This is a genomic window from Paenisporosarcina macmurdoensis (genome assembly GCF_042658845.1).
Taxonomy (GTDB): domain Bacteria; phylum Bacillota; class Bacilli; order Bacillales_A; family Planococcaceae; genus Paenisporosarcina; species Paenisporosarcina macmurdoensis.
The window spans coordinates 1-54,176 of the sequence record NZ_JBHSRI010000004.1 but is presented as its reverse complement, the minus strand read 5'-3'; the positions used below and the strand labels follow the sequence as shown (position 1 = coordinate 54,176).

At 39.8% G+C, this 54,176-nt stretch carries 69 protein-coding genes, 1 rRNA gene, 1 pseudogene and 4 riboswitches (1 of these 75 running past the window's edge); of the genes and pseudogenes, 22 read left to right on the top strand and 49 right to left on the bottom strand.

Annotation, left to right across the window (positions count from 1 at the left end; genetic code table 11):
- The 4 genes from ACFPYN_RS05265 to ACFPYN_RS05250 form a co-directional block, all read left to right on the top strand.
- Window positions 1-469, top strand: partial view of a F510_1955 family glycosylhydrolase gene (locus ACFPYN_RS05265; protein ID WP_377732964.1) — the 3' portion only. It extends 503 nt beyond the left edge of the window; the window shows 469 of its 972 coding nt (coding positions 504-972); the start codon falls outside the window, past its left edge; it ends in the stop codon at window positions 467-469.
- 157 nt (window positions 470-626) lie between these two features.
- Entirely contained in the window at window positions 627-1,184 is a 558-nt protein-coding gene (locus tag ACFPYN_RS05260; protein ID WP_377732963.1) for a TVP38/TMEM64 family protein, read from the top strand.
- A gap of 165 nt (window positions 1,185-1,349) precedes the next feature.
- Window positions 1,350-1,442 (top strand): YjcZ family sporulation protein, encoded by a 93-nt coding sequence (locus tag ACFPYN_RS05255; RefSeq protein ID WP_377732962.1) that lies wholly within the window; start codon window positions 1,350-1,352, stop codon window positions 1,440-1,442.
- Between the two features lie 166 nt (window positions 1,443-1,608).
- Window positions 1,609-2,388 carry an alpha/beta fold hydrolase gene (locus ACFPYN_RS05250; RefSeq protein WP_377732961.1) on the top strand — a complete coding sequence of 260 codons (780 nt, stop codon included), beginning with the start codon at window positions 1,609-1,611 and terminating at the stop codon, window positions 2,386-2,388.
- A 49-nt stretch (window positions 2,389-2,437) separates the two neighbouring features.
- Here ACFPYN_RS05250 and ACFPYN_RS05245 read toward each other — a convergent pair whose 3' ends face one another.
- Window positions 2,438-3,103 carry a TVP38/TMEM64 family protein gene (locus ACFPYN_RS05245; RefSeq protein ID WP_377732960.1) on the bottom strand — a complete coding sequence of 222 codons (666 nt, stop codon included), beginning with the start codon at window positions 3,101-3,103 and terminating at the stop codon, window positions 2,438-2,440.
- Between the two features lie 254 nt (window positions 3,104-3,357).
- Here ACFPYN_RS05245 and ACFPYN_RS05240 point away from each other — a divergent pair, with 254 nt between their 5' ends.
- Both ACFPYN_RS05240 and ACFPYN_RS05235 read left to right on the top strand, forming a co-directional pair.
- Window positions 3,358-4,011, top strand: coding sequence for a plasmid pRiA4b ORF-3 family protein (locus tag ACFPYN_RS05240; RefSeq protein ID WP_377732959.1), 654 nt, complete (start codon window positions 3,358-3,360; stop codon window positions 4,009-4,011).
- 90 nt (window positions 4,012-4,101) lie between these two features.
- On the top strand, window positions 4,102-4,197 hold the full coding sequence (locus tag ACFPYN_RS05235) for a YjcZ family sporulation protein (protein WP_377732958.1): 96 nt from the start codon (window positions 4,102-4,104) through the stop codon (window positions 4,195-4,197).
- Between the two features lie 252 nt (window positions 4,198-4,449).
- Here the strand turns inward: ACFPYN_RS05235 and ACFPYN_RS05230 are convergent, their stop codons facing one another.
- The 4 genes from ACFPYN_RS05230 to ACFPYN_RS05215 are packed head-to-tail and all read right to left on the bottom strand — an operon-like array spanning window position 4,450 to window position 7,467.
- Entirely contained in the window at window positions 4,450-4,980 is a 531-nt protein-coding gene (locus ACFPYN_RS05230) for a cupin domain-containing protein (RefSeq protein WP_377732957.1), read from the bottom strand.
- A 2-nt stretch (window positions 4,981-4,982) separates the two neighbouring features.
- A complete protein-coding gene (locus ACFPYN_RS05225) occupies window positions 4,983-5,612 on the bottom strand; it encodes a methylthioribulose 1-phosphate dehydratase (RefSeq protein WP_377732956.1) in 630 nt (209 codons plus the stop codon).
- Window positions 5,609-6,268, bottom strand: a complete 660-nt coding sequence (locus ACFPYN_RS05220) for a 2-hydroxy-3-keto-5-methylthiopentenyl-1-phosphate phosphatase (protein ID WP_377732955.1) — start codon at window positions 6,266-6,268, stop codon at window positions 5,609-5,611. Before ACFPYN_RS05220 ends, ACFPYN_RS05225 begins: the two co-directional genes overlap by 4 nt.
- Window positions 6,265-7,467, bottom strand: coding sequence for a 2,3-diketo-5-methylthiopentyl-1-phosphate enolase (locus tag ACFPYN_RS05215; RefSeq protein ID WP_377732986.1), 1,203 nt, complete (start codon window positions 7,465-7,467; stop codon window positions 6,265-6,267). The genes ACFPYN_RS05220 and ACFPYN_RS05215 overlap by 4 nt, the downstream gene beginning before the upstream one ends.
- 71 nt (window positions 7,468-7,538) lie before the next feature.
- A riboswitch (SAM riboswitch) is annotated at window positions 7,539-7,644 on the bottom strand.
- A gap of 164 nt (window positions 7,645-7,808) precedes the next feature.
- Between ACFPYN_RS05215 and ACFPYN_RS05210 the strand changes: the two genes are divergently transcribed.
- Window positions 7,809-8,543 carry an SDR family NAD(P)-dependent oxidoreductase gene (locus ACFPYN_RS05210; protein WP_377732954.1) on the top strand — a complete coding sequence of 245 codons (735 nt, stop codon included), beginning with the start codon at window positions 7,809-7,811 and terminating at the stop codon, window positions 8,541-8,543.
- Window positions 8,544-8,763: 220 nt separating this feature from the next.
- Here the strand turns inward: ACFPYN_RS05210 and ACFPYN_RS05205 are convergent, their stop codons facing one another.
- Genes ACFPYN_RS05205 through ACFPYN_RS05195 form a run of 3 tightly spaced genes read right to left on the bottom strand, consistent with a single transcriptional unit; the run spans window position 8,764 to window position 9,751 of the window.
- On the bottom strand, window positions 8,764-9,048 hold the full coding sequence (locus ACFPYN_RS05205; RefSeq protein WP_377732953.1) for a hypothetical protein: 285 nt from the start codon (window positions 9,046-9,048) through the stop codon (window positions 8,764-8,766).
- A gap of 53 nt (window positions 9,049-9,101) precedes the next feature.
- Complete coding sequence (locus ACFPYN_RS05200) at window positions 9,102-9,416, bottom strand: DMT family transporter (RefSeq protein WP_377732952.1); 315 nt, start codon at window positions 9,414-9,416, stop codon at window positions 9,102-9,104.
- Window positions 9,416-9,751, bottom strand: a complete 336-nt coding sequence (locus ACFPYN_RS05195) for a DMT family transporter (protein WP_377732951.1) — start codon at window positions 9,749-9,751, stop codon at window positions 9,416-9,418. Before ACFPYN_RS05195 ends, ACFPYN_RS05200 begins: the two co-directional genes overlap by 1 nt.
- Window positions 9,752-9,806: 55 nt before the next feature.
- Window positions 9,807-9,911, bottom strand: a riboswitch (guanidine-I (ykkC/yxkD leader).
- 215 nt (window positions 9,912-10,126) lie between these two features.
- Here ACFPYN_RS05195 and ACFPYN_RS05190 point away from each other — a divergent pair.
- On the top strand, window positions 10,127-10,333 hold the full coding sequence (locus ACFPYN_RS05190) for a hypothetical protein (protein ID WP_377732950.1): 207 nt from the start codon (window positions 10,127-10,129) through the stop codon (window positions 10,331-10,333).
- A 29-nt stretch (window positions 10,334-10,362) separates the two neighbouring features.
- Here ACFPYN_RS05190 and ACFPYN_RS05185 read toward each other — a convergent pair whose 3' ends face one another.
- The 6 genes from ACFPYN_RS05185 to ACFPYN_RS05160 form a co-directional block, all read right to left on the bottom strand.
- Window positions 10,363-10,791, bottom strand: a complete 429-nt coding sequence (locus tag ACFPYN_RS05185) for an NUDIX hydrolase (RefSeq protein ID WP_377732949.1) — start codon at window positions 10,789-10,791, stop codon at window positions 10,363-10,365.
- A gap of 70 nt (window positions 10,792-10,861) precedes the next feature.
- Window positions 10,862-11,812: an Rpn family recombination-promoting nuclease/putative transposase gene (locus ACFPYN_RS05180; protein WP_377732948.1), complete on the bottom strand. Its 951-nt coding sequence runs from the start codon at window positions 11,810-11,812 to the stop codon at window positions 10,862-10,864.
- Window positions 11,813-12,032: 220 nt separating this feature from the next.
- Window positions 12,033-12,167: a hypothetical protein gene (locus ACFPYN_RS05175; RefSeq protein ID WP_377732947.1), complete on the bottom strand. Its 135-nt coding sequence runs from the start codon at window positions 12,165-12,167 to the stop codon at window positions 12,033-12,035.
- 92 nt (window positions 12,168-12,259) lie between these two features.
- A complete protein-coding gene (locus tag ACFPYN_RS05170; RefSeq protein ID WP_377732946.1) occupies window positions 12,260-12,592 on the bottom strand; it encodes an NUDIX hydrolase in 333 nt (110 codons plus the stop codon).
- A 136-nt stretch (window positions 12,593-12,728) separates the two neighbouring features.
- Window positions 12,729-13,559: a glycerophosphodiester phosphodiesterase gene (locus tag ACFPYN_RS05165; RefSeq protein ID WP_377732945.1), complete on the bottom strand. Its 831-nt coding sequence runs from the start codon at window positions 13,557-13,559 to the stop codon at window positions 12,729-12,731.
- A gap of 101 nt (window positions 13,560-13,660) precedes the next feature.
- The gene (locus ACFPYN_RS05160; protein WP_377732944.1) at window positions 13,661-13,795 is read right to left on the bottom strand and encodes a hypothetical protein; all 135 of its coding nucleotides are present in this window, start codon (window positions 13,793-13,795) and stop codon (window positions 13,661-13,663) included.
- A 229-nt stretch (window positions 13,796-14,024) separates the two neighbouring features.
- On the opposite strand from ACFPYN_RS05160, the gene corA reads away from it, so the two are divergent.
- Window positions 14,025-14,987: a magnesium/cobalt transporter CorA gene (gene corA / locus ACFPYN_RS05155; RefSeq protein ID WP_377732943.1), complete on the top strand. Its 963-nt coding sequence runs from the start codon at window positions 14,025-14,027 to the stop codon at window positions 14,985-14,987.
- Between the two features lie 328 nt (window positions 14,988-15,315).
- Here corA and ACFPYN_RS05150 read toward each other — a convergent pair whose 3' ends face one another.
- Together ACFPYN_RS05150 and ACFPYN_RS05145 are read right to left on the bottom strand one after the other, a co-directional pair.
- Window positions 15,316-15,912: a class I SAM-dependent methyltransferase gene (locus ACFPYN_RS05150; RefSeq protein WP_377732942.1), complete on the bottom strand. Its 597-nt coding sequence runs from the start codon at window positions 15,910-15,912 to the stop codon at window positions 15,316-15,318.
- Window positions 15,913-16,000: 88 nt separating this feature from the next.
- Window positions 16,001-17,026: a hypothetical protein gene (locus tag ACFPYN_RS05145; RefSeq protein WP_377732941.1), complete on the bottom strand. Its 1,026-nt coding sequence runs from the start codon at window positions 17,024-17,026 to the stop codon at window positions 16,001-16,003.
- Between the two features lie 333 nt (window positions 17,027-17,359).
- Between ACFPYN_RS05145 and ACFPYN_RS05140 the strand changes: the two genes are divergently transcribed.
- Window positions 17,360-17,776: a hypothetical protein gene (locus tag ACFPYN_RS05140; protein WP_377732940.1), complete on the top strand. Its 417-nt coding sequence runs from the start codon at window positions 17,360-17,362 to the stop codon at window positions 17,774-17,776.
- A gap of 134 nt (window positions 17,777-17,910) precedes the next feature.
- On the opposite strand, the gene ACFPYN_RS05135 is transcribed toward ACFPYN_RS05140, so the two are convergent.
- The 4 genes from ACFPYN_RS05135 to ACFPYN_RS05120 form a co-directional block, all read right to left on the bottom strand.
- Window positions 17,911-18,450 (bottom strand): DUF1697 domain-containing protein, encoded by a 540-nt coding sequence (locus ACFPYN_RS05135; RefSeq protein ID WP_377732939.1) that lies wholly within the window; start codon window positions 18,448-18,450, stop codon window positions 17,911-17,913.
- Between the two features lie 350 nt (window positions 18,451-18,800).
- Window positions 18,801-19,211, bottom strand: a complete 411-nt coding sequence (locus ACFPYN_RS05130) for a pyridoxamine 5'-phosphate oxidase family protein (protein ID WP_377732938.1) — start codon at window positions 19,209-19,211, stop codon at window positions 18,801-18,803.
- Window positions 19,212-19,276: 65 nt separating this feature from the next.
- Entirely contained in the window at window positions 19,277-20,293 is a 1,017-nt protein-coding gene (locus tag ACFPYN_RS05125; protein WP_377732937.1) for a PQQ-dependent sugar dehydrogenase, read from the bottom strand.
- Window positions 20,294-20,349: 56 nt separating this feature from the next.
- The gene (locus ACFPYN_RS05120) at window positions 20,350-21,081 is read right to left on the bottom strand and encodes a sulfite exporter TauE/SafE family protein (protein WP_377732936.1); all 732 of its coding nucleotides are present in this window, start codon (window positions 21,079-21,081) and stop codon (window positions 20,350-20,352) included.
- An 86-nt stretch (window positions 21,082-21,167) separates the two neighbouring features.
- Here ACFPYN_RS05120 and ACFPYN_RS05115 point away from each other — a divergent pair, with 86 nt between their 5' ends.
- Window positions 21,168-21,359, top strand: a complete 192-nt coding sequence (locus ACFPYN_RS05115; protein ID WP_377732935.1) for a CsbD family protein — start codon at window positions 21,168-21,170, stop codon at window positions 21,357-21,359.
- A 40-nt stretch (window positions 21,360-21,399) separates the two neighbouring features.
- On the opposite strand, the gene ACFPYN_RS05110 is transcribed toward ACFPYN_RS05115, so the two are convergent.
- The 9 genes from ACFPYN_RS05110 to ACFPYN_RS05070 form a co-directional block, all read right to left on the bottom strand.
- Window positions 21,400-22,140, bottom strand: coding sequence for an STAS domain-containing protein (locus ACFPYN_RS05110; protein WP_377732934.1), 741 nt, complete (start codon window positions 22,138-22,140; stop codon window positions 21,400-21,402).
- Complete coding sequence (locus ACFPYN_RS05105) at window positions 22,127-22,780, bottom strand: cobalamin B12-binding domain-containing protein (RefSeq protein WP_377732933.1); 654 nt, start codon at window positions 22,778-22,780, stop codon at window positions 22,127-22,129. Before ACFPYN_RS05105 ends, ACFPYN_RS05110 begins: the two co-directional genes overlap by 14 nt.
- Before the next feature lie 30 nt (window positions 22,781-22,810).
- On the bottom strand, window positions 22,811-23,155 hold the full coding sequence (locus tag ACFPYN_RS05100; RefSeq protein ID WP_377732932.1) for a hypothetical protein: 345 nt from the start codon (window positions 23,153-23,155) through the stop codon (window positions 22,811-22,813).
- Window positions 23,152-23,457, bottom strand: a complete 306-nt coding sequence (locus ACFPYN_RS05095) for an antibiotic biosynthesis monooxygenase family protein (protein WP_377732931.1) — start codon at window positions 23,455-23,457, stop codon at window positions 23,152-23,154. The genes ACFPYN_RS05100 and ACFPYN_RS05095 overlap by 4 nt, the downstream gene beginning before the upstream one ends.
- Before the next feature lie 143 nt (window positions 23,458-23,600).
- On the bottom strand, window positions 23,601-24,098 hold the full coding sequence (locus ACFPYN_RS05090) for a GNAT family N-acetyltransferase (RefSeq protein ID WP_377732930.1): 498 nt from the start codon (window positions 24,096-24,098) through the stop codon (window positions 23,601-23,603).
- Window positions 24,099-24,254: 156 nt separating this feature from the next.
- On the bottom strand, window positions 24,255-25,067 hold the full coding sequence (locus ACFPYN_RS05085) for a metallophosphoesterase (RefSeq protein WP_377732929.1): 813 nt from the start codon (window positions 25,065-25,067) through the stop codon (window positions 24,255-24,257).
- Window positions 25,068-25,080: 13 nt separating this feature from the next.
- Complete coding sequence (locus ACFPYN_RS05080) at window positions 25,081-25,698, bottom strand: NAD(P)-dependent oxidoreductase (protein WP_377732928.1); 618 nt, start codon at window positions 25,696-25,698, stop codon at window positions 25,081-25,083.
- Between the two features lie 60 nt (window positions 25,699-25,758).
- The gene (locus ACFPYN_RS05075; RefSeq protein WP_377732927.1) at window positions 25,759-26,205 is read right to left on the bottom strand and encodes a DUF4385 domain-containing protein; all 447 of its coding nucleotides are present in this window, start codon (window positions 26,203-26,205) and stop codon (window positions 25,759-25,761) included.
- 30 nt (window positions 26,206-26,235) lie between these two features.
- On the bottom strand, window positions 26,236-26,622 hold the full coding sequence (locus tag ACFPYN_RS05070) for a VOC family protein (protein WP_377732926.1): 387 nt from the start codon (window positions 26,620-26,622) through the stop codon (window positions 26,236-26,238).
- A gap of 91 nt (window positions 26,623-26,713) precedes the next feature.
- Between ACFPYN_RS05070 and ACFPYN_RS05065 the strand changes: the two genes are divergently transcribed.
- Complete coding sequence (locus ACFPYN_RS05065) at window positions 26,714-27,085, top strand: VOC family protein (RefSeq protein ID WP_377732925.1); 372 nt, start codon at window positions 26,714-26,716, stop codon at window positions 27,083-27,085.
- A 449-nt stretch (window positions 27,086-27,534) separates the two neighbouring features.
- On the opposite strand, the gene ACFPYN_RS05060 is transcribed toward ACFPYN_RS05065, so the two are convergent.
- Window positions 27,535-28,488, bottom strand: a complete 954-nt coding sequence (locus ACFPYN_RS05060; RefSeq protein ID WP_377732924.1) for a nuclease-related domain-containing protein — start codon at window positions 28,486-28,488, stop codon at window positions 27,535-27,537.
- 206 nt (window positions 28,489-28,694) lie between these two features.
- On the bottom strand, window positions 28,695-29,411 hold the full coding sequence (locus tag ACFPYN_RS05055; RefSeq protein WP_377732923.1) for a CBS domain-containing protein: 717 nt from the start codon (window positions 29,409-29,411) through the stop codon (window positions 28,695-28,697).
- 89 nt (window positions 29,412-29,500) lie between these two features.
- On the opposite strand from ACFPYN_RS05055, the gene ACFPYN_RS05050 reads away from it, so the two are divergent.
- Together ACFPYN_RS05050 and ACFPYN_RS05045 are read left to right on the top strand one after the other, a co-directional pair.
- Window positions 29,501-29,905: an HIT family protein gene (locus ACFPYN_RS05050; RefSeq protein WP_377732922.1), complete on the top strand. Its 405-nt coding sequence runs from the start codon at window positions 29,501-29,503 to the stop codon at window positions 29,903-29,905.
- A gap of 267 nt (window positions 29,906-30,172) precedes the next feature.
- Window positions 30,173-30,406: a membrane lipoprotein lipid attachment site-containing protein gene (locus tag ACFPYN_RS05045; RefSeq protein ID WP_377732921.1), complete on the top strand. Its 234-nt coding sequence runs from the start codon at window positions 30,173-30,175 to the stop codon at window positions 30,404-30,406.
- 52 nt (window positions 30,407-30,458) lie between these two features.
- On the opposite strand, the gene ACFPYN_RS05040 is transcribed toward ACFPYN_RS05045, so the two are convergent.
- Genes ACFPYN_RS05040 through ACFPYN_RS05020 form a run of 5 tightly spaced genes read right to left on the bottom strand, consistent with a single transcriptional unit; the run spans window position 30,459 to window position 33,845 of the window.
- Entirely contained in the window at window positions 30,459-31,241 is a 783-nt protein-coding gene (locus ACFPYN_RS05040; RefSeq protein ID WP_377732920.1) for an ABC transporter permease, read from the bottom strand.
- Window positions 31,238-32,140 carry an ABC transporter ATP-binding protein gene (locus ACFPYN_RS05035; protein WP_377732919.1) on the bottom strand — a complete coding sequence of 301 codons (903 nt, stop codon included), beginning with the start codon at window positions 32,138-32,140 and terminating at the stop codon, window positions 31,238-31,240. The genes ACFPYN_RS05040 and ACFPYN_RS05035 overlap by 4 nt, the downstream gene beginning before the upstream one ends.
- Window positions 32,137-32,337, bottom strand: coding sequence for a PLD nuclease N-terminal domain-containing protein (locus ACFPYN_RS05030; RefSeq protein ID WP_377732918.1), 201 nt, complete (start codon window positions 32,335-32,337; stop codon window positions 32,137-32,139). Before ACFPYN_RS05030 ends, ACFPYN_RS05035 begins: the two co-directional genes overlap by 4 nt.
- A gap of 15 nt (window positions 32,338-32,352) precedes the next feature.
- Window positions 32,353-33,459, bottom strand: coding sequence for a DUF1648 domain-containing protein (locus tag ACFPYN_RS05025; protein ID WP_377732917.1), 1,107 nt, complete (start codon window positions 33,457-33,459; stop codon window positions 32,353-32,355).
- Window positions 33,459-33,845 (bottom strand): GntR family transcriptional regulator, encoded by a 387-nt coding sequence (locus tag ACFPYN_RS05020; RefSeq protein WP_377732916.1) that lies wholly within the window; start codon window positions 33,843-33,845, stop codon window positions 33,459-33,461. Before ACFPYN_RS05020 ends, ACFPYN_RS05025 begins: the two co-directional genes overlap by 1 nt.
- A 243-nt stretch (window positions 33,846-34,088) precedes the next feature.
- Between ACFPYN_RS05020 and ACFPYN_RS05015 the strand changes: the two genes are divergently transcribed.
- The 5 genes from ACFPYN_RS05015 (at window position 34,089) to ACFPYN_RS04995 (ending at window position 38,078) form a co-directional block, all read left to right on the top strand.
- Complete coding sequence (locus tag ACFPYN_RS05015; protein WP_377732915.1) at window positions 34,089-34,301, top strand: DUF6366 family protein; 213 nt, start codon at window positions 34,089-34,091, stop codon at window positions 34,299-34,301.
- Between the two features lie 130 nt (window positions 34,302-34,431).
- A riboswitch (TPP riboswitch) is annotated at window positions 34,432-34,538 on the top strand.
- 123 nt (window positions 34,539-34,661) lie between these two features.
- Entirely contained in the window at window positions 34,662-35,267 is a 606-nt protein-coding gene (locus tag ACFPYN_RS05010) for a YkoF family thiamine/hydroxymethylpyrimidine-binding protein (RefSeq protein ID WP_377732914.1), read from the top strand.
- A gap of 1 nt (window position 35,268) precedes the next feature.
- The gene (locus tag ACFPYN_RS05005; RefSeq protein WP_377732913.1) at window positions 35,269-35,868 is read left to right on the top strand and encodes an ECF transporter S component; all 600 of its coding nucleotides are present in this window, start codon (window positions 35,269-35,271) and stop codon (window positions 35,866-35,868) included.
- On the top strand, window positions 35,861-37,324 hold the full coding sequence (locus tag ACFPYN_RS05000) for an ABC transporter ATP-binding protein (protein ID WP_377732912.1): 1,464 nt from the start codon (window positions 35,861-35,863) through the stop codon (window positions 37,322-37,324). The genes ACFPYN_RS05005 and ACFPYN_RS05000 overlap by 8 nt, the downstream gene beginning before the upstream one ends.
- Window positions 37,317-38,078, top strand: a complete 762-nt coding sequence (locus tag ACFPYN_RS04995) for an energy-coupling factor transporter transmembrane component T family protein (protein WP_377732911.1) — start codon at window positions 37,317-37,319, stop codon at window positions 38,076-38,078. Before ACFPYN_RS05000 ends, ACFPYN_RS04995 begins: the two co-directional genes overlap by 8 nt.
- A gap of 44 nt (window positions 38,079-38,122) precedes the next feature.
- Here the strand turns inward: ACFPYN_RS04995 and ACFPYN_RS04990 are convergent, their stop codons facing one another.
- Window positions 38,123-39,064 carry a PfkB family carbohydrate kinase gene (locus ACFPYN_RS04990; protein ID WP_377732910.1) on the bottom strand — a complete coding sequence of 314 codons (942 nt, stop codon included), beginning with the start codon at window positions 39,062-39,064 and terminating at the stop codon, window positions 38,123-38,125.
- 102 nt (window positions 39,065-39,166) lie between these two features.
- Between ACFPYN_RS04990 and ACFPYN_RS04985 the strand changes: the two genes are divergently transcribed.
- Both ACFPYN_RS04985 and ACFPYN_RS04980 read left to right on the top strand, forming a co-directional pair.
- Window positions 39,167-39,730 carry a GNAT family N-acetyltransferase gene (locus tag ACFPYN_RS04985; protein WP_377732909.1) on the top strand — a complete coding sequence of 188 codons (564 nt, stop codon included), beginning with the start codon at window positions 39,167-39,169 and terminating at the stop codon, window positions 39,728-39,730.
- 178 nt (window positions 39,731-39,908) lie between these two features.
- Window positions 39,909-40,670 carry a FixH family protein gene (locus ACFPYN_RS04980; RefSeq protein WP_377732908.1) on the top strand — a complete coding sequence of 254 codons (762 nt, stop codon included), beginning with the start codon at window positions 39,909-39,911 and terminating at the stop codon, window positions 40,668-40,670.
- Between the two features lie 335 nt (window positions 40,671-41,005).
- On the opposite strand, the gene ACFPYN_RS04975 is transcribed toward ACFPYN_RS04980, so the two are convergent.
- From ACFPYN_RS04975 to ACFPYN_RS04920, 11 genes and pseudogenes are all read right to left on the bottom strand, one after another.
- Window positions 41,006-42,997: a catalase gene (locus ACFPYN_RS04975; protein WP_377732907.1), complete on the bottom strand. Its 1,992-nt coding sequence runs from the start codon at window positions 42,995-42,997 to the stop codon at window positions 41,006-41,008.
- Window positions 42,998-43,102: 105 nt separating this feature from the next.
- A pseudogene (locus tag ACFPYN_RS04970) lies at window positions 43,103-43,234 on the bottom strand (MMPL family transporter); the annotation flags it as partial.
- 447 nt (window positions 43,235-43,681) lie between these two features.
- Window positions 43,682-44,092 (bottom strand): hypothetical protein, encoded by a 411-nt coding sequence (locus ACFPYN_RS04960; RefSeq protein WP_377732906.1) that lies wholly within the window; start codon window positions 44,090-44,092, stop codon window positions 43,682-43,684.
- A gap of 74 nt (window positions 44,093-44,166) precedes the next feature.
- Window positions 44,167-45,546 (bottom strand): sensor histidine kinase, encoded by a 1,380-nt coding sequence (locus ACFPYN_RS04955; RefSeq protein WP_377732905.1) that lies wholly within the window; start codon window positions 45,544-45,546, stop codon window positions 44,167-44,169.
- Window positions 45,543-46,217 (bottom strand): response regulator transcription factor, encoded by a 675-nt coding sequence (locus ACFPYN_RS04950; protein WP_377732904.1) that lies wholly within the window; start codon window positions 46,215-46,217, stop codon window positions 45,543-45,545. Before ACFPYN_RS04950 ends, ACFPYN_RS04955 begins: the two co-directional genes overlap by 4 nt.
- A gap of 4 nt (window positions 46,218-46,221) precedes the next feature.
- On the bottom strand, window positions 46,222-47,049 hold the full coding sequence (locus ACFPYN_RS04945) for a YihY/virulence factor BrkB family protein (RefSeq protein ID WP_377732903.1): 828 nt from the start codon (window positions 47,047-47,049) through the stop codon (window positions 46,222-46,224).
- A gap of 707 nt (window positions 47,050-47,756) precedes the next feature.
- On the bottom strand, window positions 47,757-48,842 hold the full coding sequence (locus ACFPYN_RS04940; protein WP_377732902.1) for an iron-containing alcohol dehydrogenase family protein: 1,086 nt from the start codon (window positions 48,840-48,842) through the stop codon (window positions 47,757-47,759).
- Window positions 48,843-48,857: 15 nt separating this feature from the next.
- Complete coding sequence (locus ACFPYN_RS04935) at window positions 48,858-49,688, bottom strand: MetQ/NlpA family ABC transporter substrate-binding protein (protein WP_377732901.1); 831 nt, start codon at window positions 49,686-49,688, stop codon at window positions 48,858-48,860.
- Window positions 49,689-49,703: 15 nt separating this feature from the next.
- Entirely contained in the window at window positions 49,704-50,375 is a 672-nt protein-coding gene (locus tag ACFPYN_RS04930; protein ID WP_377732900.1) for a methionine ABC transporter permease, read from the bottom strand.
- Complete coding sequence (locus tag ACFPYN_RS04925; RefSeq protein WP_377732899.1) at window positions 50,365-51,378, bottom strand: methionine ABC transporter ATP-binding protein; 1,014 nt, start codon at window positions 51,376-51,378, stop codon at window positions 50,365-50,367. Before ACFPYN_RS04925 ends, ACFPYN_RS04930 begins: the two co-directional genes overlap by 11 nt.
- Before the next feature lie 76 nt (window positions 51,379-51,454).
- Window positions 51,455-51,563, bottom strand: a riboswitch (SAM riboswitch).
- A gap of 73 nt (window positions 51,564-51,636) precedes the next feature.
- Window positions 51,637-52,431, bottom strand: coding sequence for a carbon-nitrogen family hydrolase (locus tag ACFPYN_RS04920; RefSeq protein WP_377732898.1), 795 nt, complete (start codon window positions 52,429-52,431; stop codon window positions 51,637-51,639).
- An 85-nt stretch (window positions 52,432-52,516) separates the two neighbouring features.
- Here ACFPYN_RS04920 and ACFPYN_RS04915 point away from each other — a divergent pair, with 85 nt between their 5' ends.
- Window positions 52,517-53,680 (top strand): pyridoxal phosphate-dependent aminotransferase, encoded by a 1,164-nt coding sequence (locus ACFPYN_RS04915; protein ID WP_377732897.1) that lies wholly within the window; start codon window positions 52,517-52,519, stop codon window positions 53,678-53,680.
- Between the two features lie 399 nt (window positions 53,681-54,079).
- On the opposite strand, the gene rrf is transcribed toward ACFPYN_RS04915, so the two are convergent.
- Window positions 54,080-54,176, bottom strand: a 5S ribosomal RNA gene (gene rrf, locus ACFPYN_RS04910); the annotation flags it as partial.

Here is a 54,176-nt window from a genome sequence, read left to right as displayed (position 1 = left end):
CGGCTTCTTTTATACAGACGATTATGGCCAAAAATGGACTACTATGGACATGAAAGGCTTTGAAGCCGATATGATGTCCAATATGGCGGCACATCCAGACACACCCGAAACTGTTGCGATTGGCACAGAACGAGGGTTGTACCTTTCCACGGATGCAGGCCAAAGCTTTTCACTGTTCAAGGAAGACATGTACGTGACCTATGTGACGTTAAGTAAAAATCACGCGTACGTAGCGGAGTTAATAGATGATAAGGTGCAGTTGGTGCAAATTGACCTTGCTTCAAAAGAAGCAAACATTCTTTCCGTTCCACAACTGACGAAAGATAATGCCGTCACTTATATTGCTACACACCCTACAAATGACCAAGAAATATCGATTGTCACCATGCAAAATGATGTCTACCAAACGACTGATAGCGGGGCTACATGGAATCAATTACTGACGCGTGGTGAATTGACTAAAGAGTAGGTGCTCAAGCTTGAAGCAATATGCTTAATAAACGGCTACGAGCTAAGCAAGATGAGTAGTCATCTTGTTTAGCTTTTTAGTATCCAAATACCCTCACCATTGTTGAGTTAAATCGTGCTACTATAAATGCATCTTAGTTTTGGTAAGGGAGATTTCTATGGCAATAATTGAATCTTATATGGCCATGGTTCCTATTCCTGTGGCTATATTGGTAAGTGTACTTGTGAATATCGTGATTAGTATAATTGGTGTCCTTCCGAGTGCATTCCTGACAGCCATCAATGTCACGGTATTTGGTTTTTGGGGAGGTTTTTCAGTTTCTCTTATTGGAGAGATTGCCGGAAGTTTGGTGGCCTTTTTGTTATATCGAAAGGGCTTTCGAAAGTTTGTAGATCATCGGTCGAAACACACACCACGCATGAAAAAGTTGTTAGATGCATCTCCTCGAGAAGCCTTTTTGTTAGTGATCGGCTTACGCTTAATGCCATTCGTTCCTTCTGGATTAGTTACGCTGTATGCTGCGGTCAGTAAGATGCGCTTTGGTTCCTTCGCAGTGGCGAGCAGTATGGGGAAGGTTCCAGCTTTATTAATCGAGGTTTCTACCACGTATGCCGTTGTAAAATGGCTAGGTATTGGACAATTCATTGTTTTTGGGTTGGCAATTGCTGTCCTTTTTATGGTTTGGATTAAGATGAAACAAGGGCATTCTGTCTAAAAAAACTTCGTTTTTATGCCATTTCTTTCAACGATTTCACTCCATCTTTTCTAGCGATATCATAGTTTTAGACCTATTTATAGAAGAACCCCATGACGATGCCCCATATGTCGGATGTTAGTTTGCGTATAATACAACATCTTACTGTGAATGGTGGTGTTAACTATGGGTTACGAAAAAAACAATGGATCTTCATTCGCTCTGTTGGTGGTTCTTTTCATTTTATTGATTATTGTCGGAGCTGCTTTTCTTTACTAGTTAAAATAATCACACGGAAGAGAAAACCACTCCCCACGCACGCCGAGAGCGCGAATAAGCGCTCTCATTTATTTTTGAAGCTCTTCTGAGGTAGTCGCATTGGACAAGTTAATGGAGGAAAGTTTACATAATCATCATGTGGGAAAATGAAAGTAGAGGTGACCTGATGTCGACATTTACTAGTAATGGCACGATTTTAACATATGAAGAACACGGAACGGGCGAGCCATTTGTTTTGTTGCATGGTTTAACTGGGAATCGCCATATGTTTGAAGAAGAAGTAAAGATTTTCAAAAAGTATTTTCGCACCATCGTCCTTGATGCACGTGGACATGGTGATTCTGAAAAACCGTCTTCGTATACATTGGATGATCATGTCGCCGATGTACTTCGCTTACTTGACCACTTAAAAATCGAAGAAACGCATTTACTTGGCGTTTCGATGGGTAGTTACATCGCGCAAGGTGTGGCCATTGCTTCACCCGAGCGTGTCAAGAAATTGATGTTAGTGGCAACGAAGTCACAAGGCAAAACGTCTTCGATGGAAGCCCTCTTTGAAAAACACGCAGATGACCTTGAAGGATTAGACTTTTCGGAGAAAGTGCTCAAAGTATCTCCATACATTTTTCATGATTTAGGAGCTGTCGGCAAGTGGAGTTACAAAGCAGGACAACAAACTCCTTCCTTAACACCTAAAGAGGTTTCGGTCGCTAATGAGGCATTAGAAGGATTTGATTTCAGTGAAGATTTGTATCGAATCACCGCAGAAACGCTCGTTATTAGTGGCGTTCATGACGGTTTAAACCCACCAGATGTAGGTCGCGAAACGGCGAGGTTAATTCCGAATGCTACGTTTGTGGAATTTAATCAATCTGGACATGCTCCAAATGTCGAACAGCCCTTGTTATTTTTAGATTTCATCTTAGAGTTCGTTGATCAAAAATGAAACGTGATACACAAATACCCCCACTCGCTAATTGCGAACGGGGGTATTTTCAAGATAGCTTACGCTTTTTTCGAACAAGTTTAAATAAGTAATATGCTAAAATGCCTCCGATTAACACTACCCAAATAAGAGTTTCATCTAATTCTTCCGATAACAGTCCTGCTGGAATTAATGCAAGGGCGAAAAAGTAAAGGAAGTTTCCAATCGTTGTTGCGAAAACAAACGGCCAAATCCGCACCGTACTAAGTCCGCCTAAAATATTGACCAAACTGGTGGGCACTAAAGGAAATATCCTGGCTTGAAAGACATAAGCGAAGCCATTCGCTTCAATTTTTTCAAGTAATTCGGGTTTGAATTTTTCAATTAAGCGCTCTTGAAATAAATATCGGACACCATAAAACACAGCAATTGCCGCAACTATACTCGAGATCCAACTCCATAAGAAACCATTGATGAAACCAAACAAGGTAATATTAATGCTTATCACCAATAGTAAAGGAAACACGGTAAATGAATTTTGAAGGATCATAATCACTAACATAAACAGAACGGCATACAGCATATTGTCATCTAAAAATTCTTGAGTGGCTACGATATCCCGATTGACAAGAAGGATAATGATTTGTCGATTCATAATTAAAAAAATGAGCAACAGCAACAAACCGCCCCATACCAACCAGTTTCTATGTGTAATCTTGTTGAAGGCTTCTTTCATTTGTCACCTGCTCGCTTTTTAGTCATGGTCAACTCTATATTTTTCACGACTTAACTTTTCTTTAATCATATCATGTTTTGTTATGTTCTTTCCTCTTTCAATCTTCACTAGTTTCTATCAGACACCGTGACAGGTGCAACAATTACTCGAATTTGACCACTGCTCATTGACCACGCTACTATATTCGCAGGAATTCGGAATGATGGACAGTTATTGTGTTATGATGAAAAAAATTCTGAAGAAGAGGTGTTTTGATGAAAGCCTACCAATTTCTTATCACTCTAGATCACGTACAACCAAAGGTATGGCGACGGGTTATCGTGCCCGCTACACACGATTTTTATGATTTGCATTCCGTCATTCAAACCGCTGTCGGTTGGACGAACAGTCACCTGTTTAATTTCCTCATCGAAGACTCCATTAACAACAGAACCATTGAACTTGTTGCTGATGAAGAATCTGTCGCAGAAAATTTCGAAATGGTTCAACATTATATGAAAAACCCTCCTGAAGAAGGGTCTTATGCGGAGAAAATGTATAAACGAATGATTCGCAAGCAATTATTGCTCGCACGTGATGTGGATTTAACTCAACACGTAAATGAGTCACCCGAGTTTCGCTACATGTATGATTTTGGCGACGGCTGGGACCATGAAGTGGTATTGGAAAAAGTCATAGACGACTTCGACTTTGATTATCCTCAAGTGTTAGAAGGCAAAGGTACTTGTCCTCCTGAAGACGTCGGTGGACCACCTGGTTATGATGAATTCAAGCGTGTCATAAAGGATAAAGAAGATCCTGAGCATACATCTATGAAATCATGGGCAAAAAGCCAAGGCTATCAAAAGTTCAACTTGTCGAAGGTCAATGAACATTTAAAAGAAGAGTGGGAAGTTATTTGCGAATGATTTCTTCTCTATGATTATTGCTTAGTACCCGTATCTACTTTTAAAAAGTGCATATGTTAAAACATCCTTCCTAAAAAGGTGGTGTTTAGCATGGGTTACGAATACAATAATGGCGGTTCTACATTTACGTTGATCGTTGTTCTCTTCATCTTATTGATTATTGTCGGTGCAAGTTTTCTATATTAAGTAATTTTGATTAACCCTCAAATTTTACTATGACGCCGCCCCTTTCTTCCCCAAGCGTGCGCCACAACTACGAAAGACCTGACTCCCACTGAGGTGTCAGGTCTTTCGCGTGTGTCTGAGAAGACCTATTGTCCGTACCCGAATGGTCGAAAAGTGGTCGTGAGTGGTCGGAAACCGGTTGTGAATGGTCAAAAACTCCATGTAATTGGTCAGAAACGACACTCAACTGGTAGGAAAATTAGTCCCCTTTATTTATGCCACAGTTTGTTTCTCGTAAATAGGTACCCAGCCTTCTGTTGTGACGAAGATGCGCACCGCTACTACTTTGCGGTCTTCCATTAGCGTAAAGTAGTGACGTACGTTTTCAGGAACCGAGATTAAGTCTCCTGGATGAAGTTCCACGTCGAAGAATTCGCCGTCTTCCGATTGAATGACGAAAATGCCATGCCCACTCACAATGAAACGCACTTCGTCGTCCTCATGATGGTGCTCTTGTTGGAAATTTTTTAGCAGTTGCTCTAAGTTCGGTGTTGATTCTGAAAGTGAGATGACATCCGCTTGTTGGTAGTTACGACGCTCCGAAATATCGGCAATCTCGATGCCAAATGCTGATAAAATTTGTTGTTTTTCTTCATCTGTTAAATTGAATTTTTCACGCAGTTCGGCCGGAAGTTTTTCTATGTTCCATTTTTCATAAATAACGTCGTTGCTATTTAAAAAATCGATTACTGCTTGTTCTTCTTCAATGCGTTCGTTTGATGTGTGTTTACGAATAAATGCCATAATTAAAAACTCCCCACTACATTTTTTATTGTTGCTACTTTGATTTGATATGAGAATAAAAACTCCCACGCTTCCAAGATTTTTTTCGCTTCAAATGCATCTTTTCCCCACACGGTAATTCCATGATTTTCAATGAGAATTGCCCCACTGTCACCATTTACATAGCGATCGAATTGTTCGGCTAGAGTCGGGATGTGTGCAATGTTCGCGATAATCGGAATGCTGACTTTGGCGTCTTGCTCCCATGAACCGAGAGCTTTGATAATTTCATTTCCCGTGAATTCAATATGCGTTTCGTTTTTGTACAGTTCTGTAATCACATTGTTATCAATGGTATGCACATGAAGAACGCAGCCTGCGTTGGTTTTATTATAAATTTTTGCGTGCAGCAATGTTTCCGCGGAAGGTTTCGACGTTGTGTCCTCTAACTTTTCTCCATTTGAATCGACTAATAGAAAGTCGTGATTCGTAAATTTACGTTTGTCTTTTCCAGAAGCTGTGACTAGAAAGGTAACGGGATCATTCGAGACTTTAATCGATAAATTACCACTTGTTCCAAAAAACCAATCGCGATCGGCTAATTCTTTTTTGATAGCTGCCAGATCGCTCCAACGCGAAAAGTACTTGCTCATGTGTGTACCTCCAATTGCTTTAAAATGTGAATGACATCGTAAAAAGTTTCAAATGACTCAAACGCAATGTCGAGTTCTACGCACTTTTCACTGAGGAAATCGCGTGCAATGACTTGGTCCGCCAGTTTGGCAGCTTGTAGATCGGTAATGGAATCGCCAATGACGATTTTATATGTGTTGTCTTCACTCAGTTTGCGTATGATAGACGGTTTACAGCAGCCACAACCATTTGAACAAAGTTCATCACATGTGTGTGGCCACTCGATGGAAATCATATCACCTGAGAAATCTGCGACATTGCAATAAATATGGTCTTCAGACATGTAATCTTTCAGCAATGGTTTGACGAAGAAATCAATGCCCCCTGATACGATAAAGAGTGGAATCTGTTGCGACTTCGTATACGCAACAAAGTCTTCAAAACCTTCGCGAATTTGTGCCTGGTCGAGGACAAATTGCGTGATTTCATCTTTTTGGTCCGTTGAAAGCAAGTTAAATAGTTGTGTAACACCTTGTTGAATGGATATTTGTTGGCCAAGAATTTGGTCTTTTATCGGCTCCCATTCAGGTGGTGCGAACTTTTTCATGATGGCCATGATATTGTCTTTAGTTGTGATGGTGCCATCAAAATCACAAAAAATAACTGGTTGGCTCATCGGACTTTGTCACCCCACAATTCAAGTGCTTGTTGAAGTTCTTCGTTTGTTTGTGCAGCGTCTGATAATGTTTTCTTTGAAAGTGTGGCATCGACCGCTTGTCTGAATGCCTTCCCACCTGCTGCAGAACCTGCTGGATGCCCGTGCACTCCGCCCCCTGCATTAATTACCGAGTCAATTCCAAAATCTTCGATAAGTTGCGGTACCATTCCCGGATGGATTCCCGCTGACGGTACAGGAAGTGTTGGTTTGACGTAATCCGGTTTCGTTAGTGATTCCACAATCTGTAGCGTTTCGCTTTTTTCAAGAGCCACACTTCCATATGGCGACGGGAATAAGGAGAAATCCGCGCCTGCAAAACGAAGTAATTTGCCTAGTGCGAGTTGGTTTGACAGCCCATACTGTGGAGATGGTGTGAATGCTCCTGAAACAGCCGGATGCGCCATGATTGGAACAGTGATTTCCCTATCTTCAGCTAAACTATGAAGCGTATCGAGTCCATATGCATAGACATTAAACAACAACATGTCTGCTCCGAGCTCTGTTGCACGCTTCGCTTTTTCTCTTAAGTCAAATGTTCGACCTGTTAAATTCACAGCGTAGCGTGTGCGATGTCCCGTTTCCGAGTAGACTTTTTCAAGTACTTCGCGACCTTTCGTAATCCGTTCTTCAAAAGGCGTTAAGTCGTTGTCGAACAAAATCTCATCGTCTTTCACAAAATCCACGCCACCTCTTGCTTGTTGTTCAAGTTGGTTTAGTAAAAAAGATAAATCTTTGCCAAGGATTCCTTTGAAAATACTCATCACAAATGGTCGATCTTGTACACCCGTCCACTTGCGAATGCCTTCAATCCCAAACTTAGGTCCTTTGAAGTGAGTAGCTAGCTCCGCACTAAACTCCAAATTAAGTAATTTGATCTCTCCATCAAGCGATAGTTTGCCAAAAGTCGTCGTTAAAATGGCAGGTAAATCGGGACTAAAATTTGCAGCAGGATAGGCAATTTGAATAATTCCTTTCGTGCGCTCCTCACCTAATGCTTGGACAGATACGACGCGCCCTTTATGTTTCTTTAATTGTTGTTGTTCGAGTTGAGGCAAGTCCGTCCAAGAACCAACTGTCAGCCCAAGTGCGATGCCTTCCGCTTTTTTCTCTAAATTTCTTACGTTATGAACTAAATAACTCGCGATTACTTCACTCAATGTCGTCACCTCTTTAATCCACATAAAAAAACCTCTTCACAAAAAAGAAGAGGTTAGTAAAAACTAACATCCTCTTATCTGTCAGCTACTGCTGCAAGAATTAGCACCGTGCCTACTCGCGTAAGTCGGTTGCCGGGTTTCATAGGGCTAGTTCCCTCCACCTGCTCTTGATAAGAAAAATGTAGATATGTATTTTTAAAAATATAAATCGAATTATTGCATCTATTCCCATTAATGTCAACCCTATTATTATAAAAATCTGAATTGAAGAAATTGACTGATAGTTACAAAGAGGAGTAGGATGAACTTGAATATAAATACAAATCCTGGAGGTTTTCTAGTTGAGATTACAAGATAAAGTAGCGATTGTCACTGGTGGCGCAAGTGGGATTGGCGAATTTACTGTGCGTGAAATGCTCAAGCAAGGCGCGAAAGTAGTCATCGCAGATTTTGATGATGCGGGTGGTCAAAAACTTGCGGACGAACTAGGTGAAGGCGTTTCATTCATCCATGTTGACGTTTCAAATGAGGAACAAGTTGAAGCAATGGTTAAGCACTCCGTGGATACGTTTGGCAAAGTGGATATTTTATTTAGCAACGCAGGTATCGGGTCAACTGGTTCTACTCATGAGTTGTCATTGGAAGACTGGAATAAAACGATTTCCGTTAACTTATCTGGCGTATTTTTATGTGCGAAATACGCATTAATAGAAATGGTCAAACAAGGTAGCGGGAGCATCGTCAACTGCGCATCCATCTTAGGTCATGTTGGCCAAGCAGCTACCGCTTCTTACACAGCAGCAAAAGGTGGCGTCGTAAACATGACACGCGCCCTTGCTGTGGAATATGCTTCTCAAGGTATTCGTGTAAACGCCGTGTGTCCTGGTTACATCAACACGCCATTGCTGGATCAATTAGATGATGCGACAAGGAAACACTTGGTATCACTACACCCACTTGGCCGCCTAGGTGAATCACAAGAAGTGGCAAACGCCGTTGTTTTCCTTGCCTCAGATGAAGCGAGTTTTGTCACAGGGGCGAACTTATTGGTAGATGGTGGGTATACTGCTCAGTAACCTTCTGTTGTTAAGTTGAAAAGATGATTCCTTTATAAAAAGAGACCTGGCTCGCCGAAAAAGCGAAGCAGGTCTCTTGTTTTAATTAGGAGAAAATTGGATAGTTGCGACAATAACGTGAAAAGTTACGACAATAATTCAAGAAGTTACGATGATAACGGTAAAAGTTGCGACGATAACTAATAAAGTTGCGACAATAGAAGCAAATCTGAGGTTACAGCTAAACTATAAGCCAGAATAAGATGATAATCCCGATCATCATTAGCCCCATAAGAAACGAGACTGTACGAAACGCTGGAATATAATGACTTTGAGAAAAAAACTTTTTACAAAGCCATAAAACAAATACAAAAAATATGTCGATAAACTCTATTGATCCAACGACACCGAAATCTTCAATCTCTCCATCTTCATCGTCTTTGTATGTTTTAAATGCGGAATAAAAGCAAGAAATGCCAACAAGTCCGAATAAAACAGTTGCGATAATGGAGATCCAAATCGACACATAACTTCCCCCTTAAGATCACGCATTACGTGTTCAATTCCTGCATCATACCATTACGAAATAAACTTCAATCCAACCGCTGCACTTAACACCATGGCAATAAACAACACGCGCAACCACGTTTTAGGCTCCCCGTATAATATCATGCCTAAAATCGCACCGCCAGAGGCACCAATACCTGTCCATACCGCATAAGCCGTTCCCATTGGAAGACTTTCCATCGCTAACGCAAGGAACAAGAAACTAGCGCCAAAGCTGACGAACAATCCTGTGATCGATTTCCAGTTGCGATTTTTATGCACTTGGTTGATCATCACTACTCCAGTCATTTCAAATAGTCCTGCAATGATTAAAAATAGCCAAGCCATTAGGATGCCACCTCTTCCTGTTCTTTCGTCACTAACTTGAGTCCGACAACGCCCAGTAACAACAGCGCAATTAACCCAATTTTCGCGATGCTAAAGTCTTGTCCAAAAAATAAGATATCTGCGATTACTGTACCTGCTGTTCCAAGTCCCACGAACACCGCGTAGACGGTCCCCACCGGTAATGTTTTCCCTGCCATAATCATTAAATAAAAACTCACAGCAATGGCTATTGCGGTTCCAATCCATGTCCATATATCATCCGCATGTTTTAAGCCTATGACCCAAAATACTTCAAAAAAAGCGGCAATGAATACTTTCATCCATTCTTTATTCATCCTGTTCATCTCCTATCCATAAAAATAAGCCTGAGAAATTAACGTAAAATACGTTATCTCCCAGGCTTTTATCCTTCCGTGTATCTTTGCTATACGAGCAAAGCGTTTTCTCTCGGACCAGACCAAACCAGTTGTTTGCGGAACCCTAGAAAACTTGATCGTCACTTTGCTAAATGACGCTTTATGAAATTAATCAGTCCATGGCTAGAATAAACCATCGAATGTAGTGAGTCAAATGAAGAGCTCACTTCTTTACTCCATATAGATATTTCAATGCTTGTATAATATTCCAACAAATGTCATTATAGAAATTACTAGTACATTTATATGATTTGAGATTGAGTAAGTCTATCCTGGGAGTATGGGGGAATCACAATGAAAATGATAACAAATAAATTCATTATTCTTGTCATAACCACAAATATTTTCATCATTTTTTATCAATTACTGGCTTTTTTCGGAGCTAATCTACTACCCATTTCTCCACTTGGGACGATGATTGGAATGATTTCCCTCTTTCTTCTCATTCCGTTCTCTTATTTGTCAGCTTATGGAGTTGTGAAGATCATTAAAGGCATGTAAAGAGACTTGCGCTGATTAGTACATGGCATTTAGAATATGGTCTTTAAAATCTTGCGAAACTCTGAAAGTAAGGAGTTGTATGACTCGTCATTCAATTCGTCTTGTGAAACCCACACATATTCTGAATGCTCGTCATTCATTTGAAAATTGGCGAGCTGTGCATCGGTAATGTCAGCTACATATGTATAAATTAATCGGTAAATCGGCTCGCTGACTGTATTTCCTTCGAACGTTCGGACGTGAATCTCTGTCAATTTATCTAGATTTAAATTCGTTTCTTCCTTCAGTTCACGATATGCAGCTTCTAGCGGTATTTCATGAAACTTCACTTTTCCCGCTGGCACATTCCACACGCCAGGTGCAACCGCTGCTTCTTCTGAACGCTTCGCGAGTAAGATTTTATCGTTCTTCTTCAAAATGATTTCCACTGAAACACGGTAGTTGGGGTGATGAGTCATGGCTATGGTCTCCAATTCTAAGTATTGAAAAATGCCGAACTTTGAAATAGCTTCGGCATCTTTGAGAGCATTATTTATTTGCGAACTTTTCTACTTCTGTTCTAGGGATCTCTAAAATGCTCGCAATTTGTTCAATCGTCATGCCAGCTGCAGCCATCTTTTGAATGTTGTTTTTTCTTTCCAAATTGATGCCTTCTTCTTGCCCTATCTTTTTACCTTCTTCTTTTCCTACCGCTTTACCTTCATTAATACCTATCGCTTTACCTTCACTAATACCCATCTCTTTACCTTCACTAATACCTATCTCTTTACCTTCACTAATACCCATCGCTTTACCTTCATTAATACCTATTTCTTTCCCTATTTCCCTACCCTCTTCGATACCTTTACGAAGGCTTTCCTCCACTGCAACACGCGCATCTTCTTCAATTTGAATACGCGTTCGTTCTGTCCGCTCACTACTCATCGCGTGATAGCGGGCCAATTGATCTTGGCTCAAGTCCTGCAAAGCCTGATACGCTTTGCTAAATGTAGGTTCTTCCATCGCAAGTCCCTCCTTTACTTTTTGGTCACCTTTTATAAACAATAACCATTTTTCAAGTGCCGTTGCTTCTTTTATATGCGTCATATCAATTTTTGTTAATTCAAGTACATGCATTTCTATATGATGGGAATAAACAAACTGATCTTCTGTCTCTGTTAATAAAAACTTACTATGAAAATGTTCTTTTGGCAAGAAGTTGAAGTCCGTCACGGCGATTTGAATCGTTTTATTTAACTTAGAATATGGCTGTCTTTTGCGATCTTGATTGGCGTACATTTTTGCCCAATACATAAGCATCCGTTCAGGGAACGCATGGTGATTTTGGAGTTGGATTTCGATATTAATCATACTATTATCATTTGATAATACTCGAATATCCATTATTGAAGCTTTATCATCTGCATGATTCATTTCCAAATGCGGATCCACAAAAACGATTTCTTTAATATCTAAAACAACAAAAAAACTCTTCCACAAAATGAAGAGTCCACAACTAAAAATAGTATTTATATGATTTTTTTAGCTAATTCCAATGAGTAAATGAAGAGTTTGAATAAGAAGACCTCTTTGATTGTGCTCGTTGTGTGGACCGACTTATGAAGTCTATAAATCGAATGATTGTATTCTTTTTCGTCAACAAGGTTGGGTGATTTTCCATCTTAATTAGCCTCCTATCATTTTTTATTTCCATCTTCATTTACCTTGCCTTAATGGGTATCCCTTGGCGCTTCTGAAATGGCAACGTGACCACGGTTCCAGCAACTCCACCTATGGCCAAAAACGAAAGGATGGCGATGGGAAGAATGTGCTTCTTCAACTGTATTTGAGTCATGTAGTACCTCCTTATAGTTGACTTGCTCTTTTAGTGTAGTCATTAAATATGAAGAGGATATGAATCGTGTGTTAAGACATTATTTAGAATAATTATCCATCTTTACAATTCAAAATTTTGTATGAAGAAATGGTAAAAATGATCAAAGACATGTAAAAAGACTTGCTCCGATTGGAACATGGCATGTAAAATATTGCCGTTAAAATCTCGCGGAACTCTGAAAGTAAGGAGTTGTATGACTGGTCATTCGAATGAAAATTGTCGAGCTGTGCATCTGTAATGTCAGTTACATATGTAAAATTTAATTGGCAAATCGGCTTGCTGACTGCATTTCCTTCGAACGTTCGGACGTGATTCTCTACTAATTTTTCGACATCTAAATTCGTTTCTTCCTTCAGTTCACGGTAGTTGGGGTGATGAGTCATGGCAATGTTCACCGATTCTAAGTATTGAAAAATGCCGAACTTTGAAATAGCTTCGGCATCTTTCAGAGCATTATTTATTTGCGAACTTTTCAACTTCTAATTTAGGAATGGTAGAAACGATGAATCAAGTTGATTACTATTCTTTTCTTGGGTCAACATAATCAGGATAATCCGTAATAATACCGTCCACATTCATCTCCAGAAGAAAGTCAGCAGATTCCTGGCTTCGTACAGTCCATGATTGTATTTTCATCCCTTGTGAATGCACTTGATTGACTAGATCTTCAGTGATTAATCCGTAACTTGGATTAAAATAATCAGCGTACGCACTAAACTCTTTTAAAGCTTGCGGTGTTGTATCTGTTTTTGACCATGTCAGCACTCCAATTGGAACATTCGGTAGAAGGGTGTTCATTTTTTTCATAGATTCAAAGTTAAACGATTGAAGAATCATTTTTTCATTTTGCGGTTTATCAAGATGGCGATCTTTTAATTCCTGAGCAATGCTTTCTTCAATGCCAGGATAGAGTTCTGGAGCCTTTAATTCAAGTAAAATACCAATCTTCCCATGATATTTGTCGAGAATTTCGTCAAACGTAGGGATTTTTTCTCCTGCAAATTCCGTGCCCTTCCAGCTTCCTGCATCTAGACTTCTCAGTTCATTCAAAGTTAAGTCTTTTATATACCCGCTGCCATCCGTTGTTCGGTCCACTGAAGTATCATGAATTATGACTAATTCACCATCTTTAGTTCTTTGAATATCCATCTCGATATAGTCTGCTTTCATTTCTATCGCTTTGTCAAAAGCAGCAATCGTATTTTCAGGAGCATAGCCTGCTGCACCACGATGGGCTATATTATCCACTTTTCTTACTTCTCCTATTGATTCTTCAGCAAACGCCTGTGTGAACGGACTAAATAAAAATAGTAAAGATAATCCTGTACCCAATAATGTTTTTTTATTCACTCTTATCATCTCCTATTCTATTACGTTTGTATTGCTACTATGGTTAATTTAACAAGTCTAATTAGCGTGTTTATGTAGAGGTTTATTGAGAATTTCTCCTCTTACCTTGCCTTTAAAGGTAGCCCTTGTCGTTTCTGTAATGGAAAGTTTGCAATGGTTCCCGCAACTCCACCGATTGCTAAAAATGAAAAGATGGCGATAGGAAGAGCTTTCTGTTTCAAATGTGTTTGATCCATGTTTGGCCTCCTCATATTTGACTTGCTCTGCTAGTGTAGTTGTTAAATATGAAGAGGGTATGAATACTGTGTTAAGACATTATTAGAATAATTACCCATATTACAATTAGATTTTTGTCATGGACCGTTCTATCGGAGACGGTCGATTTTTTCTATTTCTAAACACGAGCTCTTCGTAAATTCGTGGTAAACTACTACTAGTATTTATCGCGTGAAACGAGGTTTTTATATGATTCGAACATTTGGCGTAACGGCTGATAGCCAATTAGAAATGGATTTCCCATTAGAAGATCTTAATAAAAAACCATTCGACTGGTATTGGGTCGATTTTGATCAGCCTACTCCAGAGGAATGGGCATTGCTGGATTCATTCTTTCATTTCCATCCCCTTACGATTGAGGATTGTTTAGATCGCTTGCAACGACCGAAAGTTGATTATTATGATGGCTATCAGTTTTTTGTTGTTCATGCGTTGAATGCACAAACGCTTGAGGCAGAAGAATTGGATATATTCGTTGGCAAAAATTTTGTTGTTACCTTTCACCATTCTTCAGTTGATGAGTTAGACTTAGTTCGTAAAAAATTACAACGCGATGCTTCATTTTGGGAGCGTGGATCCGTTTATGCTATGTATCAAATCCTCGATAAAGTGGTCGATTCATATTTCCCTATTGTCCACAAGATTGAGGATCATTTAAATGAAATTGATGATAAAATGTCATTTGATATGAAGCATTTTTCGATGGATACCGTATTTAACATGCGCAGTGATTTGCTATGGTTACGTCGTACGATTTTGCCGATGAGTGATTTAATCTATCGCGTGTTGAACTCCAGTCGTTTTGACCTTCAAAAGCACGAATATACCTACTTTGCCGATATTTCCGATCACCTTGTTAAACTGGCGGAAATTGTTGAGTCAAACCGCGAACTTACGGCGGATATTCGCGACAGCTATATGGCCATGAACTCGAATCGCATGAATCGCATTATGATGATTTTAACGATCGTATCTTCGATATTCATTCCACTAACATTCGTCGCTGGTGTATACGGCATGAATTTTAAAAACATGCCTGAACTCGAAATGAAAAATGGCTACTTCTTTGCACTAGGTGCCATGATACTAATCGGCTTATCCATGTTGGCTTGGTTCAAACACAAAGGTTGGATGAGTTTATTTAAACAATAGGCTCTGTTACAGTAATTGATTTTGTATAAATAAAAGCGCTTGGAGATTTGTCTCCAAGCGCTTTTATTTGACTGTATTATTTCACCAAATGTTCCGCTAGTTTAGGACGCAACATCTCCTAAAGGTGTAAAATCGTCTTGAAGCCAGTAACCATGTTTACCTTTATTCTTCACAAAACGTTTTAATAGTTCTGTACATGAATTTGCGATTACTGAGCAGCAATCACATGCCTAGCAAGTTAAGACAATAGCAACAGCAAATCTACCTTCTACATGAGCTAGTCGCTCCGCGAAATCTCGTTTCTAAACCTTAATTCAAAAACAAGAAATCACTTTATACTACTGGATATAAACATCGCGGCATCTTGATTCATGAAAATACGATTTCCATGATGGAATGTCTTAATTTCAATTGATGTAAATCCACTTTCGGATAAACTATTTTTCAGTTCTTCATGCGAAAAACCGTTATGAACTTTCGGATGATTTATTTTATCATTTTTGTCAAAATCAATAATAATTAGCTTGCCGCCAGTATTTAATATGTTGAACAATTCGTGTAAAATTTTTTTAGTATCTGGAATATGAAGAAGGACTAGAGACAGTAAAACTATGTCTGCCTTAAGTTCAGGAGTTTCTTGAGTAAAATCTGCATAAAGTACTTTTGAGTTAATAATTCCTTTGTGAGAGATTTTAGCTTTCGCAACATCCAACATTTGTTCTGATGAATCTATCAACAATATAGAATCTACTAGATCTGATAATTCTAAACTAATTAGACCCGTTCCACTCCCATAGTCTAATAATGATTTAGATTTATTATTTCGTAATTCTGGTCCAACTTCCTTAACTATAACTTTAGCTAATTCAATTCTTTCTTCTGTATCATATCTTTTTGCCATCTGTTCAAAAACGTTATTTTCCATATTCCACTCTCCTATTTATGTAAGCTACATAGTGGTCATTATAGCAAAAATCAAAACCTTAACTCTCAAATCCTAGTCTAAATTGAATTCAATTCTTTATACGAGTAGTTGAATATTCATTCGTTTCGATATCATATTTTAATTCAAATGTATCCCAAGTATCGTCTTTTAAATCTGCAATGATAATTGAGTAATATTTCGGTTCAATATGCGAGTAATTTTGCATTATAGCAGGTTCCTCGTATGAATCCCCTTCAATTATCGATTCAATCCAACTTCTAACTTGAGGATTCTCTTCTTTTGTAATTAATGTCATAACGGATAAAACCCCTGTATTCACAGTAGTAGACGCATCTATTTTGTCGTAATCCACTGTAACAAAACTACCGATTTTGAACTGTTCCCTGTCTAGCAAGGTTCCTAAATCATTCTTTAGTTGCGCATCTTCTGAAAAAGTAAAGTCTACCATGTTTACTCTAAATCCATCTTCATAGATTTCTGTAATATGGCCTGAAGTAATCCCTTCAGGGTGTGCAGCTTTCATCGCTTGATTAAGCCGGTCTTGTTCAAGTGCCTCTTCATTTGGTATTTCTTTCACCGTAAATTCATTTGTCTTGCGATCAATTTCAGCTTCGTACTTCTTTCCATGAATTTCCCGTTCATTAAAATTTAAAGTGATTTCTTGTTCCGTTAATTTTAAAATACTGATAGATAAAATATTACCTGTTTGTTGATTATTAATAAAATGTCTTAAAGAATTACTCACTCTTTTGCTCTCATCATCATTTTGAAGTACAACCTTTGTGGCAAAACCTTGACTCGGAAAAGATTCCAAAATGTATCCCTTATCTTCAAAAGCAACTAAATCTCCAGGTTTTATTTCTTCGAATTTCAGCTCTCGGTTATCTGCTGTTATAAGCTTGGTCTCATCCCCTATTTTATAAAACGTATTTCCAATAAGAATACTGTTTTCATGTATCATTTCCACAATAAAAAATTCAGTAATATCATGAATCGTCACTTCAGAATATCCGAGGTTAGTATTTCCACTACCACAGCCAACTGAAAAAAGCACTAAGAGTACAACCAGAATTCGTTTAGGGTAATTAGTCATATAGATTCCTCCCTTACTCCTAAAGTAGACGTCTCTTGATAAGGTTGGTTACAATGAATCCATACATGACTTCATAGAAAAAGCTTTGCTGTAAAGGTAGCCCATTTCTCTTTGGTTGTATAAAAAAAAAGAGCTATTTAAGTAGCCCAATTAGAAGCTTTTGATTAGGCATTTAAGATAAATGACTTTAATTAATGAATGCAACATGTGATGACTTCTCACTTTAAAATTTTATAACATTATCTAGCTGTCTTTTTATCACCTTAGTATATTAGTGGGACGATACTTTTAAATTAGATAGTAGAGAAGAATCTGAGAGGGTGAAATTGAAAAATGAATCAGGAAAGAGAAGAAGTTATTGTTAGATCTTTCTTTGAAAAAAGAGTTCAGGAAAGAGTTCTTTTTGAGTTGTTTACTCCAAAAAGAAGAAATCAAGCGTTAAACAGACTATGCCATGAACACAAAAGAATCTTACGCGAGAAGTATATGATTGAAATACCAACACCTAACTCAGATCCCCGTCATATTTTCGAACTACTTCAGAGGTATGGTGCTGAAACTACTTGTTACTCCTTGTCTTATAATGACAAAATTGATGGAAAAGAACTTCCATTGATGACTGCGTTAGAACATGCCGTCGGATTTGGGGCACCCTCCATTATTTCTTGCATACCAAATAAACTAGCTTATTTTGAAGCAGAACAAAGCTACGGCGCTCCACAGCGATATATTTTAAAAAGACTAAATTAGTAATATTGTTTTATAGTTTATTGTGTCAACATAGTCCTTTTGCGAGAGATTATTAAAGCGAATAGTTACTGGTAATCCTTCATCAATCCAATCTACATAGTACCCATTCTGCACTGGCAGATAGTTTATTTCCTTCACTCCATTGCCTCGCTCATTGCTGCAAGTTTCATGGTGGTTTTCCAGTTACGAATGGTTGCAGAAACCCCTAACTTTTGAAGTTGCAGTGGTAGTTTAGAATCGCGAAAGTTTTGACGTAAAAATAAGTAAATATCTTTATCTTGGACATCGTACTGATCCACATCATTTTGGAACTTCTGTAATTTGTTAAGAGCTTCTTGTGAAGGCGTGTCAGACAATAAAGCTAGGTGGATACTTTCACCTTCTACTAGTGATTCAACTGGGTATGGGCAATTGTCGATTAGTTTCTTCCATTCCTTAGACGTTCTCAAGATAACAGGAACTGAACAACCGAACGTGTCTTTTATTTGTTGCTCAATCTGTTGGCTTAGTTCATCAGATTCCATGTCTGATTCAAATACGATATTGCCACTTTGGATATACGTTTGTACGTTATTTAAGCCTATAGTTCCGAATAGCTGTTTCAAGTCAGCCATTTTGATTATATTGTGACCACCTACGTTAATCCCTCTTAGCAATGCAATATAAATTGTCATTTTTCCACCTCATCAGTATTATCCTTCTCCCTTAGTTGGAAGGCGGGTATATCGGTTGCAAAGAATTTACATGAAAACTTAAAATTCCGAATGAAGACATCCCTAAATATGGTATTCGAGATATTTTTCATTTAACCTTCCTATGCGTTCATTATTTTCCGACCAACTATTTGGTGTTTCCGACCAAGTTTTTTGCGTTTCCGCCCACTAATCTGCTGTTTTCGCCCAACTTTTTTACATTTCCGACCATACTATCGATGTTTCCGACCATTCGCCTGGAGGCGGACACTTCGTCCTGTCCATAAACACAAAAAGCTCACTCTCAACTGAGAGCGAGCTTTTCTTACACACTAAAATTCAATTGTTTCGGGTGGTTGGCCACTTTTATTCATCAGTCGAACTGATGAGGGTTTTACTACCAGAATTACTAAGTTCGGGTCATCTGGTCCTTCAAACCAGTTTTTCATATGGTCGTTCCAAATCTTTTCTTTTAAGCTTTCGTCTGTGCTTTCAGTGACTTGGCCTTCAATTTCTAGGAATGCATCACCAAATCCTTCACCTTCATAGCCGATTAAAATATGGGTGTATGGATTTGCTTCAATATCTTCCACTTTGTGCGTATTTTTATTCGTTGGCGTATATAGAGTGAAATCTTCGTTGTAGAAAGTCATATACCTTGAATGGGGTTTATTACTTTTCACTGTTGCCATTGTGCCGATGCGACTTTCGTTTAAAATGTTCAATGCTTGTTTTTTACTCATTCGAAATCAGCTCCTTTATGAAAGTATTCCTTTCACTCCCGTCACTTAAACATACGAATGTGTTGTTATTTTTCTACATATTGGTAAAGTTTATCATCGTCTGCTGCTGGAGTTCCTCTGCCATCTCGATTATTTGACACGAAGTATAGTTCTTCACCATTTGAAAACACATCCCGTATTCGTCCGAAACCGGTGATTTTATCTTCTAGTTCGCCAGTCTCAGAATTAACGACCAATATGCCTTCTCCTCGAAGTGCGGCAACATATAACTTACCTTTATGAAACGTCATACCAGAAGGTGCCCACGTGTCGTTCGCTCCAGAATGAAGTAACGGTGGTACAAGTCCTTCTCGCTCCTCGTCTCCTTCGATTAATGGCCAACCGTAATTTTGGCCTTCTTCGATTTTGTTGATTTCATCGTGTGCAGATTGCCCATGTTCTGAAGCAAATAATTCTCCCTCTTCATTCCAAGCGAGTCCTTGTGGGTTGCGGTGACCCAGACTGACCGTTTCCCATTCATTGTTGGTATTTAAACGAATAATTTTACCATTTTTAGATTGCTGATCCTGAGCTAAATCCGGATTTGATGCATCTCCAATCGTTGCATATAACAAACCATCAGGACCAATTTCGAGACGTCCTCCGTGATGAACATTACCAGTTGAGATGCTATCTAAATGGATAGCGATTTCTTTCCAGACGTTGCCTTCTAACTGCAAAGTTACGATGCGATTAAATGGACCTTTTCCATCGTCATAATTGTAGTAAGCAAATGCTGTTTTAGTGTCCTCGAATGTAGGTGTTAAGACAAAGCCAAGTAAACCAGCTTCTGAAACCTTTGCTAAAGGAGATGAAAACTCCACTTTTTGATGTTCCACAGTGCCGTCTTCTTTTACGTAGGCAATCGTCCCGACACGTTCTGATATGTAAAATTCATCACCCACTTGATTAATAGACCAAGGAATTTCTAGGTTTGTCGCCACTTCTTTAAAAGACTCTGGCTCCGCCGTTGTCTTTCGTTCAAGGAATCCACACCCACTGATAAATAGAACGCAAAATGCGAGAACAAAGAATTTTTTCACGACCGTCACCTCTTCTACTCTTTCTTTCTATTATACAGAATATTTATACTTATTTTCTATAAATTAGTAACCACAATTTGAATGAGTAGTGCGATTGTGACAATTCTCAGTAATGGCTTTACGTATTCTTTTTTTAATTTACGGGCAAGATGAACCCCGATTTGAGCACCACTAACTGATCCGAGTAATAACGCCATCGTTACCGCCCACATGATTTTACCAGTTGCGATATATGTGATAGAGGCTCCAAAACAACTTGAGAAAATTGCGATTCTGGCCAGCCCAACTGCACGAATATATGAAATGCCAAGATGCGATAATACATACATCATTAAGGTACCTGAGCCAGGACCAAATACACCGTCATAAAAGCCTATGCCAAAAAGACTGAACCCACTTTTTTTATTGATCACTAATGGACGGTTTCCATCAAATTCACTTGACCCTAAAAACGAAGAGAGTAAGGCAAAACTAAGTAATACAACGGCTATGACAATCATCGTACTTTCAGTAAGAAGTGAAGCAATTAAGCCGCCTGTGATTCCCCCACCTAAACATAAGGGCATAACGATTAACGCTTCCTTAACAGTTACTTCTTTGTATTTGTAGATAACAATGAAACTTGATAAAGAGCTTATTGTATTTGAGACTTTATTCGCGCCAATCGCGGAGTGTACAGGAATTCCCATCAGTAGCATAGCGGGCAAACTAATTAAGCCTCCACCACCTGCTATTGTTCCAAGTACATTCGCAATTAAACCGATGAAAAATAACCAAATGAATTCCATGAGCATCCTCTTTTGCAAAATAGAGTGTTTATAACTGATTGAGTCGGGTACTTACTAATTAACTAACATTATTAGGAGGAATTCACATGACAAACGATAATGGATTTTCAGACAAACTTAAAGGCGGAGTGAACAAAGCCAAAGGTGAAGTAAAAGATCAAGTTGGTAACGCAACAGATAATAAGTCACTTCAAGCAGAAGGCAAGTTCGATAAAGCTAAAGGTACAGTACAAGAAAAAATCGGCGAAACAAAAGATCGTCACACTGACCATAAATAATGACAAAACAGTTGCTCTCTTTACATGAGGGCAACTGTTTTTATGTTAATAAGGAGATCGCTTCTTGTAAGGTCGTCAAATAAGTTGTCAGTCCACGCTCATAATGTTTTAATAATCCCGTGTGTTTTGGTTTAATCCCAACTATATACGGTTGAATCCCCATAATTTGAAATGTTTCAATCAACTCTTGAAATTGATTCATACCAAAATCCGTAATGACCTCAATCCCATTGAAGTCAAACACGACAATCGTAAAGTTTCGCTCATATAACTCTGCAGATAACCGTTCTTGTGTATTCACAATTAAATCTTGATCCAAATGGCCAAAAAGTGGAACGAGTGCTACATGTTTCGAAAGAGGAATAATGGGCGCCGACAGTTGTTTAATTTGAACAAGTTGTTTTTCAGCTACTTCTTTTTGTGATAACAACTCAAAATCAACATGTGCCAGTCGATTTTGGTGTTCTTGAACGGCCGTCATGATTTTTTCTATTTTTTTACCTAATCCAAAGCATTGAATGATTCCCTCTTCGCCAGTCCACGTAACGGAAACCGCAAACAGTTCTTGTTCATCTTTGTTCGTTTTTAAATTCATTTCAATAGGTTCGGTAAGTGTTTCATCTAGCAAGCGTTGTCGTTTTAGTATGCTGCCCGCATCTAGTATATCTGAGAATTGTGTAACGCTCCCAAATAACCTTAACGCCGATGGAGACATACCCTTTATATGTAGCATACGATCAACGATTAACGTTGGAAATGGTAATGAATTAATGGGTAACATGTGGAATCACCCCGTCGTATTCCTTCATCCACTCGTCCAATACTTCAAAATTACGAATCATGCGTGTAGCAGGAGATGCATATTCCGATAACTCATATGAAGAAATCAATCGACTTCCCACAAGAAGTTGTGGCCTACTTTGAATGCTTTCAAGTTGCTCAACGTACGTCTTTAATTGTTCCAAATGATGAATAATTGTCAGTGAAATACCGATTACATCGGGCTTAAACCGTTCTGCAGCATCTACGGCATAAGTTAGAGGCAAATTGGCCCCCATGAATCGAACATCCCATCCTGCCTGTTCAAATAAGTGAGCGGCCATTTTCATGCCTAGAGAGTGCTGTTCTTTTTCCACACTAAAAAACATAGCTTTTTTAGATATTGGTGTGATCGGAATTTTTTTCACCCTACTATGAAATTTGGCTAATACAAAATCACAAGTAGAAGTAGCTAAATGTTCATCGGCAACAGAAATTTCATCTTCTTCCCACATCACACCAATAAGTTGCATAGCTTCTGTAACATAGTTTTGATAGATAGAAGCAACCGACAATCCTCCACTATAGAGCTTTTCTATTTGTACAAATGCTTCATCTGATTTCCCTTCAATAAAAGCATTTACTAAATCCTTTGGGGTCATTTAACTCACCTCAGTCTTTCATTTCACTCTTCATTGTATGGCTTGAATGCCTTGTTTCAAAAGCTTTTGAAAAGCCTTCGCATCCGTATCCAAGGTAGTTTCTAACACATCATGAATTCGTTGAAAATTATCGATGACATGATTTTTATTCATTCCCCGTGCGGTCAATAAGTTCGTCAACCACGTCGCGTAATTCGTGAAAACTTCAGGTTGTCCAAGCTTTGCCGCTGTTTCTAAGTGATCGAAGTGATGATGGTTATCTTCATAACAACGGGCTTTCCCAGCCTCCCCAAATCGTTCAAGAATTTCAGGGTATGCTTCGTAAATTTCTGCAACTACTTGTTCAATCGCTACTTCTCTCGCTTGTTTATTCATGTAGCCACCACTTGGTATTTGGATACTTTAGGGACGATCGCCGCAAGCTCTTGATCAGGGTAATTCTTTTCCAAGTCATGCACATGCTTGAATGCTTCACTTGTTACCCATTTCATATAAGCCGCTTTGTCGACCCATTGCATATGAACCGTTAACTCTTCAGGACGTTTATCATTTTGTAACAAATGAAAGGCTTCAAATCCTTCAAATGTATCCACCAAGCGAGAACGATTTTGGTAAATAGCAATTACCTCATCCGCCTTCCCTTTTGGTACATGAACCATAGAATGGACAATATACATGGAATTCGTACCCCTTTCATTGTGATCTTTCATAAATTTAGTTTTTTCATCTTACCATATCTTCTTTCGGAAATCTAAATATCCGACTATTTGCAGGATATTGTGCTTATATTAAATCCTTTTTATTCCACTTAATTAAGATCTTATTTAGCTTCTTCAGCCTCGTTTGGCACATATAAATGAAGGGCATATTGCTGACCTTTTGGCCCCATATAACGTCGTCCTTCGTCTGTAAATCCAGCTTTCAAATAGACATGTCTAGCTGCTTCATTGCGTTCGTTTACACCCAAAACTACTTCATCAAATTGAGGGAAATGTTTATGGATGAAAGAAGGTAGCTCAAGAATAGACTCTTCAGCAACACCTTGACCTTGAAAATCCGGATGAATCGAGTAGCCTCTCAAGAGAACTGAGTTTGGGTTTTCGGTATACCAGTAACGATCATCACTAACATCTAGTACAAAAAAACCAGCGATTTGATTACGAGCTAAAATAATGACCGGTGTTCTCGAATGCCCATCATGTTTCAGTAAGTCCAATGGATGCTCCGTGTATTCCAGTTGTTCTGGAGTTAATGGATAAAATTGCAACGCTTGTTGATGATCAGGTTCGTATGGATTTAATGTAATTGAGTTTGACAATGAGATCTCCCCTTTGAGTTGGTTTTAATATGGTGTTATTTACTTATTATGAAAATCCTGAGTCGCATTAATTTGTGTATAAAGTTATTCGTGCATTTGATCGTATTTATGCCCGTAGGTTTCGGATTCCTATTAGTTGAACCCGAGTTAGCCTTGTTAGCTTGACTTTAACGTGACCACGACGATTTCTGGCAAGTTGAATAAGCGAATTGGAATGATACTATTTCCTAAGCCACGGCTAACTACCAGTTTCGATTGTCCTTGTTCATGAATGCCTGCCGTATATTTCGGGAAATAACCTTGTCCTGGTGCTACAAGTCCACCGATACCTGGTATGCGAAACTGCCCACCATGAGCATGGCCTGAAAACGTCACATCTATCCCTGCATCTACGTATGCTTGAAAGTCTTCCGGACGATGGGCGAGAAGAACGGTAAATGCGTCGCTCGGCACACGCGAATCGGCAATCATTTGTGGAGCAACTTCCCCCATTAATGGATCGTCAATTCCGGTTAAAGAGATGGTTTCTCCAGCGCGTTCAACAGTTGCGGTTTCATTCGATAGAACACGTACACCTCGAGCCATTAATTCTTCTTTAATTCTTTCCACATCATTTGTCGCAACCTCATGATTGCCTGTTACATAATAAACATCGCTGATTTTCACAATTTGATCAATGAGATCTAAACTATTTTGTAAATTGTATCGGTTGCTATCAATGATATCTCCTGTGATGACAATCATATCCGGCTTCGTTTGTTGAATTTTGTTTACTAAACGCTGTTGCTTGTCACCGAACGTGGCATCATGTAAATCCGACACTTGCACGATACGATACCCATCAAAAGATGTTGGAATCTCGGGTGATTGCATCGTGTGGTTGGACACAGTAAGCCAATTATTATTGACGTAAAAAAAGACAATCAAACAAGCCAAGATGAATACGTATTTCACTAATTTTCTAAACATATGGAACTCCTTTTTAATAAGCAATACCAACTCGTGACGCAATAAACTGTGGGTCTAGCAATTCTTTGTACGCAAAAAATGCTGTATCACCTACTGATATCTCAACGCCATCTAGCGGTAAAAAGTTGCACTCTGTACGCCATTCTCCCGTCGCTTCACCATCTGGTAAATAGGTTGGACACACAATCGTCCACTCTAAATCCGTAGCCATAAGTTGTTCATAAACTTTGGCATGCTCTTCAGCTGCAAAGGTTAAGCGACGTTTTGATTCTGTAGATTGAAAACGATATAGTTCCGAATTGGTTCGACTTTGCAAAATCCCTGCCGTGCCGATTGTCACGATTCGGTTAACGTTTCCTTTACTCATAGCTTCTATAATTAACGGAATTGCCTCTGTTAATGTCGTTGTTTTGTCGGTACCTATTGCACTAAACACAGCATCCGCGCCTTCAATTGCATGATTTACAATCGCAGCATCGCGAATATCCCCTTCAAGGATGGTTAGGTTTTGATGCGGCGCTAATTTTGAAGGTGTACGCACAAGTGCCGTTACGTGAAGTCCATCATTAAGTGCACGTCTTAGAACTTCACTTCCTACCCGCCCCGTTGCACCGAAAATCGTAATATTCATGGAGATTCCTCCGAATCAATTTTTTTCTTCTTGTCATTCATTATGCTTAATTCAGCTTTTTTATCCAAATTCTTTTTGATGTTTCTTTTTCCGTTTCAAATAGTCATCGTCCTGACGAATTTGGTCCCATTTCTTTTTGAAAATGGCAGCTGATTTCTCTTTTACGGGGTCTATGTCGCGTTCCTTAGTTGACCCATCCTCGTTATATTTCCGACCACCCTTATAATTGGTGTAACGGCGAGCGCGTGTATAGCCCATTTGAATAAATTTCCGTGACATATCCATTCCCACAAAATCGTCTTTTGTCCGATAGTCCTCGAACAACTCCATTATCTTTTCTGAAGATTCTTTTGCGATATCTGGTGTTTTGAATCGCCAGTAGGGCAGAATTTCACTTTTATAAGGTTCCACTAACAAAACACCTTGTTCCCCGCGACCTACTCGGTACAATTCAGGCTGCTTCCGAAAGTCCAGGTTGTCAAAATCCAAATCATAATCAAATGGCATGTCCCTCACCCCTTTTACTACTCATACCCTTTATTCAGGTGCAACAATCTCTAATTTAAAACGATCCGGATCCTCAAAAAATACCGCATAATACTGACTTCCTCCAGCATAAGGATGACGATCTTTATATAATATCGTGATTCCACGATTGATTAGTTGTTCCGTTAAATCGTCTACATGTTTACGCGACTCTCCATGAAACGCTAAGTGATTCAAACCTGTACGTCCTCGATGATACGCAGTGTCCCCATGCTTTTCTTCAGTTTGAACAAACACAAGATAAGTGGCGTCATATTTATAACTAACCCCTTTCTCCCACTCTTGATAAAGTGTATAGCCCAATTTCGGCAATAGAAAATCATAAAATTCTCGTGACTCCTTTAAATTCGAAACGTTCATTTCCACGTGATGTAACATACGTATCCCCCTTTTTCTAAAGGATACCATAGCAGGAGTTCCAACCTTTTTGTCGAAAGAATAATAATGAGAAATTGGAGGGATTATGTATATGAAGAATCTAGCAATTGAGTCAATCGGGCAAATTGCCGTGAATGTAAAAGACGTGACGCGCGCAGTTTCTTTTTACAAAGATGTCATCGGGTTACCTTTACTCTTTGAATCAAACGGATTAGCCTTTTTCCAATGTGGAGAAACACGATTACTATTAAGTCTGCCAGAGAAAGCAGAGTTCGATCACCCAAGTTCAGTCCTATATTTCAAAGTAGATAAATTACCTTCAACTGTAATGTCAATGAAGGAAGCCGGAGCAGACTTTATTGATGAACCACATATGGTTGGAAAAATGGGTAACACCGAGATCTGGATGGCCTTTTTCAAAGATGGTGAAGGCAATACTCACGCGGTAATGAGCGAAGTATAATAGTCACGGAAAAACCTTCCGATGAAAAGGAAGGTTTTTTTCTTTTAACGAGAAGGCGCAGTCCTTCTCCCAATTAGGTTTTTCAAGAAATATTTTGTGGGTTGTCCACTCATTATGGTTTGTTGTCCACTCGTTGGGTGTGGTCGTCCATTCAACAGCAATTTCCGTCCACTCATTGTTACTAGTTGTCCATTCAGCAATTTTTCACTCTCGAAACACCATTTTATATGAAAACCTTCCGAAGAAAAGGAAGGTTTTTTTCTTTTAACGAGAAGGCGCAGTCCTTCTCCCAATTAGGTTTGGTTTTTCAGGAAGATTTGATGTGTTGTCCATTTATTATGGTTTGTTGTCCACTAAACATTGATTTCCGTCCACTCTTCGGGCATGGTCGTCCATTCAATAGCAATTTCCGTCCACTCATTGTTACTAGTTGTCCATTCAGCTAATTTTCACTCTCGAAAACCCATTTTATATGTTGTGCGATTCCCTTTACCTTCTATTATGAGATTCATTTCTTTTAAAAGTCTAGAAACCAACTGATGACTCTGTACCCCTAAGAATTCACGACATTCCTTATTCGTAATTTGTCCACCAACCAACATAAACCATTCCTTTATTGCTTGAATATGAGCATACGGGTCTCTTTGAAAGCACGCCTCGCAAATCCATGTGCGAAAACTACGTTTCATCATGCCCTCGCTACATTTCGTACAAAATACACCCTTCTTCAAACATGAAGTATCGACATGCCATCTGTCGCAAATTGGAAAGGGATTGAAAGGTTGATGTTCGTTGACTAGCATTTCTGCAATAATTTTTGCTTGATTCGGCTCAATCACGGTTTGATTTTTGATTTGTCGTTTAATAAATGATGGGATTTCTCCTAAGAATAGTACCGGATACTGATTGGGCTGCACATTCACTTTTTGTGTTGAATTGGACAAAACAACAGCTCCCAAAATAGGTATGTGTATGTCCTTTAAACGAAACAAATCAAAGAGCAAATCACTATTACGATCAATTTGAATCATAGGACTTTCAAAATGGTCTATCTGTCCATTATCTAAAACCCTTGATATTTGACCTGTTCCCATTAAGAAAGACATCTCACCTGCTATGTTTTTCACCTCTAAAATCAGGGCGAAATTTGGAGTTATGACGAGGCAATCAATTTGTGCCCGTCCTGTTGAGTAAAAGGATAAATCATGTAAAATGTAGATTTCATCTAAGAACGTATAATTTTCGAATACCTTTACCAATTTTGATTCACCGCGGATGCCAGCGGTCTTCATCCCTATCTTTTTATCAATCGTATCCCTCAATTGATGACTCTCAGGTAATCGTCTGAATAGTGCTTGTAACCCTTCTAAATGATGGTCTATTCCCCGTCTTTTCATAATCATGTCATCACCTCATTTGCATGGTAACACACGGAAATTCCGGCTTTTTATCACATAGTTTATTTGACCTATAATAAAAACGGAAAATGAAATTATCAAGGGCACATAAGTGGCCAAAATAAAATTTTGAGCTATTTTAATTTTCTTACCCTTAAGGTTATCAAATAGTAAAAAGGTGACATCTCAATATGAGAAATCACCTTACCTTTTCATGCTTCAATTTCAATCAAATCTAGCGGTGTGACAATGCCAACCAAGCCTTTTTCATCCGAAATTAACAATGCCTCTAATCGTCTTCCTTTAGCGATCGCATCTTTAAACAGTTCTTCAGCTTCAAAAATAGACATATCACGTGGTACGAAAAGATGATTTTCCTTCTTCTTTTCATGTTGCAGTGTTGATTCGACAGATATTTCCCAGGAAATATCTTCTTTTTCGACATGGTTTGCGAGCCAAAACATAATGCCTACTGCTGTTAATAACCCTACGAAAACATTTCCGTCATATACAGGTATTTGGGTAAATTGTTTATCTCGAATGAGTTTTAATGCATCCCTTAACGTGTCCTTTGCTTGAAGAATACTGACATCGCGTTCGAACATTTGACCAACAGTAATAGGTTTAGCTAGTGCTTCGTCTATTGTTTCCAGTACTAGTACAATTTCATCATGTGGTTCTGCAATTGCATATTCTGTAGATGTTTGATGATGTACAATCGCATTTCGTAAAGTGGCATATTCTCGTAAATCTTCTTCATATTTTCGAACGATTGCATTTTTGCGTTTCGACAGTTCAACTAGTTTAAAAAATGATAAGTGATCATTTGTACCGATGATGTCTTTCATTGATTGTTCAATACGGTGAAAAGCCGTCAGAAAGCGCTCAGAGTTTCGAACCGCTTGCTCGGCCTGTTGCTGTTTTTGCATGTTGCATTCCTCCCGTTTATCACTCATTCTACATGATTTGCTTCATAACCTTCCAATTGTATACAATTAAAAGAAAAAGAGGTGACCCAATGACCAAAGATATGACTTGCCCTTTTTGCGAACCACAAACGGATTCTGAACAACGCATTGTATTTGAAAATGAATTTTGTCGGTATTTACAACATCCGAGTCATCAAACCATTTTAGAAGGCAGCGGACTCATCGTTCCAAAAATTCATCGTCAAACAGTTTTTGATTTAACGCCAGAAGAATGGGCAGCTACATACGAATTAATGCAGCAAGTGAAAGCATTTGCCAACGACAATTATGCTCCTGATGGCTATACGCTCGGTTGGAATGTTGGAGACGCATCGAATCAATCCATCCAACACGCGCATTTTCATATCCTCCCTCGTTTTGCAGATGAACCATATGCTGGAAAAGGGATTCGCGCATGGTTCAAATCAGAGGACAACCGAAGACCTGGAAGATAAATTTGCTGAAATATTGCTAAATGGTCGGAAACACCACTTAGTTGGTCGGAAATTATGATTAGTTGGTCGAAAACACCTCGGAGTTGGTCAGAAATAAACATAAGTTGGGCAGAAACCATATTCTTTTGGAAATCTCATATCTTTTTCTTCATTCCAAATTTTTTTGATGGTTGAAAACAACAATAATCATTTTTTTAAATACATATTTAACCCGTGCATGTACAACCTAAACTTGAAAGCAAATTTGGTTGTACAGGAGGAAAAAATTTGACTATGAAATCTATATTATTCGTCATTTTGACTATATTTATGCTCACTGGATGTTCAGTTAATAGAAATGGCGAATCCATTGGTACTCAAGATGAACCAAATGATCAAACCCAAGAATACATGCCAGAAGGCGTTGATGATGCGGTTCCGTCTGACGGAAATGGCTCAGAAATGGGAAATGATAAACCGACGACAGATGGGCCAGACACTGAGAATAAAGATTCCCAATGATTGCAAAAGCAAATCCCCCTCCATTTTTTTCTGGAGAGGGATTTACTTCTATTTATACTTTAGTTTTCGAAGCATTACGTTTTGACATCCATACTCCGAATATCATGAGAGCCACTATAGCCAAAAGCGTAACCACTATACTCCACCAAAATTCCGATGCATCTGGTGAACCAGTCAACCATTGTGTTGCATAAATGGCTAACTTCCATGGTGAAATGGTCCAATACGCACCTAGCAATGAATCAATAATTTGCACGCCTAAGACTAATAATAGCGATATTGCTGCTGCTCCACCCGTTGGCAACCAAGCACTCATGGCAACTACGATGGTTACGACGAATAAAATCCATACACTGTAGGTTCCAGCAAATGCGAAGAAATCTGCGGCCTCCACTTTTCCGAATAACAGTTCCGTGTAATACCATGTCGTTAATAATCCAAGCCATACACTAACTAAGGCAATAGTGCCAATGACTTTCCACTTGCTTAAAAAGTAGCTGAAGTAGGAAATCGGTCGAACATAAAGAAGTGTTCCTGTGCCATTTTTCCGTTCACGAGAAATGGTTCCTGCAAATCCTAATACTAGGACCAGCATCCCGATAAATTGATATTGACCCATCGTGGCCATGATTACTTGGGCGGGTGTGAAATCTGGAAATGGAAATACCGCGCCTTCCGGAAGATTCCCAACGGCTTCTAAAATTTGAGGTAAGTAATAACTAGTAAGCGGCTCAGACACTCCAAAGAATATAAAGACAAGTGGAATCCACAAGATTTTAAAGTTACGTGTATTTTCTCGCCACTCTTTTTGGAACAATACGAATAGATCCTTCATTGTTGTCCCGCCACCTTCATAAAGATTTCTTCCAAGCTCGCCGTTTGACGCTCTGCTTTACGAATACTGAGCCCACTTGTAGCTAAATAACCTAATACATCTTTCATTTCTGGCAACTCATTGTTCAGATCAATAAAGGCAAATGCTCCTTCATACTTAACTTTCCATGGTGCTCTTGCAGCAAATGTAAGTGCATCTTGCGCACTAGAAAATTCTACACGATATCGAGGGGAATCATATTTTGCCTTGACATCACCTAGTGATCCTTGTTCTACTAATTGGCCTTTTCGTAAAAATAGTAATTGATTCGTCATTTCTTCAGCATCGTTTAAAATATGGGTTGAGTATAAAATCGTCATATTTTGTTGCAAGCTTTTCAATAAATTCATGATTTCACGTCTTCCGACTGGATCGAGCGCGGATACTGGTTCATCTAACAGTAATAGCTTTGGTTTGTGAACGATGGCCTGTGCTAAGCCAAGACGCTGTTTCATTCCACCTGAAAAAGTACCCGTTTTTTTGCGTAAAGCTTCTCCAAGTCCAACGAATTCAAGCGTTTTTTGTGCTTCTACTCTGGCGCTACGACTATCCATTCCACTTAACCGAGCAGCCATTTCGGTGAATTCCAATGCAGTCAGCCAAGAGAAAAACTGAGGATATTGTGGCAGAAATCCAATATGCTCTCTTACATCTGCATGTTTCTCCCCATTAAACGCAATCATTCCTTCTGTCGGCTGCAATAATCCTGCTAACATCGATAAAGTAGTTGTTTTGCCTGAACCATTTGGACCGATTAAAGCAGTAGATGTTCCTTCAATAAGAGAGAAACTCACTTCATTGACAGCTCGTTCTGATGCGTATATTTTCGTTAAGTTAACCGCCTCTAAAATCGCCGTCATCCTTGTTTTCTCCCGAAGATGAAGTATATAATTGGTCCCAAAATATTAACGAAAATAATAACTAATGCCCACACCCACTTAGGGCCGTTTGCCTGAGATATTTTTGATAAATCAATAAGTGCGATAACTAATAATAATAGTTGAATAATAAATATCGGTGCGATAACTCCCCATGAAATCCCCTCTAGAAAATCCATTTTCATCTCTCCTTTTTAAAGTAATGTTGCTATCAAAAAAATACTTCCAACTAATAAAACCAAGAAAACCCAACTACCTTTGTGTCCCATATTGATCGTCCAACCAATACCGAATCGCTTTTCGACGAGAATGCTCGGATCGTCTTTATTCACATAAAATAAACCGAACTTCCAGTATTGATCGTCATCCATATCAATGACATTTTCAGGATTGACATCTTGCTCTGCAACAGCGATTCTTGTACCGCTTTGCCCTACTTTTACAGTGTAGTACAGAACTGACCCAAGAATGATAACTAAATAGCCAATTGTAAAGCCTAACGTCACACTTGCAGACATGATTTCAGGATAGATGATTGTCAGCTGTAAGTACCCCATCAGTACAGTTTCGGTGATGGTCACGACAAATAATAACCAACTTGAATATTTTCGAAAAGCGAGTTGTTGCTGACGTGAACGTTTCTTGTGTCGAACTTGAATTTTTGCGCCTGATTGTTTCATCGCACCGTTGAAGAACAGCATCATCCCTTGGAGTAAAAGTGTAATCATTGGCAAAGCACTCACCGAACCCCAACTTTTTTCAGCGAATGCGTCTGCCTCACCACTTGGTCCCCAATGTGTTGGAATCTGATTGGGTAACGTATCGTATTGGCTTAACCCCAAGACACCTAAGCCAAGAGTGATTAACATTGGAATGATAAAGAAGAGGCTCGGTAATATTTTAAGTTGTTCACGAAATTGCAAGTCGACTACTTTTCGTTCACTTTGCCCTTCCGTCCACTTTTCATTTTTCTTCCAATTAGCTAATGAGATATGATTTTTAGCATAAAGTCCCATTGAAAAGATGAGCGCCCCAATTTGAGCAACCATGCCTGAAAAGACGATTTGTTCTTCAGCAGGACGGAACATCCATAGCCATCCGATAAAAATCACGATTATGAGGATTCCACTCGTTAAAATGAGTTGTGTATAGCGGTTTTTCATGTGTACTATTCGTTGGTCTTTGACATGAGTATCGGGAATGTATATCCCAAATGCCTCACTTTCTCTTAAAAACTTTGGTAAGAAAGCTTGAATGGCAATAATGAAAATTAATATGACAATAAAAATAATTGCGGCCATTACTTTTCCTCCTTCAAGTCTAAAGTTATTTCGTTTATTAACAGCTCAATTTCAGCTTGAGTCAGTTGTAGACAAAGTGCTTCTGCAATGATTGGACGTAATTCTTTTTTCAAGCGGAGACGATCTAGTTCAGATGCTTTTCGAACTCCATTTTCATGAATGAATACTCCTTTTTTCTGTACAATTCGGATAAATTCCTTCTCTTCTAAATAATGATACGCTTTGTTTACGGTATGCATGTTCATCCCAAGGTCTGCAGCAAATGCGCGAACAGATGGTAATGAATCACCCGGTTTCAAGCTACCTTTCGCAACACCTTCAATAATTTGTTGGGCCAATTGCAAATAGATCGGAACAGCCGAATTTGCTTCAATCTCAATAAACATATGTGACCACCTTTTGTTCTATTAACACTAGAACAGACTTGTTATATACAATATAGAACAGAATTTGAAATTTGACAAGTTTTGTTAAGGAAAAGCTGAATTAATCGTTACATATTATGGAAGACGGATGGCACTATTTAAATAAAAAATGGATATTTATGTTAAAATAAACATAAGATTGCGAAGGTATTCACTTCAACCGTCGCGGGTTAGTTGAAGTATTACTCATAGGGGGTGCTTGGTTTGAATAATCGTCAAGAACATCCAAAAGAAAAAAGAGAGAGATTAAGACAACAAGAACTTAAAAGAAATCCGGGCGGTGCATTAAGAGATGGATTCAGTCGAGGTGAAAATGGAAATTTAACAGATTTAGTTGGTGACTTAGGCTGGAAAGGAACAGGATTATTAATAATTGTATTACTAGTTGGATATGTACTTTACAAATTATTATTTTAAATCTCATTCTTAGTTTCACCAGTCAAATAATTTAACTAGTAACTTTACAGCTCTTATTCTTTTTGTTTACAACACCTTTTTCGTGCGTTACAATGAAGCCGTTCTTTAACATTTAAACAACTACATACGATTACTGCACTAGGGGTGCTATATTTTGGCTGAGATGAGAGCATTAGCTCCGATCCCTTAACACTCGATCCAGGTAATACTGGCGTGAGGAAGTGCGGCGACTTTTGCCCAACTCTTATTTTGAGCAAAACAGCTGCATTCCACGTCGAATGTGGCTATTTTTATGTTCAAAAACAGTGATTTAGGGATAATTTTTTCGCTAATCACACCAATTAAAAGGAGGAGATGGGAATGGAACAAGTGTTTAGTTGTGGAACAAGTCCAATAGTGGGGTTGCGATTTTCGCTTCATCCAATGGCAGACAATTTTATTGAGATTATTAAAGGGGCTTTGCGTGAAGCGGATACATCAAACGTCTGGATGCACACGGATGACGTCAGCACAGTCATGCGCGGCAAGCAAATTCACGTCTTTGATACAGTCAGAGCGATTGTTTTATATGCAGCAAAAACTGGAGCACATGTGGCATTTAACGGGACCTTTTCGATTGGTTGTCCTGGGGATTCTGCGGGAGATGTGTTTTTAGAGAAAGATGACATTTTGTTAAATGAACCTCAAATTCGTGAGATCAAACAATATGTATCATCCCAGTTTGCGCTCTATCCAATGAATAACCCCGACTATATGTCGGTCATTTATACAGAAGTAGCTCGTGCAAAAGAACATGGCGTATTTAATGAGTCGATGCACTATGCAAGCGGACTCCATGGCGATATCCACCAGGTATTTACGTTCCTTGAAGAATCGTTCACTCATGCTCGTTCGGACCAATATAAACACTTGGTGATGACTGTAAACATGAGCATCAACAGCCCTTCTCATAAAGGAGATGCGTAGCATGTTGAAGTCATGGAAACTGAAAGAAGTCGTCTTAATGTCCGTGTTTGCCGTTGTATTTGCGGTCGTGTATTTACTATTTGTCCAAGTCGGTAACATTTGGGCGGGTGTGATTGGTCCAATTGCGTATGAATGGATGTTTGGAATTTGGTTTATTGTTTCGATTATCAGTGCGTACATCATTCGTAAACCAGGTGCTGCTTTGTTGTCAGAAACGATGGCTGCCATGATTGAAGTGATGATTGGTAATGCAGTTGGTCCTCGTTTGATTTTATCGGGACTTGTTCAGGGACTAGGTGCGGAAGCGGCATTTGCTGCAACTGGCTACAAGCGTTATAACTGGTGGGTACTTTGTTTAGCAGGTGTCGGTTCCGCAGTCTTTAGTTTTGCTTATGGCTTCTTGGTGTCTGGTTACGCGGCTCTCGATCCATCTTTATTAGTGTTAATGTTTACGCTTCGTGTCATCAGTGGAGCTGTTATTGCTGGCTTAGGTGGTAAGTATTTATCGGATGGTTTACTCGCTACTGGGGCCCTTCGTGGTTATGCCATTTCTCGTGATGCAGGTAGAAATCACAAGATAAAAGGTGAGGTTATTGGTTAATTCCCTTCTCACAAAAACAAATGTTATAACTCAAGAAACTCCGGTAATCATTGATTTTAAAGGTGTTACTTTTCAATTTCCAGACGATGAATCTCCCGTTTTCAGAAACATTTCATTCTCCATTCGAGCTGGTGAACGTGTCGCTTTATATGGTCCAAGTGGATGCGGGAAAAGCACCTTATTGTATTTAATGAATCGCTTGTATCCTGACAATTGCGATGGTGACCTTGAAGGTTCAATCACACTTTGGCAACGTGATGCTGCAAGTTTTGCACCTGGTGAAATCAACCACCGTATTGCTACTGTGTTTCAAGATCCAGATACACAGTTCTGTATGCCCACAGTTGAACAGGAAATGGCTTTCACATTAGAAAACTTGCATGTTCGTCGACCAGAAATGGAGACCCGCATCATGGAAACTCTTGAAATGACGGGACTTACAGCATTCCGTAAAACGACCATACAAACTCTTTCTGGGGGAATGAAACAACGCGTGGCAACAGCGTGCGCGATTCTCATGCAACCAGAAGTGTTGTTACTCGATGAACCACTTGCCCATCTAGACCCGCTAACTGCACAACAATTTGTGGAGTGGCTCGATACCTTGAAATGGCCATATCCATTAACTATTATCGCCGTCGAGCACCAACTTGATCTATGGGGAACTTTTTTTGATCGTGCCATTCACGTCCATGCATCAGGAGACCTCCCAATCGAAGTGAATCCAGTAAGGTCTAGCATGTCCTATCCTAAACGCGTTTCGGCTATTCAAGAAGAAGTAGCTTTTGCAGCTAGAAACATACATGTACATGTGAAAGGTAAACAGTTATTGAAGGACATTTCATTTCATTTACAACGAGGAGAAATCGCCGTACTTGCAGGTCCAAATGGCAGCGGCAAGTCTACTCTTTTAAAAACCATATGTGGCATTTTAAAAAAATCACAGGGCATGATAAAAAGTGGCAACATGCTTCCGGGTTATGTTCCACAATCACCTGAACAGTTATTTGTCGCACAAAGTGTAAGAGAAGAAATCCGATTTTCGAATAACACAAATGAAGAAGAGATCTCTGACCTTATGGGTCGTTTACGATTGAACGAAATAGAGCAAGCTCACCCTTTCTCAGTCAGCCATGGGCAAAAGCGGCGCGTGGCCATTGGGGCGATGCTTGCAGATAAAAGACCTGTGCTTTTGCTGGATGAACCTACTTCTGGACAAGATGAAGCGGCTCTTAAAGAATTGTTTCATTTAATCGATGCTCGCGCAAAAGAAGGATTTGCGATTTTAATCGTAACCCATGATATGACCTTTGCAGCAGCCATTGCTGACACTATTTTGTTAATTAAAGATGGGCAATTGACTGGGTGGTTTGACAATGATGTGTTGTGGCAGCTGGAGCAAGTATTAGAAAAACATCAACTAGTAGCACCGATTGGAGCGTGTTCACATGTCTAGTCGCACATGGTTACACGAAATGAATCCTAGCCTAAAATTTATTTTAGTTCTAGTTTCCATGTTGACTCTAGCGTGGTTTTTCAATCCATGGACCCCTTTATTATTCTTCCTGGGGGTTATCCTTCTTCAACTATTATTTAGTCGAGTGAATTGGAAAGTCTGGTCTTTGTTCATGATCCCCATCGCCTTTACTGCCTTCGGTTATTTATGGACTACTTTGCTTTTTGCCGCTGATACAAGTGGCCATGTCATCTGGTCATGGAGAGGATTTGAAGTGACACATACTCAGTGGAATACAGCGTTATCATTAGCGTTCCGTGTCTTCGCTTTTTCATCGATGTCCTTGTTGTTTGCATTAACCACGGAGCCAGTTAAATTTGTCATGAGTCTCATGCAACAGTTGCGCCTGTCTCCAAAACTTGCCTATGGGGTGATGGTTGGCTATCAGTTTTTACCCGTCGTGAAGGAGGAATTCATTCACATTCGTCATGCACACCGATTGCGGGGAATTGGAGAAGAAAAGTACGTCTGGCAACGATTACTAGGTTTGCGGAGATTGTTAATTCCGTTACTTGCAGGAGCTGTTCGTCGTGCCGAACGATCTGCATTTGCCATGGAAGCTCGAGGCTTTACGGGCGAGCGACGTTCGACGTATTACGAACCAATTTTCATAAACGGCCGTGATTGGTTACTCGCAGCCATCATGGTTGCGTTGTTAATAGGAAGTAGCGTAGCGGGATATTTGTTACGGTAACATTAAAAACTCGCCCGCTGACAGCACAGTCAACGGGCGAGTTTTTAAGTTACCTTCAATTCACTCAGTCTCGGCAAGGCCGTTAATGCACCCGCTTTTGTCGCTGCAAGGGCTCCTAGATGATTCGCAAATGCTGTACAACGAACTAACGATTCCATTGTTGTAGGCAAACCATTTAAATGTACATAACGCAAAACGCCCGCCATAAAAGCATCGCCCGCTCCTGTCGTATCAACAGCAACGACGGGTTCTACAGGAACATGTTGAAGTTGTTTATTTAACACGGCGTAAGTACCGTCTGCTCCTGCTGTAATCAAGATAACTGGAACGTCCAAATGTGCAATCTTTGCGAGTCCTTCTTCTACTGACTGCGTTTCAGTTAAAAACGTCAGCTCTTCTTCTGTGAATTTCAATAAATCGGCATCCTTGAAAAACGAGGAAATCGTTTCCCGGCACTCCGCTTCACTTTTCCAACGCAATGGACGAATATTTGTATCGAAGGAAAACAAAGCATTATGCTTCTTCGCATATTCTACTGCTTTTCGAGAAGTTTCAAGCGCTGTCGGTTGAAACATGGTTCCTGAACACAAATTGAGAATGGAGGCTTTTTGAAATGCTTCTTCTTTCAAGTCGTGAACGGCTACTTGAATATCGGGTGCATCATCGATATATCGATGAAAAATGCGATCATGGTCTTCTGTTAAATGAACATATACGCCACTCACCCGCTTTTCGGGCTCAAGTTTTGCATAATCCATAATAACGTCTTCCTTTTTAAGTTCTCCTCGTACAAATTCAGAAGTTGTGTCATCCCCCGTAATGGTAATAAAAGCGGACGGCACACCTAATCTGGCTACTCCAACTGCGACATTTACCGTAGCGCCACCTAAAAACATTGAAAATGACGAATTGGTTGTATTGTCGGCAATGTAGTCGACAAAGGCATCCCCGTAAGTGAGGACGTGGGTTTTATTTGATTGAACCATAACCATCCTCCTCTATTTTAGTAGTTCTAGATTACCATGAAGCGCGCCATAGATGGAACTTCAATATTTTTTTGGTATAGTGGCTACAAGGAGTTGATCGACATGAATATACATATACGAAAAGCAAGACCTTCAGATGCATCAGTTGCCGTCCCTCTTATCATTGATGCAATCGGCAACATCGCTGAACAAATGACGGGTGAAACCGATGTCACTGCCGTAGAGGATGAACTCATTCAATTATTTAAACGCGACGATAATCGTCATTCTTATCTATCGACTTGTATTGCAGAAAAAGATAATGAAATCATGGGTGTGATGGTGCTCTATTCTGGGCTAGATGCCATTCAGTTAGATGCCAGTTTAGTCACTTGGTTACGCAATAAAACGGGTGACAACATCGTCATTCCACCTGAAGCACGTATTGATGAATACTATATCGATACCGTCTGCGTTAATCCTGCATTCCGAGGACAAGGCATCGGTAGTTTATTACTGGCTCAAGCTGAAGCAGTTGCTCGTGAAGCTGGCTTCTCTAAAGTCGCACTCAATGTAGAACTTGAAAAAGAAGCGGCCATTCGTTTATATGAACGTGTCGGCTATCACGTAGCAGAACCTTGGGAAATCTACGGTGGGTCATTTCATCACATGGTGAAACGTTTGTAGTATTTGTCCATCCATTTTTAGGATCATGAATATAACAACAGCATTATACCCCTATGTGTTTCATGTCAAATTAATGAAATACGCTTCCATGGCCATACTCGTTACGAGTTCTGTCACAGCTGTTTCCGTAATTATTTGATACAATGGCATCACACAACGAATACGAGGAGCATGACAAATGAAACGATTTTTGGCAATTGGCTCGATTCTTACCGTTCTTACTCTTAGTGCTTGCGGGACAAAGGAAGAACATGATGCAACTACGGCAGATGAAGTGCCTGAAATGTTGGAAGTGGATTTAACGGTTCCTGAAACAGCTACAGCAGGTGAAGCAGTAACCTTTACTGCAGCTGTAACACAAGGTGAGGAAATCGTTGAAGATGCGGACGAAGTGAAGTTTGAAGTTCTCAACTTAAGTTCTGGCGAAAAAGAGATGCTGGATGGCTCATTAAACGAAGATAAGCTATATACCATTGACTATACATTTGAAACGAATGGCACCTATGATATTACGTCACATGTAACGGCTCGCTCTATGCATACCATGCCAACGAAACAAATATCTATTACAGGTGGCGAAGAAGCCGCGAGTGTACCTGATAGCGCAGCGCCAGTCAAACATGCAACATCGGGTGAGAATCATCACGCAGATGGAGTAACCATTGACTTTAAGGAAGGCACGACGACTGTTGGTGAAGCAATCATGTTAGTAGCAGATGTCTCACTAGATGACGAACCACTTGAAGGTGCACGTGTACAATACGACATTAAACGAAGCGATGCAGAACATCATACGTGGCTGGAAGCACCCGAAGAAAAAGCGGGTGTCTATCAAACAGAATTCACATTTACTGAAACAGGCACTTACGAAATTGAAGTGCATGTGACAAAAGGTGACGACTTGCACAACCACGTGAAAAAGACTTATACCGTTAAGTAACTATAAAAAGGGTTATCCAAGAGTGCTAGTCACTCACGGATAACCCTTTTTTGATTGGCTATGTTAAAGGATGCCGTTGATTTTGAAGGCTTCACATTTTACATTTTTTTACTTTTACAACTAAACAAGTGATTTTTACAACTAAACCGTTCAAAATTACAACTAAACTCCTCATTTTTACAACTAAATAAGCAAATTTTACAACTAAACATCAAAATTTAGAAATACACACTATTTTGACTGGGTTTTTGGGTCACTGTGGATCAAAAACTACTATTTCATCATCTAAATTATGAAAATGAGGAGCTCTGTTGTGAGCCCCTCATTCCAACTATTTAAACTTCACGAGTCCAGTGACGGTGTGCTGTAACAGCATCGACAAAGGCTGTTCCTTCTCCGCTATTTACAACACCAGGACTCCCTTCTTTTCCAACAAGGATAGCTGTTGCGCTAGAAGATGCACCAATTGCTTTAAAGTGATTAAATGCTTCCATCACGTAACGATCACTTTCTTTTTTAAATTTCTTGTCTTCGCTCATACTCGCTACAAAAATCGCATCAAACAATACGGGATCTGTAGTTAAAAATGTATGGTCAATTGGTAGCTCCCCGATTGACCCGAGTTTATCACTAATAATCTCGACATTTAACATAGCCTCTTTTAACTCCTGTACCGTGTTTTGAAGCTCATTCATGTCTCCGGCTCTACTCGCAATTACGCCAACTTTTCGTGTATTAGGTTTCTTCACCATATTTTCTTGACTAAGTGCAGGAGAAGCTTTCGTCACATCAGAACCATTCCCTGTAGGCGGTTTGGTACCGATGGAATCTGCAATCACCTTCGCTAAATCTACATTAATATTAGCTATCGTATCGACCACCTGCTGTTTAACCGATTGACTCTTTACTTTTCCAACTTCAAAAATGAATGCGTCTGTAATATGCGTTTTTTCCGCATCACTCATACTATTCCAAAACAACGTCGCTTGGGAAAAATGGTCTCTAAAGCTATCACTTCGATTACGAATTTTTCGTCCTTCGATCTTCTCTTGATAATGCTCAAATCCGCCTTCTTCAGCACTTGAAGTCGCAGGTGTGTTATCCGCTAGGGAATTTTTATGGTAACTAACAGGGCCTTTATTAATGGTCATGCGGCCGTAGCCATCACGTTGATTGTTATTGAAAGGACAGACCGGGCGATTAATCGGCAGTTCATGGAAGTTCGGACCGCCTAATCGAATCAATTGAGTATCGGTATAAGAGAATAAACGACCTTGTAATAGAGGGTCATTTGTAAAATCGATTCCTGGAACAACATTCCCTGCATGGAACGCTACTTGTTCAGTTTCAGCAAAGACATTATCCACATTGCGATTAAGCGTCATTTTCCCAATAAGTTTGACTGGCACATCTTCTTCCGGCCATATTTTTGTGGCATCTAATACATCGAAATCAAATGTAAACTCATCTTCTTCTGCTAGTATTTGAACACCTAATTCATATTCTGCGAAATCACCTTTTTCAATTGCATCATATAAATCACGTCGATGGAAATCAGGATCTTTCCCGCTAATTTTTTGGGCTTCATCCCATACTAAAGAATGCGCTCCCAACAATGGCTTCCAATGAAATTTCACAAAATGGGCTACACCTTGTTCATTTACAAAACGGAAGGAATGCACACCGAATCCTTCCATCATACGAAAACTTCGAGGAATCGCTCGATCGGACATCAGCCACATGACCATATGCGAAGCTTCTTGATTGTTCACAAGAAAATCCCAAAACGTATCATGAGCACTTGATGCTTGAGGAATTTCATTGTGTGGTTCTGGCTTTATTGCATGTACTAGATCCGGAAATTTTATCGCGTCTTGTATAAAAAATACTGGAATGTTGTTTCCAACTAAATCATAATTTCCCTCTTGTGTATAAAATTTCGTTGCAAATCCTCGTACATCACGAACTGTTTCAGCTGAACCTCTAGATCCAACCACGGTTGAAAAGCGCACAAATACAGGTGTCTTTATGGACGTATCACATAGGAAACTTGCTTTTGTGTACCGCTCCATTGATTCATACAATTCAAATTCACCATGTGCTGCGAATCCTCTCGCATGGACAACACGTTCTGGAATTCTTTCGTGATCAAAATGAGTCATTTTTTCACGAAAATGAAAATCCTCTAATAATGTAGGTCCTCGAAGACCCGCTTTTAAGGAAAACTCATCTTCTGAAACTTTTACGCCTTGGTTCGTCGTCATCTTTTGATTGCGGTCATCTACACGAAATTGCTCTAGCTGTTCATCTTTCTTATTTTTCACCATTTAATGATGCCTCCTTAGATTCTTTAACCCTCTCCTCCCATCCTTTACCAACAGAGTACTTGGGAAACATCTTTTTAATTAAATGATTAAAAAAACATACTAAATTCATCTTTTTTGAATGGTCAATAACGCTGGTAATAACATGGGACGTACAATGAACGTATCGATTAGCACACCAAAAGCCACTGTAAATCCGAACAATTGCAATTCAAGGACGGGTTGAGTAATTAACACAGCAAACGTTGCAGCTAGTCACGACTTCTTCATGAATTTCATTCGATTCTAAGGATTCATTGAATAAAATGGGCATAAAAAAAGTCGATCCAGTATCTGACACAAATGACTGCCTTGCTTGTGAGGTCATTTGGGATAGAGGAATCGACGTTGCTAACTGGGCATTTGCTTGTTTTTCCACTTCAGAAGCTAAGTGATTGATGTCATCATCTGAAAATGGGGCATCTTGCTTGAATACAATGAATAAGAGAATGCCTTTTTGTGATGGAAAAGCGTCTTCTAGTGCTTTTTTTGCAACGACTGATCTCGCTGTTGCAGGAAGACCTCCATTTTCTTAAGGAGATGTCACTTCTTTTGCAGATGGGGCTGATATCGTTCAAACAGTCAAGATCATAAGCCAAACGCCAAGGACGATAGCAGCTGATTTTTTCTCTTTCCACATGTTTTTCATCAGCTGTTCTCTACAACTTTCTTCGCAGGTTGAATGCAGAAAGTCACGGCTACAAACAAGGCAAAGCTAATAAGTAAGGTGGTTCCACCAACGATATAAAAGACAAGCGAAAATGTTTCAGGTATTCCGAGTGGTTGCATAGTTTGGAACCACATTCCTGCCGTTAATCCAATGGCTCCTAAAATCGCAGACCACGCATGAGCATTGACCAACTTCGGATATTTCACTTCAAATAATTTATAGAATACGCCCCAACTAAATACAGATAACCATCCTACTACTAAGATATGTGCATGAATCGGCCGAAACGCGTACGATCCTGTCCCCACCATATGTGAACCTAAATAAGCACCAATAATACCAAATATCGCGGCAATTCGAATAAGACGAATACTCCATCTTTCTTGCATGTGTATGTCCACCTTTCCTTCTTCAAGATGGCTTCATCTTACCGCGCGAAGATGAACCCAATATGAACAAGGTATTACAGTTTCGGGAGCGTGATATGAATAAGTGTTCCTACACCAAGCTCACTTTCGATTTCCACGGAACCACGGTGACGTTTCACGATTTCACTGACAATGGCTAGTCCTAGGCCCGTCCCTTCTTTTTCTCGAGTGCGAGACAGATCAGCTCGGTAAAAACGATCAAAGGCTTTTTCAGCTTGTTCTACTGTCATACCGATTCCTGAATCTTTTATCGTTACGTGAAGTTCATTGTTCAGCTCATACCCATTGATGTGAATAAAGCCGTTTGGTTGATTATATTTCACTGCATTCGTTATAAGGTTGTCCCATAGTTGCATTAACATATCTGGATTGCCTTGAGTTTGAAGTTCAGGCATGTCCATTCGAATATCAAGTTGAAGTTCTTCGAATCGCCATTCATTCTGACGTATCGTACGCTCGATTTGCTCTTTAATCGAGACCCTTGTAAAAGTGGGTTGATACGCTTGGTGGTCAAGTGACGTTAAATACAGCAGTTGTTTCGTTAATGCTGATAATCTCTTACTTTCTAGCTCTACAATTTCGGCATAATGCGTTCTGTCAGTCTGAGTAATAGACTCGTCAGCTAATAGTTGAGCATAGCCCTGAATGTTTTGTAAGGGTGACTGAAAATCGTGAGATACATGACTTATAAAATCTTTTCTGACTTGATCCGTCTCTTTCAAGCGATCAGCCATGATTTGAAAACTTTTTGCCAGTTGTCCAATTTCATCTTTGCTTGAAATGGCGATGGGCTCATCAAAGCGTTCGTTGGCCATTTTCCTTGTGGCTTCCGTTAATAAGGTAATGGGTTGAATCATTTTTCTTGCGACAATTAACATAGCCAGCAAACTAAAAATGAGCATGGCTGCTGACAACCCACCAAGTAAAAGATGCACTTCTGTAAATAACATCTTAATATTAGGTCGAATAAACAAAGCATAACGTTCATCTTTGTACGTAACAGGGACACCCACTGTATTCGTCAATTCATTAGAGAAGAAGCCAGTCACAAATGTTTCTTTTGGCAGATCTCGCATGCCGTGATAGATGTCTCCATCAAGAACCGCTTCTTTTGCACTTGTAGGTAAAGACGATTCTCGAAATGGACCTCCATAAAAATCACTGTTACCTGCAGCATTGGCCAAAAACAGTTGATACCCAGAACTGCCAAATACCGCGAGTGATTCTTCTAAAGGTACGTTTGGATTTCTCTCAATGAACGCAGCCATTTCTTGTGCAATCCCTACGTTTTTTAAGTCATTTTGTTCTTTTAATTGTTGCTGATAATATGTATTAACTAGTAAAAACCCGAGCGTCGCACTACCCACCATAATAGCTAATGTCACAACGACAAACTTACTGTATAAAGATTTCATGGTCGTTCCTCCAGCTTATAGCCGACTCCTCGTACCGTTACAATTTGTACGTCTGAAACAAACCCTTCCAAACGTTCTCGTAAGCGTTTAATATGAACACTCAACGTCTGTTCATCACCGGCGTAATCATATCCCCATACTCTTTCCATCAAGGCACTTCGTTGTAACACAGTACCTGGACTTGAGGCTAGTAGCGCAAGTAATTCAAATTCTTTTAAAGGTAACCACTTGGTTTCTGCTCCATTTGAAATATCGAACCTCTTTCGATCAATCACGAGTGAGCCAACTTGCTTACGCATTTCATTTGGATGTGCACTTCTTCTCAGTACAGCGCCAATTCGAAAAAGCAGTTCCTGCGGTTCAAACGGCTTAACGACATAGTCATCAGAACCTGCTAGAAAGCCTTTTTCTTTATCTTCCAACTGACTTTTAGCCGTCACCATAATTACGGGCAGGTCAAAGTCGTCTCGAATCTTTTTAGTCAATGAGAAACCATCCATACCTGGCATCATCACGTCAACAACCACCACATGCGGCCACACACAAGGAATCAACTTAAGCGCACTTTCAGCGTCTCTTGCTTTTTCCACACGGTAACCCGCTTTGGTTAAATGAATACTCATCAGCGTTAATATGTTCGGATCATCATCTACTAATAAAATCGTGCGCATTTGCTCACCTCTTTCTTTTGGCTTGCAGCATTCGAGTATTTCTACCTTCTGCAATGAGTAATCCAGACAATAAAATGACCACAGCGGTTAAGTAAAACCATAAGACAAGCACAATGATTCCGGCGAGTTGACCATATAATCTCGTATAATTCACATTCGATACGTAGTCAGCAAAAAGTAAGGAAACGACTTGCCAACCGACTGCTGATAATAGAGCACCTGGCCATACTTCACGTAATGTAATTCGTTCATTCGGTAAAATCTTAAAGAACAGTAGGAAAAATAAGAATAAAAATACGGATCCTAGACCCCATCTGACGACTGGCCAAATGTATATCCACCCTTGCCAATCATCAAGAGTACCTGAGCGCGATACTACCCAGTGCATGCCACTTTCGATAAATGGTAAAAATAACGACAGCGGCACAAGAGTCATAAACAACAGTGTTACGCCAAGGTCTCGAAGTAGCCCTTTCCAATATGGCAGTGTGCTTTTCATTCCATTTGCTTCATTTAATGTGCGAGCGAGGGCTTGTATAGCCATGGATGAAACCCAAAATGCTGCAATTAAACTGAGCGATAAGACGCGCCCTTTGTCCTGCGTTAATATATTCGTTACGTTATCCTCAATGAGTGCAAAAGATTCACCTGGAGCAAAAGGTCTTAAGAAATCTAAGATTTGCTGAGCATCTACTGGAAAGAAGCTAATCAGTGACAAAATAAAAATTAGGAATGGGAATACCGATAAGAGAAGATAATAAGCTGTTTGTGCGGCTTCATCAAAATACCGCTCAGCGAAAAACCTTACGAAAACACGTTTTGCGATCTTCATTTGTTGCTCCCCCAAGCTTGTTCTTACAATCATTGTGACGGAAACATATACCATTGAGCAAGAAAAATCCCCATACAAAAATGTAGGGGAACGTCAAATGTGTATGATAAATGTTCTTCACCCTTAAAGTGTATGATGACTTCATGAAGTTTACTACAATTTGTACCAATTAATTTCTTATGAAAATGATGGCAAAAGAGCCTCTTCTGCTGAATATTGACGATTTTTTCCTATGCGGTTCTGTGTCGACTATGCTCGAAACTAAAAAATACCCCTCACAAGAAAAACCGTGAAAAGTGCGCCTGGTTCTTTTAAGAAGAGTAACCATAGTGCCTGTTGATTTCCGCTTCGGTGGATGGGAACTACGATTATAGGTTGGTTTAACTTAGAATCATTTATTCGTGTCTTAGCAATAAGCAATCGATAGATTTTCTTGTTCGTTACTACACACTTCATGGATTGTAGTGGAAGGCGGCGACTCCGGCGGGATCAGCGGGACAGGTGAGACCCCGCAGATCGCGAAGCGACCGAGGAGGCTCACCGCCCGCCCCGCGGAAAGCGTCCGCCTGAAACGGAAATCAACACTATTAATGAATCAATCTTTTTGAGCTGGATTTATGTAACTAAAATTATTTACTTTCTTATCTTTCAAGAAAAACACCTTACAAATTGGGGTCAGGCCCATTTGTAAGGTGTTCTCAGCATATTCATAGTTTTATAATTAGCCTTGATTCTAAATCGTGCATAGCTTGTGCCACTTCAGAAGCTGTTATTTTTTCATTGCGCATATGGTGAATGGACTCTTCCATTCTTGTAGCTTGTTGTGCAATTTCATCAATCCATTTACTCGGAATGTTTAATTCATATAAAGATGTAGGCAAGCCTAGTTTCTGATAAAACGGCAACAGCCGCTCAACTTCACTTTCCTTCTGTTCTAGAAGCAATTGAACCAAAATACCATAAGCCACTTTATTTCCATGTAATGCTTCATGTGACTCAGGTGCAATGGTCATGCCATTGTGTATGGAGTGAGCACCGGCAATGCGACCATAACGATCGCCAAATCCACCTACCATACCTCCAAGCATGATAATCGATTCGACTACTCTAACGAAGGCATTGGACACTCTTACGTCTTTCGCATCATTAACGGCTTCTTCTGCATGTTCAAACATTTCTTCAGCACACAACCGAGCGGTATGATGAGCGACTTTCAGCGCAACCGGGGGATTGGTTAATCGCCTAATCTGTACGTCTGCCTCATACCACTTGGCTAGCGTGTCGCCGATGCCTGCAATCAAAAGCGGAGCGGGGGCTTCCACTAAAATGCGCGGCTCGACGAGAAGAAGGTCAACACTTATGGGGTACACATCGTAATGCGACATAACCCCTTCATCCGAATAAATAACACTTAGTGGTGTCCACGGTGCGCAGTTTGAAGCGAGTGTCGGAATCAACACCGACTTCGTTCTACTTGCGCTAGCAGCCGCTTTCACCACGTCCAATACTTTTCCTCCGCCTACTCCAATAATGGCATCTACGGCGTAGCTCTGTGCTAGAGCAGCCACTCTGGAAATTTCAGTAACTGTACACTGTCCTTTATAAAAAGCGTGTGTTACATGAATGCTTTTTAGTGTTGGAAAATAGTAGCGTGCTGCATACCATGACTTGACACCTGAAACAATGAGTACTCGTTTGATATTTCTAGACGTTAACTTGTCTTCAAGTTCTTCTAGCACTCCACTTTTACAAACATACTCAGCTGGCGCTCCCCGAATAATGATGTCTTCCATCAGACCCCTTCTCTCTTAACGGTTTGCCATCCACTCTGGTTTACCAAAGCCTTCAAACTCCGAATCAATAATTCCTTCGAATTCTGGTGCTTCCACGATTTCAATTAAGTCTTTCGCTAGTTGTGAGTCTTTATTTGCAGTCGTTACAGCCACAAGGTTACGATAGCGATCTGGCATGTTTTCTAAAATTAATGCATCTAGTAAATCCATATCTGCTGCTAAAGCGAAGTTTCCTGGAACTGCTGCTAAATCTGCACCATCTACTGATCGAGGAAGCTGACCTGCTTCAATTGGTTGGAACACTAAGTTTTTCGTATTGGTCTTAATATCTTTCTCTGACACAGTTAATGGCTCTGCATTTGGATCTAGTTTAATTAAGCCTTGTTCTTCTAAAATTAAAAATGTACGTGCTGCATTTACTGGATCATTTGGAATGGTTATCGTAGCACCGTCTTTCACATCTTCAATAGACTTATAAACATTAGAGTAAATACCCATTGGTGCTGTAGGTACTGTGACAAGTCCCGTTAATTCCATATCATTTTCTTTCGAGAAGTTTTCAATATAAATCGAGTGTTGGAAAAGGTTTGCATCGATTGAGCCATCATCTAATGCAATATTTGGTTGAATGTAATCGCTGAATTCAACGATTTCTACTTTGTAGCCTTTCTCTTCAAGAGCCGGTTGAATGGCTGTTTTCAACATGTCGCTGTAAGGACCTGCTGTACCACCTAATTTTACCGACTTGTCGTTATCCTTGCCTTTTGATTCTTCGTCACTTCCTCCGCATGCAGCAAGTGTCGCTACTAATACAACTAACATCATCGTAAATAAAACCTTTTTCATCTCTGTCTCTCCCCTTTATCGTTTATCTATTGCTTTAGAAGTCCAATCACCCAATTGTTGAATGATTTGAACGAGAACAATTAAAATCACAACCGTGACAACCATAATTGTATTGTCATAACGGTAATAGCCGAAGCGTATTGCCAAGTCTCCAATTCCGCCTCCGCCCACTACACCAGCCATAGCTGAGTAAGCAACGAGGCTAATGATAGTCATCGTCACTCCTTGTACGATGCTCGACTTCGCTTCAGGTAATAACACATCTCTGATAATCATCCAAGGAGTTGCTCCTACTGCAACGGCAGCTTCGATAACACCTTTATCAATTTCGCGGAGTGATGTTTCAACAATTCGAGCGAAAAATGGAATGGCCGCAACCGATAAAGAAACACTTGCTGCTGCTGGACCAATCGTTGAATCAACAAGTAATTTGGTTAATGGAATAAGTGCAACTAACAAAATAATAAACGGAATGGAACGAACCATATTCACAATAAAACCGAGTACGCCTTTTACAAATCGATTTTCTAAGAACAATCCCCGATCGGTAATGAAAAGTACAATCCCAAGTGGTAATCCAATCACAATTGCTACCGTCAGTGAAATTCCAATCATATACATTGTTTGCCCAAATGCTTTGAGGATGTCTGGCCATAATTCAATCACATGCTGGATATCAATGCCCATTTTGTATCACCTCCACTTGCGCTCCACGGCCTTCCATATAGCTAACGGCTCTTGTAATATTGTCCGGTTGGCCTTGAATTTCCATTAAGAACAAACCGAGAGGCACTTCTTGTATGTATTCAATCGAACCGTGCAAGAAATTTCCCCGTACATCAAAATGTTGAACCATATCAGAAATAACACCTTCACCTGCTACTTCTCCTTTAAACATCACTTTCACAATGCTTCCAGTCACTTTAGCCAAAATAGCTTGTGGCACTTCAAATGACAGTACGCTACTAATAAATTCTTTCGTCAGCTCAGCTTTTGGATTTGAGAAAATTTCGTAAACTGATCCTTCTTCTACTACTCGCCCGTCTTGCATAACTGCCATACGGTCGCAGATTTCTTTCACTACATTCATTTCATGCGTGATTAACACAATCGTGATGTTTAATTCGCGGTTTATCTTTTTTAGTAATCGAAGAATGGACAACGTTGTATTTGGATCAAGCGCTGAGGTTGCTTCGTCACACAATAACAAGGAAGGGTTATTTGCTAGCGCACGGGCTATTCCAACACGTTGCTTCTGCCCACCGCTCAGTTGTGCCGGATACACATCTTTCTTATCTGTTAAACCAACCATTTCAAGAAGTTCATTTACACGAGATGTCATTTTTTCTCCTGGCGTATTTGCTGCTTTTAATGCAAATGCAATGTTTTCAGCAACTGTCTTTTGGCTAATCAAGTAAAAATGTTGAAAAATCATGCCAATTTTCAAGCGTGCTTTCCGTAATTCTTCACGCTTTAATTTGGTTAAATCACGTCCATTCACTTCAATTTGGCCACTGGTTGGTCTTTCGAGTAAGTTGATACAGCGTAATAGCGAACTCTTGCCAGCTCCTGAATACCCCACAATTCCGAATACTTCTCCTTCAGCGATGGTGAGATTAACTCGATCAACACCCATGACCAGACCTTTTTTCGTTTTATACTCTTTAGATAAATCATTAATTCGTATCATTACAAGCTCCTTTTCACCTTCTGGAAAACAAAAAATGCCCCTTTCATAATGAAAGAGGCACCGAAAAATGGATTCTGGGTTATCTTTCAGAATGAAATCATTCTGTAGGAATTGGCACCTTCCCAGCTAATGCTGGGGGTTGCCGGACGTCATAGGGCCTATCCCTCGGTCTCTCTTGATAAGTTGTTTCCATATGTAGTTGTATTTGTTGCTCGAACTAAATCTTACGACGTTTCTTAACGACTGTCAAACCTTTTTTCACTTTTCAAATAATGATTGGTAAAGTGACGGTCTACGATCCTCATACACGGGGATGCGTGTACGTACTTCTTCAACCTCTGAGAAATCAACGTCAATTACCGCGTACTCTTCATGTTCAGTGCCGGTCCACAACACTTTTCCCCACGGTGCAATAATCATTGATTGACCATTAAATTGATTGTTTGGATCCGAACCAATTCGATTCACCGCAATGACGAAACATTGGTTTTCAATTGCACGCGCTTGAAGTAAAATCTTCCAATGGTCAATGCGTGTAGAAGGCCACTGTGCTGGAACGAATAACACCTTTGCGCCTGCTAATGCGTGCGCCCGTAACCATTCAGGGAATCGTAAATCATAACATATAACTCCTCCAGCTTGTATAGAACCTAGAGTAAACACATTTTCCTTATTTCCTGCTTGTAGGTATAGATGTTCGTCCATCAAGCGGAATAAATGTGCTTTATCGTATTCACCAACAAGCTCTCCATCGTTTGAATACACATACATCGTGTTATAGAAGTTAGCTCCTTTTTTTGTTGAAACCGAACCGCCTACGATATGTATGTGATAGGTTCGTGCTAAATTGGAAAGAAACTTTTTCGTACGCTTTCCTTCGATGTCGGCGAGGTTTTCTAACTCAGTTAAAGCATAAGCAGTATTCCACATTTCTGGTAAAGCAACGAGCTCTGCCCCTTCACTAACCACTTTTTTAATTAACGTTTGAACGTTGTGAAAATTTTTTTCAGGGTCAGCAAACGCAACGTCGAGCTGAATGCATGCGATTTTCATGGATACACCACCTATAGACAAGATACTCAAAAGGTTATAAGATTTGGCTGATGATTGCAACTATTTCAGAAAATGAGGAAATGCCATGGAACTCTCAAAAAAACTACAACAATTGCCTCCACAGTTTTTTGCTTCTCTTGTACAAAAAGTTGGAGCTGCGGTCGCACAAGGTCGTGATGTAATTAATTTAGGTCAAGGAAATCCTGACCAACCAACACCTCCACACATCGTACAAGCTTTACAACAAGCTGTTGAAAATCCAGTTACCCACAAATATTCGCCATTCCGGGGAATAAGCGAATTGAAAGAAGCTGCCGCTAACTTTTATAAACGGGAATACAACGTTGATATCGATCCGTTGACGGAAGTAGCTGTACTATTTGGAACAAAAATCGGACTTGTTGAATTGCCAATGGCCGTATTAAATCCGGGAGATTGGATGCTGCTACCAGACCCTGGATACCCTGATTATTTATCAGGAGTTGTGATGGCCGGCGTACACTATGAAACGCTTCCACTTGTAGCAGACAATAACTTTTTACCAGATTACAATTTACTTTCTGAAGAAAGTAAGGAACGTGCAAAACTAATATATCTTAACTACCCAAACAACCCTACTGGAGCGACGGCTACCCTTGAATTCTTCAACGAAACCGTTGCATTTGCTAAAGAAAATGGGATTGCCGTATCACATGATTTCGCCTATGGTGCCATTGGATTTGAAGGAATAAAACCAGTAAGTTTCTTGCAAGCTGAAGGCGCAAAAGACATCGGAATTGAAATGTACACATTATCCAAAACATATAATATGGCAGGATGGCGTGTCGGATTTGCTGTCGGAAATACACAAATAATTGAAGCCCTAAACTTGATTCAGGACCATATGTTTGTAAGCCTATTCCCAGCTATCCAACACGCAGCTATTGCTGCATTAAATGACAATCAAACATGTGTACACGAATTAGTCGATCGCTACGAAAAACGACGCAATGTCTTTATAAACGCATGCAACCGCATTGGATGGCAAGTGGAAGCGCCTAAAGGATCCTTCTTTGCATGGCTACCCGTTCCTAAAGGCTACACGAGCCAGAACTTCGCTGATAAACTTTTAAATGAAGCAGATGTAGCTATAGCCCCTGGAAATGGCTTTGGCGAGTTTGGTGAAGGCTACATTCGTGTAGGATTGTTAGTAGATGAAGCTCGTTTAGAAGAAGCCGTTCAGCGTATTGGCAAACTAGCTCTTTTTTAACGAAGGATAGCTAGTTAGAAAAGACATGATTAAAGGATTATCGGGATTTTATATAGAGTAGTGGTTTTATTCGGATTGCACTGTGATTTATTCGGCTTGAAGTATGATTTAATCGGCTTCAAGACCCATTTATTCGGCTTGAACCGTGATTTATTCCGTTTCGCCCATATTTTCCCACAGAAAACCTCCTCGAGGGTCTATTCGAGGAGGGCCATTTTGATTGGTTTTGTTTTCGCTACGCTACTGTTGGGTGAGCAACACATTAGAGAAGTAATTTGATTGTTAAAGATCAATTGTTTCCTCGAACTCTTTGTTCCTCCTCTTTGTCGCACACCTTCGACTCAATAAAAAAAGACACAAAAAAACCGACACCCTTTAACAGGTATCGGTTTTCTATTTGCCTAGCGACGTCCTACTCTTGCAGGGGGAGACCCCCAACTACCATTGGCGCTAAAGAGCTTAACTTCCGTGTTCGGTATGGGAACGGGTGTGACCT

Coding starts and splice junctions, on each gene's coding strand:
- ACFPYN_RS05135 (WP_377732939.1), bottom strand. CDS start 18,450: ATGACAATTTATATTGCATTGCTAAGAGGGATTAACGTAGGTGGTCAC.
- ACFPYN_RS04930 (WP_377732900.1), bottom strand. CDS start 50,375: ATGGGCATTGATATCCAGCATGTGATTGAATTATGGCCAGACATCCTC.
- ACFPYN_RS05130 (WP_377732938.1), bottom strand. CDS start 19,211: ATGAGTAAAAAACAAGCATTGAACATTTTAAACGAAAGTCGCATCGGC.
- ACFPYN_RS05070 (WP_377732926.1), bottom strand. CDS start 26,622: ATGTTACATCACGTGGAAATGAACGTTTCGAATTTAAAGGAGTCACGA.
- ACFPYN_RS04935 (WP_377732901.1), bottom strand. CDS start 49,688: ATGAAAAAGGTTTTATTTACGATGATGTTAGTTGTATTAGTAGCGACA.
- ACFPYN_RS05175 (WP_377732947.1), bottom strand. CDS start 12,167: ATGACTCAAATACAGTTGAAGAAGCACATTCTTCCCATCGCCATCCTT.
- ACFPYN_RS05060 (WP_377732924.1), bottom strand. CDS start 28,488: ATGATTATGAAAAGACGGGGAATAGACCATCATTTAGAAGGGTTACAA.
- ACFPYN_RS04980 (WP_377732908.1), top strand. CDS start 39,909: ATGAAACGATTTTTGGCAATTGGCTCGATTCTTACCGTTCTTACTCTT.
- ACFPYN_RS04945 (WP_377732903.1), bottom strand. CDS start 47,049: ATGAAGATCGCAAAACGTGTTTTCGTAAGGTTTTTCGCTGAGCGGTAT.
- ACFPYN_RS04995 (WP_377732911.1), top strand. CDS start 37,317: ATGTCTAGTCGCACATGGTTACACGAAATGAATCCTAGCCTAAAATTT.
- ACFPYN_RS05025 (WP_377732917.1), bottom strand. CDS start 33,459: ATGGCCGCAATTATTTTTATTGTCATATTAATTTTCATTATTGCCATT.
- ACFPYN_RS04975 (WP_377732907.1), bottom strand. CDS start 42,997: ATGGTGAAAAATAAGAAAGATGAACAGCTAGAGCAATTTCGTGTAGAT.
- ACFPYN_RS05260 (WP_377732963.1), top strand. CDS start 627: ATGGCAATAATTGAATCTTATATGGCCATGGTTCCTATTCCTGTGGCT.
- ACFPYN_RS05190 (WP_377732950.1), top strand. CDS start 10,127: ATGAAAATGATAACAAATAAATTCATTATTCTTGTCATAACCACAAAT.
- ACFPYN_RS05075 (WP_377732927.1), bottom strand. CDS start 26,205: ATGCCATTTGATTATGATTTGGATTTTGACAACCTGGACTTTCGGAAG.
- ACFPYN_RS05085 (WP_377732929.1), bottom strand. CDS start 25,067: ATGTTTAGAAAATTAGTGAAATACGTATTCATCTTGGCTTGTTTGATT.
- ACFPYN_RS05185 (WP_377732949.1), bottom strand. CDS start 10,791: ATGACTCATCACCCCAACTACCGTGTTTCAGTGGAAATCATTTTGAAG.
- ACFPYN_RS04985 (WP_377732909.1), top strand. CDS start 39,167: ATGAATATACATATACGAAAAGCAAGACCTTCAGATGCATCAGTTGCC.
- ACFPYN_RS04960 (WP_377732906.1), bottom strand. CDS start 44,092: ATGCAAGAAAGATGGAGTATTCGTCTTATTCGAATTGCCGCGATATTT.
- ACFPYN_RS05010 (WP_377732914.1), top strand. CDS start 34,662: ATGGAACAAGTGTTTAGTTGTGGAACAAGTCCAATAGTGGGGTTGCGA.
- ACFPYN_RS04925 (WP_377732899.1), bottom strand. CDS start 51,378: ATGATACGAATTAATGATTTATCTAAAGAGTATAAAACGAAAAAAGGT.
- ACFPYN_RS05105 (WP_377732933.1), bottom strand. CDS start 22,780: ATGACCCCAAAGGATTTAGTAAATGCTTTTATTGAAGGGAAATCAGAT.
- ACFPYN_RS05160 (WP_377732944.1), bottom strand. CDS start 13,795: ATGGATCAAACACATTTGAAACAGAAAGCTCTTCCTATCGCCATCTTT.
- ACFPYN_RS05230 (WP_377732957.1), bottom strand. CDS start 4,980: ATGGCATTTATTCGTAAACACACATCAAACGAACGCATTGAAGAAGAA.
- ACFPYN_RS05065 (WP_377732925.1), top strand. CDS start 26,714: ATGAAGAATCTAGCAATTGAGTCAATCGGGCAAATTGCCGTGAATGTA.
- ACFPYN_RS05115 (WP_377732935.1), top strand. CDS start 21,168: ATGACAAACGATAATGGATTTTCAGACAAACTTAAAGGCGGAGTGAAC.
- ACFPYN_RS05095 (WP_377732931.1), bottom strand. CDS start 23,457: ATGTATATTGTCCATTCTATGGTTCATGTACCAAAAGGGAAGGCGGAT.
- ACFPYN_RS05255 (WP_377732962.1), top strand. CDS start 1,350: ATGGGTTACGAAAAAAACAATGGATCTTCATTCGCTCTGTTGGTGGTT.
- ACFPYN_RS05020 (WP_377732916.1), bottom strand. CDS start 33,845: ATGTTTATTGAGATTGAAGCAAATTCGGCTGTTCCGATCTATTTGCAA.
- ACFPYN_RS05170 (WP_377732946.1), bottom strand. CDS start 12,592: ATGACTCATCACCCCAACTACCGTGAACTGAAGGAAGAAACGAATTTA.
- ACFPYN_RS05235 (WP_377732958.1), top strand. CDS start 4,102: ATGGGTTACGAATACAATAATGGCGGTTCTACATTTACGTTGATCGTT.
- ACFPYN_RS05080 (WP_377732928.1), bottom strand. CDS start 25,698: ATGAATATTACGATTTTCGGTGCAACGGGGCGGGTAGGAAGTGAAGTT.
- ACFPYN_RS04940 (WP_377732902.1), bottom strand. CDS start 48,842: ATGGAAGACATCATTATTCGGGGAGCGCCAGCTGAGTATGTTTGTAAA.
- ACFPYN_RS04950 (WP_377732904.1), bottom strand. CDS start 46,217: ATGCGCACGATTTTATTAGTAGATGATGATCCGAACATATTAACGCTG.
- ACFPYN_RS05240 (WP_377732959.1), top strand. CDS start 3,358: ATGAAAGCCTACCAATTTCTTATCACTCTAGATCACGTACAACCAAAG.
- ACFPYN_RS05225 (WP_377732956.1), bottom strand. CDS start 5,612: ATGAGCAAGTACTTTTCGCGTTGGAGCGATCTGGCAGCTATCAAAAAA.
- ACFPYN_RS05140 (WP_377732940.1), top strand. CDS start 17,360: ATGAATCAGGAAAGAGAAGAAGTTATTGTTAGATCTTTCTTTGAAAAA.
- ACFPYN_RS05040 (WP_377732920.1), bottom strand. CDS start 31,241: ATGAAGGATCTATTCGTATTGTTCCAAAAAGAGTGGCGAGAAAATACA.
- ACFPYN_RS05200 (WP_377732952.1), bottom strand. CDS start 9,416: ATGGCTTGGCTATTTTTAATCATTGCAGGACTATTTGAAATGACTGGA.
- ACFPYN_RS04990 (WP_377732910.1), bottom strand. CDS start 39,064: ATGGTTCAATCAAATAAAACCCACGTCCTCACTTACGGGGATGCCTTT.
- ACFPYN_RS05145 (WP_377732941.1), bottom strand. CDS start 17,026: ATGACTAATTACCCTAAACGAATTCTGGTTGTACTCTTAGTGCTTTTT.
- ACFPYN_RS05120 (WP_377732936.1), bottom strand. CDS start 21,081: ATGGAATTCATTTGGTTATTTTTCATCGGTTTAATTGCGAATGTACTT.
- ACFPYN_RS05035 (WP_377732919.1), bottom strand. CDS start 32,140: ATGACGGCGATTTTAGAGGCGGTTAACTTAACGAAAATATACGCATCA.
- ACFPYN_RS05050 (WP_377732922.1), top strand. CDS start 29,501: ATGACCAAAGATATGACTTGCCCTTTTTGCGAACCACAAACGGATTCT.
- ACFPYN_RS05030 (WP_377732918.1), bottom strand. CDS start 32,337: ATGGATTTTCTAGAGGGGATTTCATGGGGAGTTATCGCACCGATATTT.
- ACFPYN_RS05055 (WP_377732923.1), bottom strand. CDS start 29,411: ATGCAAAAACAGCAACAGGCCGAGCAAGCGGTTCGAAACTCTGAGCGC.
- ACFPYN_RS04915 (WP_377732897.1), top strand. CDS start 52,517: ATGGAACTCTCAAAAAAACTACAACAATTGCCTCCACAGTTTTTTGCT.
- ACFPYN_RS05100 (WP_377732932.1), bottom strand. CDS start 23,155: ATGAATAAACAAGCGAGAGAAGTAGCGATTGAACAAGTAGTTGCAGAA.
- corA (WP_377732943.1), top strand. CDS start 14,025: ATGATTCGAACATTTGGCGTAACGGCTGATAGCCAATTAGAAATGGAT.
- ACFPYN_RS04955 (WP_377732905.1), bottom strand. CDS start 45,546: ATGAAATCTTTATACAGTAAGTTTGTCGTTGTGACATTAGCTATTATG.
- ACFPYN_RS05005 (WP_377732913.1), top strand. CDS start 35,269: ATGTTGAAGTCATGGAAACTGAAAGAAGTCGTCTTAATGTCCGTGTTT.
- ACFPYN_RS04920 (WP_377732898.1), bottom strand. CDS start 52,431: ATGAAAATCGCATGCATTCAGCTCGACGTTGCGTTTGCTGACCCTGAA.
- ACFPYN_RS05250 (WP_377732961.1), top strand. CDS start 1,609: ATGTCGACATTTACTAGTAATGGCACGATTTTAACATATGAAGAACAC.
- ACFPYN_RS05245 (WP_377732960.1), bottom strand. CDS start 3,103: ATGAAAGAAGCCTTCAACAAGATTACACATAGAAACTGGTTGGTATGG.
- ACFPYN_RS05110 (WP_377732934.1), bottom strand. CDS start 22,140: ATGTTACCCATTAATTCATTACCATTTCCAACGTTAATCGTTGATCGT.
- ACFPYN_RS05220 (WP_377732955.1), bottom strand. CDS start 6,268: ATGAGCCAACCAGTTATTTTTTGTGATTTTGATGGCACCATCACAACT.
- ACFPYN_RS05195 (WP_377732951.1), bottom strand. CDS start 9,751: ATGAATAAAGAATGGATGAAAGTATTCATTGCCGCTTTTTTTGAAGTA.
- ACFPYN_RS05150 (WP_377732942.1), bottom strand. CDS start 15,912: ATGGAAAATAACGTTTTTGAACAGATGGCAAAAAGATATGATACAGAA.